The 56,221-nt window shown below is 68.4% G+C and carries 53 protein-coding genes (1 of these 53 cut by a window edge); 16 read left to right on the top strand and 37 right to left on the bottom strand.

The features are described 5' to 3' along the window. Position 1: 1 nt before the first annotated feature. From ACL03I_RS34600 to ACL03I_RS34620, 5 genes are all read right to left on the bottom strand, one after another. Positions 2 to 349, bottom strand: coding sequence for a DUF1330 domain-containing protein (locus ACL03I_RS34600; RefSeq protein WP_355081382.1), 348 nt, complete (start codon positions 347 to 349; stop codon positions 2 to 4). A gap of 130 nt (positions 350 to 479) precedes the next feature. After that, the gene (locus tag ACL03I_RS34605) at positions 480 to 1,289 is read right to left on the bottom strand and encodes an SGNH/GDSL hydrolase family protein (RefSeq protein WP_412808055.1); all 810 of its coding nucleotides are present in this window, start codon (positions 1,287 to 1,289) and stop codon (positions 480 to 482) included. After that, complete coding sequence (locus ACL03I_RS34610) at positions 1,286 to 2,422, bottom strand: 2Fe-2S iron-sulfur cluster-binding protein (RefSeq protein WP_412808056.1); 1,137 nt, start codon at positions 2,420 to 2,422, stop codon at positions 1,286 to 1,288. The genes ACL03I_RS34605 and ACL03I_RS34610 overlap by 4 nt, the downstream gene beginning before the upstream one ends. Before the next feature lie 14 nt (positions 2,423 to 2,436). Further along, positions 2,437 to 3,924: a phytoene desaturase family protein gene (locus ACL03I_RS34615; protein ID WP_412808057.1), complete on the bottom strand. Its 1,488-nt coding sequence runs from the start codon at positions 3,922 to 3,924 to the stop codon at positions 2,437 to 2,439. Beyond that, positions 3,921 to 4,337 (bottom strand): nuclear transport factor 2 family protein, encoded by a 417-nt coding sequence (locus ACL03I_RS34620; protein ID WP_379252583.1) that lies wholly within the window; start codon positions 4,335 to 4,337, stop codon positions 3,921 to 3,923. The genes ACL03I_RS34615 and ACL03I_RS34620 overlap by 4 nt, the downstream gene beginning before the upstream one ends. A 122-nt stretch (positions 4,338 to 4,459) precedes the next feature. On the opposite strand from ACL03I_RS34620, the gene ACL03I_RS34625 reads away from it, so the two are divergent. Further along, positions 4,460 to 5,023: a PadR family transcriptional regulator gene (locus tag ACL03I_RS34625; RefSeq protein WP_355080075.1), complete on the top strand. Its 564-nt coding sequence runs from the start codon at positions 4,460 to 4,462 to the stop codon at positions 5,021 to 5,023. A gap of 46 nt (positions 5,024 to 5,069) precedes the next feature. Here the strand turns inward: ACL03I_RS34625 and ACL03I_RS34630 are convergent, their stop codons facing one another. The 3 genes from ACL03I_RS34630 to ACL03I_RS34640 form a co-directional block, all read right to left on the bottom strand. Further along, on the bottom strand, positions 5,070 to 6,554 hold the full coding sequence (locus tag ACL03I_RS34630) for a purine-cytosine permease family protein (RefSeq protein ID WP_412808058.1): 1,485 nt from the start codon (positions 6,552 to 6,554) through the stop codon (positions 5,070 to 5,072). 209 nt (positions 6,555 to 6,763) lie between these two features. Then, positions 6,764 to 7,243, bottom strand: coding sequence for a hypothetical protein (locus ACL03I_RS34635; protein ID WP_397281631.1), 480 nt, complete (start codon positions 7,241 to 7,243; stop codon positions 6,764 to 6,766). Further along, positions 7,240 to 9,681, bottom strand: a complete 2,442-nt coding sequence (locus ACL03I_RS34640) for a molybdopterin oxidoreductase family protein (protein ID WP_412808085.1) — start codon at positions 9,679 to 9,681, stop codon at positions 7,240 to 7,242. The genes ACL03I_RS34635 and ACL03I_RS34640 overlap by 4 nt, the downstream gene beginning before the upstream one ends. 69 nt (positions 9,682 to 9,750) lie before the next feature. On the opposite strand from ACL03I_RS34640, the gene ACL03I_RS34645 reads away from it, so the two are divergent. Beyond that, positions 9,751 to 10,713 carry a cation diffusion facilitator family transporter gene (locus ACL03I_RS34645; protein WP_412808059.1) on the top strand — a complete coding sequence of 321 codons (963 nt, stop codon included), beginning with the start codon at positions 9,751 to 9,753 and terminating at the stop codon, positions 10,711 to 10,713. A gap of 37 nt (positions 10,714 to 10,750) precedes the next feature. Here ACL03I_RS34645 and ACL03I_RS34650 read toward each other — a convergent pair whose 3' ends face one another. After that, positions 10,751 to 11,980 carry a multidrug effflux MFS transporter gene (locus tag ACL03I_RS34650; protein ID WP_412808060.1) on the bottom strand — a complete coding sequence of 410 codons (1,230 nt, stop codon included), beginning with the start codon at positions 11,978 to 11,980 and terminating at the stop codon, positions 10,751 to 10,753. Positions 11,981 to 12,031: 51 nt separating this feature from the next. Here ACL03I_RS34650 and ACL03I_RS34655 point away from each other — a divergent pair, with 51 nt between their 5' ends. Next, complete coding sequence (locus ACL03I_RS34655; protein ID WP_412808061.1) at positions 12,032 to 12,478, top strand: MarR family winged helix-turn-helix transcriptional regulator; 447 nt, start codon at positions 12,032 to 12,034, stop codon at positions 12,476 to 12,478. A gap of 221 nt (positions 12,479 to 12,699) precedes the next feature. Here ACL03I_RS34655 and ACL03I_RS34660 read toward each other — a convergent pair whose 3' ends face one another. Then, positions 12,700 to 13,185: a carboxymuconolactone decarboxylase family protein gene (locus tag ACL03I_RS34660; RefSeq protein ID WP_364436447.1), complete on the bottom strand. Its 486-nt coding sequence runs from the start codon at positions 13,183 to 13,185 to the stop codon at positions 12,700 to 12,702. A 177-nt stretch (positions 13,186 to 13,362) separates the two neighbouring features. On the opposite strand from ACL03I_RS34660, the gene ACL03I_RS34665 reads away from it, so the two are divergent. Next, on the top strand, positions 13,363 to 14,277 hold the full coding sequence (locus ACL03I_RS34665) for an RNA polymerase sigma-70 factor (RefSeq protein ID WP_355080084.1): 915 nt from the start codon (positions 13,363 to 13,365) through the stop codon (positions 14,275 to 14,277). 738 nt (positions 14,278 to 15,015) lie between these two features. On the opposite strand, the gene ACL03I_RS34670 is transcribed toward ACL03I_RS34665, so the two are convergent. Beyond that, positions 15,016 to 16,011: a fatty acid desaturase family protein gene (locus ACL03I_RS34670; protein WP_412808062.1), complete on the bottom strand. Its 996-nt coding sequence runs from the start codon at positions 16,009 to 16,011 to the stop codon at positions 15,016 to 15,018. Between the two features lie 221 nt (positions 16,012 to 16,232). Here ACL03I_RS34670 and ACL03I_RS34675 point away from each other — a divergent pair, with 221 nt between their 5' ends. After that, positions 16,233 to 16,982 (top strand): SDR family oxidoreductase, encoded by a 750-nt coding sequence (locus ACL03I_RS34675; protein WP_355080088.1) that lies wholly within the window; start codon positions 16,233 to 16,235, stop codon positions 16,980 to 16,982. Positions 16,983 to 16,995: 13 nt separating this feature from the next. On the opposite strand, the gene ACL03I_RS34680 is transcribed toward ACL03I_RS34675, so the two are convergent. The 6 genes from ACL03I_RS34680 to ACL03I_RS34705 form a co-directional block, all read right to left on the bottom strand. Continuing rightward, positions 16,996 to 18,711, bottom strand: a complete 1,716-nt coding sequence (locus tag ACL03I_RS34680) for an ABC transporter ATP-binding protein (RefSeq protein ID WP_412808063.1) — start codon at positions 18,709 to 18,711, stop codon at positions 16,996 to 16,998. Continuing rightward, positions 18,708 to 20,618 carry an ABC transporter ATP-binding protein gene (locus tag ACL03I_RS34685; protein ID WP_412808064.1) on the bottom strand — a complete coding sequence of 637 codons (1,911 nt, stop codon included), beginning with the start codon at positions 20,616 to 20,618 and terminating at the stop codon, positions 18,708 to 18,710. The genes ACL03I_RS34680 and ACL03I_RS34685 overlap by 4 nt, the downstream gene beginning before the upstream one ends. Positions 20,619 to 20,648: 30 nt before the next feature. Next, positions 20,649 to 21,575, bottom strand: a complete 927-nt coding sequence (locus ACL03I_RS34690; RefSeq protein ID WP_412808065.1) for an alpha/beta hydrolase — start codon at positions 21,573 to 21,575, stop codon at positions 20,649 to 20,651. A 210-nt stretch (positions 21,576 to 21,785) separates the two neighbouring features. Continuing rightward, positions 21,786 to 22,463: a response regulator transcription factor gene (locus tag ACL03I_RS34695; protein WP_355080095.1), complete on the bottom strand. Its 678-nt coding sequence runs from the start codon at positions 22,461 to 22,463 to the stop codon at positions 21,786 to 21,788. After that, positions 22,460 to 23,674, bottom strand: coding sequence for a sensor histidine kinase (locus ACL03I_RS34700; protein WP_397078574.1), 1,215 nt, complete (start codon positions 23,672 to 23,674; stop codon positions 22,460 to 22,462). Before ACL03I_RS34700 ends, ACL03I_RS34695 begins: the two co-directional genes overlap by 4 nt. Before the next feature lie 186 nt (positions 23,675 to 23,860). Next, positions 23,861 to 24,316, bottom strand: coding sequence for a MarR family winged helix-turn-helix transcriptional regulator (locus tag ACL03I_RS34705; protein ID WP_412808066.1), 456 nt, complete (start codon positions 24,314 to 24,316; stop codon positions 23,861 to 23,863). A 71-nt stretch (positions 24,317 to 24,387) separates the two neighbouring features. On the opposite strand from ACL03I_RS34705, the gene ACL03I_RS34710 reads away from it, so the two are divergent. Next, positions 24,388 to 25,335 carry an NAD-dependent epimerase/dehydratase family protein gene (locus ACL03I_RS34710; RefSeq protein ID WP_412808086.1) on the top strand — a complete coding sequence of 316 codons (948 nt, stop codon included), beginning with the start codon at positions 24,388 to 24,390 and terminating at the stop codon, positions 25,333 to 25,335. Here the strand turns inward: ACL03I_RS34710 and ACL03I_RS34715 are convergent. The 6 genes from ACL03I_RS34715 to ACL03I_RS34740 all read right to left on the bottom strand — a co-directional run bounded on the left by ACL03I_RS34715 (position 25,299) and on the right by ACL03I_RS34740 (position 29,857). Further along, positions 25,299 to 26,201: a sterol desaturase family protein gene (locus tag ACL03I_RS34715; RefSeq protein ID WP_412808067.1), complete on the bottom strand. Its 903-nt coding sequence runs from the start codon at positions 26,199 to 26,201 to the stop codon at positions 25,299 to 25,301. The genes ACL03I_RS34710 and ACL03I_RS34715 overlap by 37 nt on opposite strands. A gap of 48 nt (positions 26,202 to 26,249) precedes the next feature. After that, complete coding sequence (locus ACL03I_RS34720; protein ID WP_412808068.1) at positions 26,250 to 27,002, bottom strand: helix-turn-helix transcriptional regulator; 753 nt, start codon at positions 27,000 to 27,002, stop codon at positions 26,250 to 26,252. 21 nt (positions 27,003 to 27,023) lie between these two features. Continuing rightward, a complete protein-coding gene (locus tag ACL03I_RS34725) occupies positions 27,024 to 27,437 on the bottom strand; it encodes an SRPBCC family protein (protein ID WP_356965550.1) in 414 nt (137 codons plus the stop codon). Positions 27,438 to 27,497: 60 nt separating this feature from the next. Then, entirely contained in the window at positions 27,498 to 27,692 is a 195-nt protein-coding gene (locus tag ACL03I_RS34730) for a hypothetical protein (protein WP_355080109.1), read from the bottom strand. Between the two features lie 288 nt (positions 27,693 to 27,980). Further along, a complete protein-coding gene (locus ACL03I_RS34735) occupies positions 27,981 to 29,222 on the bottom strand; it encodes an oxygenase MpaB family protein (protein ID WP_379252566.1) in 1,242 nt (413 codons plus the stop codon). 434 nt (positions 29,223 to 29,656) lie between these two features. Further along, entirely contained in the window at positions 29,657 to 29,857 is a 201-nt protein-coding gene (locus tag ACL03I_RS34740; protein WP_355080113.1) for a hypothetical protein, read from the bottom strand. Positions 29,858 to 30,276: 419 nt separating this feature from the next. Here ACL03I_RS34740 and ACL03I_RS34745 point away from each other — a divergent pair, with 419 nt between their 5' ends. After that, positions 30,277 to 30,924, top strand: a complete 648-nt coding sequence (locus tag ACL03I_RS34745; RefSeq protein WP_355080115.1) for a LysM peptidoglycan-binding domain-containing protein — start codon at positions 30,277 to 30,279, stop codon at positions 30,922 to 30,924. Positions 30,925 to 30,937: 13 nt separating this feature from the next. On the opposite strand, the gene ACL03I_RS34750 is transcribed toward ACL03I_RS34745, so the two are convergent. Beyond that, the gene (locus tag ACL03I_RS34750) at positions 30,938 to 32,179 is read right to left on the bottom strand and encodes a PepSY-associated TM helix domain-containing protein (RefSeq protein WP_412808069.1); all 1,242 of its coding nucleotides are present in this window, start codon (positions 32,177 to 32,179) and stop codon (positions 30,938 to 30,940) included. A gap of 169 nt (positions 32,180 to 32,348) precedes the next feature. Between ACL03I_RS34750 and ACL03I_RS34755 the strand changes: the two genes are divergently transcribed. Then, entirely contained in the window at positions 32,349 to 32,531 is a 183-nt protein-coding gene (locus ACL03I_RS34755) for a hypothetical protein (RefSeq protein ID WP_355080119.1), read from the top strand. Between the two features lie 2 nt (positions 32,532 to 32,533). Here ACL03I_RS34755 and ACL03I_RS34760 read toward each other — a convergent pair whose 3' ends face one another. Together ACL03I_RS34760 and ACL03I_RS34765 are read right to left on the bottom strand one after the other, a co-directional pair. Continuing rightward, entirely contained in the window at positions 32,534 to 32,842 is a 309-nt protein-coding gene (locus ACL03I_RS34760) for a hypothetical protein (RefSeq protein ID WP_355080120.1), read from the bottom strand. Between the two features lie 86 nt (positions 32,843 to 32,928). Next, on the bottom strand, positions 32,929 to 33,486 hold the full coding sequence (locus ACL03I_RS34765; RefSeq protein WP_355080122.1) for a TetR/AcrR family transcriptional regulator: 558 nt from the start codon (positions 33,484 to 33,486) through the stop codon (positions 32,929 to 32,931). A gap of 397 nt (positions 33,487 to 33,883) precedes the next feature. On the opposite strand from ACL03I_RS34765, the gene ACL03I_RS34770 reads away from it, so the two are divergent. Further along, entirely contained in the window at positions 33,884 to 35,455 is a 1,572-nt protein-coding gene (locus ACL03I_RS34770; RefSeq protein ID WP_355080124.1) for an LVIVD repeat-containing protein, read from the top strand. Beyond that, positions 35,452 to 36,081, top strand: a complete 630-nt coding sequence (locus tag ACL03I_RS34775; protein WP_412808070.1) for a DUF305 domain-containing protein — start codon at positions 35,452 to 35,454, stop codon at positions 36,079 to 36,081. Before ACL03I_RS34770 ends, ACL03I_RS34775 begins: the two co-directional genes overlap by 4 nt. Before the next feature lie 214 nt (positions 36,082 to 36,295). On the opposite strand, the gene ACL03I_RS34780 is transcribed toward ACL03I_RS34775, so the two are convergent. Then, positions 36,296 to 36,772 (bottom strand): SRPBCC family protein, encoded by a 477-nt coding sequence (locus ACL03I_RS34780; protein WP_355080128.1) that lies wholly within the window; start codon positions 36,770 to 36,772, stop codon positions 36,296 to 36,298. A gap of 163 nt (positions 36,773 to 36,935) precedes the next feature. On the opposite strand from ACL03I_RS34780, the gene fabG reads away from it, so the two are divergent. The 4 genes from fabG to ACL03I_RS34800 are packed head-to-tail and all read left to right on the top strand — an operon-like array spanning position 36,936 to position 40,692. After that, positions 36,936 to 37,688: a 3-oxoacyl-ACP reductase FabG gene (fabG, locus tag ACL03I_RS34785; RefSeq protein ID WP_412808071.1), complete on the top strand. Its 753-nt coding sequence runs from the start codon at positions 36,936 to 36,938 to the stop codon at positions 37,686 to 37,688. Between the two features lie 55 nt (positions 37,689 to 37,743). After that, positions 37,744 to 38,610, top strand: coding sequence for a carbohydrate ABC transporter permease (locus ACL03I_RS34790; protein ID WP_412808072.1), 867 nt, complete (start codon positions 37,744 to 37,746; stop codon positions 38,608 to 38,610). After that, complete coding sequence (locus ACL03I_RS34795; RefSeq protein WP_355080133.1) at positions 38,600 to 39,421, top strand: carbohydrate ABC transporter permease; 822 nt, start codon at positions 38,600 to 38,602, stop codon at positions 39,419 to 39,421. The genes ACL03I_RS34790 and ACL03I_RS34795 overlap by 11 nt, the downstream gene beginning before the upstream one ends. Then, positions 39,418 to 40,692, top strand: coding sequence for an ABC transporter substrate-binding protein (locus ACL03I_RS34800; RefSeq protein WP_412808073.1), 1,275 nt, complete (start codon positions 39,418 to 39,420; stop codon positions 40,690 to 40,692). Before ACL03I_RS34795 ends, ACL03I_RS34800 begins: the two co-directional genes overlap by 4 nt. Positions 40,693 to 40,719: 27 nt before the next feature. Here the strand turns inward: ACL03I_RS34800 and ACL03I_RS34805 are convergent, their stop codons facing one another. The 6 genes from ACL03I_RS34805 to aztB all read right to left on the bottom strand — a co-directional run bounded on the left by ACL03I_RS34805 (position 40,720) and on the right by aztB (position 50,015). Next, entirely contained in the window at positions 40,720 to 42,003 is a 1,284-nt protein-coding gene (locus ACL03I_RS34805; RefSeq protein ID WP_355080136.1) for a YhgE/Pip domain-containing protein, read from the bottom strand. A gap of 160 nt (positions 42,004 to 42,163) precedes the next feature. Continuing rightward, on the bottom strand, positions 42,164 to 43,288 hold the full coding sequence (locus ACL03I_RS34810) for an amidohydrolase family protein (protein ID WP_355080138.1): 1,125 nt from the start codon (positions 43,286 to 43,288) through the stop codon (positions 42,164 to 42,166). Between the two features lie 266 nt (positions 43,289 to 43,554). Further along, the gene (locus tag ACL03I_RS34815; protein ID WP_412808074.1) at positions 43,555 to 45,798 is read right to left on the bottom strand and encodes a hypothetical protein; all 2,244 of its coding nucleotides are present in this window, start codon (positions 45,796 to 45,798) and stop codon (positions 43,555 to 43,557) included. 106 nt (positions 45,799 to 45,904) lie between these two features. Further along, positions 45,905 to 47,062 carry a zinc metallochaperone AztD gene (gene aztD, locus ACL03I_RS34820; protein ID WP_412808075.1) on the bottom strand — a complete coding sequence of 386 codons (1,158 nt, stop codon included), beginning with the start codon at positions 47,060 to 47,062 and terminating at the stop codon, positions 45,905 to 45,907. A 14-nt stretch (positions 47,063 to 47,076) separates the two neighbouring features. Beyond that, positions 47,077 to 48,012, bottom strand: coding sequence for a zinc ABC transporter substrate-binding protein AztC (aztC, locus tag ACL03I_RS34825; RefSeq protein WP_412808076.1), 936 nt, complete (start codon positions 48,010 to 48,012; stop codon positions 47,077 to 47,079). After that, positions 48,009 to 50,015, bottom strand: coding sequence for a zinc ABC transporter permease AztB (aztB, locus tag ACL03I_RS34830; RefSeq protein WP_412808077.1), 2,007 nt, complete (start codon positions 50,013 to 50,015; stop codon positions 48,009 to 48,011). The genes aztC and aztB overlap by 4 nt, the downstream gene beginning before the upstream one ends. A gap of 56 nt (positions 50,016 to 50,071) precedes the next feature. Between aztB and aztA the strand changes: the two genes are divergently transcribed. Next, the gene (gene aztA, locus ACL03I_RS34835) at positions 50,072 to 50,767 is read left to right on the top strand and encodes a zinc ABC transporter ATP-binding protein AztA (RefSeq protein ID WP_412808078.1); all 696 of its coding nucleotides are present in this window, start codon (positions 50,072 to 50,074) and stop codon (positions 50,765 to 50,767) included. Here aztA and ACL03I_RS34840 read toward each other — a convergent pair. Next, a complete protein-coding gene (locus tag ACL03I_RS34840) occupies positions 50,764 to 51,963 on the bottom strand; it encodes an MCE family protein (protein ID WP_412808079.1) in 1,200 nt (399 codons plus the stop codon). The two genes, aztA and ACL03I_RS34840, sit on opposite strands and share 4 nt — an antisense overlap. A 173-nt stretch (positions 51,964 to 52,136) precedes the next feature. Between ACL03I_RS34840 and ACL03I_RS34845 the strand changes: the two genes are divergently transcribed. Beyond that, positions 52,137 to 53,501, top strand: coding sequence for a cytochrome P450 (locus ACL03I_RS34845; protein WP_412808080.1), 1,365 nt, complete (start codon positions 52,137 to 52,139; stop codon positions 53,499 to 53,501). 59 nt (positions 53,502 to 53,560) lie between these two features. Here ACL03I_RS34845 and ACL03I_RS34850 read toward each other — a convergent pair whose 3' ends face one another. The 3 genes in view from ACL03I_RS34850 to ACL03I_RS34860 are tightly spaced (at most 31 nt apart) and all read right to left on the bottom strand, a layout consistent with a single transcriptional unit that may run on beyond the window. Beyond that, a complete protein-coding gene (locus tag ACL03I_RS34850; protein WP_379252550.1) occupies positions 53,561 to 54,787 on the bottom strand; it encodes a cytochrome P450 in 1,227 nt (408 codons plus the stop codon). Positions 54,788 to 54,818: 31 nt separating this feature from the next. Continuing rightward, the gene (locus tag ACL03I_RS34855; protein ID WP_412808081.1) at positions 54,819 to 55,940 is read right to left on the bottom strand and encodes an NAD(P)H-dependent amine dehydrogenase family protein; all 1,122 of its coding nucleotides are present in this window, start codon (positions 55,938 to 55,940) and stop codon (positions 54,819 to 54,821) included. A 1-nt stretch (position 55,941) separates the two neighbouring features. Then, a protein-coding gene (locus ACL03I_RS34860; protein ID WP_412808082.1) for an acyl-CoA synthetase crosses the window boundary here: on the bottom strand, positions 55,942 to 56,221 show its 3' end. 1,322 nt of this gene lie beyond the right edge of the window; the window shows 280 of its 1,602 coding nt (coding positions 1,323–1,602); the start codon falls outside the window, past its right edge; its stop codon occupies positions 55,942 to 55,944.

Genomic DNA, 56,221 nt, shown 5'->3' on the forward strand with positions numbered 1-56,221 from the left:
GCTAGTCGGCGGACACGGCCTCCCGGATGGCTTTCACGGCGGCGGTCGGGGCGTAGCCGGGGGGGACACCTTCGACGAGGATGAGGTCACCCTCGATGTGCCGCGTGCGCAGCGGTGCGATCTCCCGGTACGCGGGCGAGTCCCACCACGCTCGCGCCTCGGCGATCCCAGGGAAGCCCAGCATCACCACGGCGCCGGGCCAGCTGCCTTCTTTCACCTCGTGCGGTGTCGCGTGCACGAGGTAGTGGCCGCCATACGGCTCGAGGGTCGACGAAAGACGTTCCATGTAGTCCGCGATCTCCGGGTGCGCGGCGGCGTCCTGCAGGTGAGCTATGGCGTAAGCGGTCATAGCGTGATCGTGGCATGGCGATCGACCACAGTCGATTACCTGCCGGGTAAGCGGCGCTCGTCTCGCGGGAGAGTGCTGGGGAACCGACGAGCGGTAATACGAGCCCGCACAGAGCGCCCCGACACCGTGGTCACGGCTGGAACCGGTCCGTGGGCGCGGCGGTCGCCGTGCGGCCGTGCACCGGGAGGAGGTGCGGGCGTTTGGCGGTACGTCCGTCGCCGGAGGAGCGTCCGGTGAGCCGCCTACCGAGCCAAGGACCTAGGAAGGTTGCGGCCCAACGTATTTCGCTCCTCACCGTCGCCATTCGGGTGTCGGCGGGCAGCGGCGGCGTCAAGGGCGCGGCCCAGCTTTCGTCGGCGCCGGGTAGACCCAAGGCGTGGGCGAGAGCGTCGGCGATGCGCTGATGTCCGAGCGAGTTGGCGTGTAGCCGGTCGGTGCTCCACAGGCGGGGATCGGTGACGGCCGCGTGGTGGGCGGTTTCGGCGAGGACGACGCCGTGCCGTGCCGCCGAGGCGCGGATGCGCTGGTTGAGCGCGGTGACGCGACCGCCGAGCGGGCGCGCGAGCGGGGTGATGCGCGCGAGGTCGGGGAAGGTCAGCGTCGCCACGACCGCGCCGTTGGCGGTGAGGGCGGCGAACATCGCGTCCAAGTGTCCGGCGACCTCGTCGGCGTCGAAATTCGGCCGCAGCAGGTCGTTGACTCCGGCGACCACGGTCGCGAGGTCCGGTCGCAGCGCCAGGGCGGCATCGAGTTGCTCGGCGCGGATCTGCCGGGCGAGTTTGCCCCGAACCGCGAGATTGGCGTAGAGCAGGCCGGGATCGGCCTGCGCGAGGCGTTCGGCGAGCCGGTCGGCCAGGCCGCGCAATCCGGTCCTGTCGTCGCCGTCGCCGACGCCCTCGGTCTGACTGTCGCCGAGCGCGACATAGGTTCGGTAGGTCACAAGCCCAGCTCCACATCGGTGATCGGGTAGGCCACACACGAATGGGTGTAATCGAATCGAGCGTCGGAGAGCCGGAGTTTCGCCTCCTCGGCGTTGTGCACCTCACCCTTCAGAATCCGCACCCGGCACAGGCTGCATTCGCCGGAACGGCAGGCGGCCTCGGGACGAATACCGTTGTCTTCCAGAGCGTCCAGAAGTGGACGGTTGCGCGGGGTGCGGAAGGAGGTGTTGCCGACGGTGACGGTGACCTCCTGCGCCGGATCGATACCGGCGGGCCAGTGCGATTGGGCGGTGGGATCGCTGGGCGCGCCGTTGGCCTCGAAACGGATGCGTTTGCGCGGGTGGCCCAGCGCGGTGAGCTGCCCGAGGGCGTAGGGGTACAGCGCCTGCGGGCCGCACACGTAGACCATACGGCCGTCGAGTTCGCCCACCAGCCGGTCGATGGTTTCCGCGGTGAGGAAGCCGGTGGCTCCGGTCCAGCCGGCGGCGGGTTCGGCGATGACATGGTCTACGTCGATGCCGGGGTGGGTGGCGGCGATCTCGTCCAGTTCCGCGCCGAAGATGATGTCGGAGGCGTCGCGGGAGCCGTAGATCAGGTGGAAGGCGCGATCGAGGCCCAGATCGGCGATCTCACGAATCATGCTCATAGCCGGAGCCACGCCCGAACCGCCCGCGAGGAACACCACGGCGTTGCCGTGAAAAAGCGGGTTGTGGTGGAAGGTGCCCATCGGGCCGGTGGTGGTGAGCACCTGCCCGATCTCGGCGGTGTCGACGAGCAGGTTGCTGACGCGTCCGCCGGGGACACGGCGGACGGTGAGGTCGTAGTGGGTCAGCCGGGACGGGCTGGAGGAGATCGCGAACGGGCGGCTGGTGCCGTCGATGAAGACGTTCACGTACTGGCCCGCCAGGAAGGGCGGCAGCTCGAACCGGTCGGCGCGCTCGAGCCGCAAGGTCTTGGCGGTGGCGGTCTCCTCGATGATCGCGGTGACCACCAACCGCAGCCGCTTGGGGTGGTAGGCGTCGATGGTTGCGCGTGTTTCGGCGGAATAGTCGCGCGTATCGGGGACGCGGGCATCGATCTCGGCGAGGATCTCCGCCGCCCCGTCGAACCGTTCTGCGAGTGGGTGCTTCACGTAGTGTCCTCCGATCAGGCGGCTTTGGAGCGCAGGAGACGGCGGGCGACGCGCGCACCGGCCTCCAGGGTGGGCTGGAATCCGCCGATCCCGGCCCAGGAGCCGGCCAGATGGAGTCCGGGAACATGGGTTCGGCGTTCGCTGTCGCGGAACAGCCAGCCTTCGGTGGCGTCCTGGTCGTAGCCGTAGATCGCGCCGCCCGGATGCCCCAGGTAGCGCATCATGGTCAACGGTGTCGCGACGTCGACCTCTTCGATGGCGTCGCGGATGCCGGGGGTGACGGTTTCGCACAGGTCGAGCAGGGTTTCGGCGTAGGCGAACTTGGTGCGCGCGTACTCCGATGCGGCGATGTTCTTCCAGATGTCGGCGTACTGCAACGTCATCAGGCTGACGTGCGTGGCGCCGGCGGGCGCGAATCCGATCGGCGCGACATCGTAGGAGCTGACGCAGATGCCCCGCGCGGGCTCGAACGATTTCCATGCCCGGTAGGTGCGGTCGTCGTCGGCGTCCATGTTGACGAACGTCGTGCTGGTGGTGAAACCCAATTCGGCCGGAGTCGCGTCCAGACCCATGTGCAGCACGAAGCCGGAGACACCGATTCGCCTGGTGGCCAGATCGTTGCGCACCTCGGCGGGCACGTCGACGCCTTCGAGCATGCCGTAGGTGGTCGGCAGCGACGCGTTGGAGACGACGTCGGCAGCGGTGACCTCCGAACCGTCTTCCAGCCGCACACCCAGAGCCCGGCCGGATTCGGTGAGAACGGCCTCCACGCCGGTGTTGAACCGCACTTCGCCCCCCGCGGCGAGGAAGGCGTCGAGGATGGCGGTGGACATCGCCTGCGACCCACCGCGCACATGCCAGGGCTTGAACTCGAAGTAGGCGAACAGTGTCAGCGCCAGATCCTGGAATCGCAGTCTCGACGGCGGCTGCCCGAGATAGGTCCAGTACATGCCAAGCGCGACCTTGATGCGGTCGTCATCGAAGAACTCGTCGAGCACGTCCTTCAACGGCCGCAATCCGTACTCGAACAGCACCGGGTCGATCTGCTCGACCGGCATCCTCCGCATGGCGGCGATCTGCCAGAAGCTCACCTGCCGGATCAGGTCGAAGAATTTCGCGGCCCGGTCGCGGTTGCCGGGGAACTCGGCCTCGATGGCGGCGACCGCGCCGTCCCAGTCCGCGGGCAAGGTGAGATCCAGCCGACCGGGAATCACGGCACGATAGAGGTCGTGTTCCTGCACGAACTCCAGCTTGTCGGCGATGCCGAGTTGCTGGAACAGCCCTTCTCGCAACGACATCGGCTGCCCATCGATGCCAACGCCGGACAGCTGGTGCAACGCGACCTCGAACTCGAAACGTCCACGGCGAAAGGATGTTCCGCAGCCACCGGGAATATTGTGCCGCTCGAGCAGGAGGGTTCGCGCGCCCGCGCGCTGGAGGGTCGCGGCGGCGGTCAGCCCGGCATTGCCCGCGCCGATGACGATGGCGTCGTAGTCGCTCACGCTCCGGCGGCTTCCCGCTCGAGCTGTGCGGCGGCCTCGGCCTTGATCCGCTCGAACTGCTCACCCATACGCGCCGAGAGGGCCTGTGCCGCCGAGAGCGGACGCACCATGACCATGAAGTCGTCGATCTTGCCGTCCTCGTCGAAGTGCAGGAAGTCGCAGCCGGTCAGCCGCTTGCCGTCGACGGTGGCCTCGAACACGAACGCGTGATCACGACCGTTCGCGTCGGCGATCTCGCGCACATAGCGGAAATCTTCGAACACGCGGATCACCGCGCGCAGGATGGCCGCGGTGATCGCCTTGCCCGGGTACGGCTGGAATGCCACCGGACTGGTGAACACCACGTTGTCGGCCAGCAGCGCCTCGATGGCGGCCTCGTCACGAGCTTCCACGGCTGCGCGGAAGGGGTGCATCTCCCACCTCCTATACTCAAGAAATTTAATAGGTGACTTGAACCGTATCCAGGTCGAGTCAACCTGTCCATAGCTCGAAGGACAGATATTTGATTAATCTTCTCGAGTGGTAGCCTGAGCCGATGGCGCTACGTAACGCGGTGCTGGCCGCCCTGCTGGAGGGCGAGGCTTCCGGCTACGACCTGGCCAAGAGCTTCGACGCCTCGGTGGCCAACTTCTGGATGGCCACGCCCCAGCAGCTGTACAAGGAGCTGGAGCGGATGGCGGCCGATGGCCTCATCGAGACCCGGGTCGTGCAGCAGGAGCGCAGGCCCAACAAGCGCCTGCACGCCATCACCCCCGCCGGGCGCGCGGCTCTCCACGAATTCGTCGAGAAGCCGGCCAAGCCCACCGCCATCCGCGACGAGATGATGGTGAAGGTGCAGGGCATGGACGTCGAGGACGCCCCCGCCGTGCGTGCCGCGGTAGCGGACAAGCTGGAGTGGTCCAAGTCGAAACTGGCCCGCTACGAACGCCTGCGTTCCCGGTTGCTGGACGGCCGCAGCGAGCAGGCGTACCTGGCCGAGGCCGAGCGGGTCGGCCCCTATCTCACACTGCTGCGCGGAATCTCCTTCGAGCAGGAGAACATTCGATGGGGGGAGTTCACGCTGTCGGTGATCGATCGGCGGATCGCCGCGCACGTGTGACCGTCGCGGCGAAAAGCCCGCACCACCAGTCGATACGGCGTTCTTTCTACACCGGGACTCGGTCCGGTTCCGGTTCGCGGTCCTCGACCCGCTCAGTCGCGCTCGCCTGCGCGAGCGGACTTACCCGATGCAGCGCCGCGTATCCCACGCTCGCCAAGACCAGCGCGACGAATACCCCTAGGTTGCTGCTACCCAGGCCACCCGCGCGGGCGGCGGGCGTGAACAGGTAGCCGAGCAGCGGGCCGACATGCGGATCGGGCGAGGTGACCAAGCCGAGCCCGGCGATGGTCGCGACGATCAGACAGCCGACCCCGACGCGGTTCACCTTGCCGTAGCCGCCGACCGGGCTGTACAGGGCCGTCCGGTCGTAGCCGACGCGGCGACGCTGCCACAGGTCGACCACGAAGATTCCGGTCCATGCGGCCATCACCACACCGGTGGTGGTCAGGAACGCCTGGAACGGAGCGAAGAACCCGGGGGCCGCGAATGCCACATAGCCGCCGGCAGCGGCGATCAGGGCCGCGTCGATCAGAACGGTGTAGTGCCGGGATATCCGGACGCCCAACGTCTGCAGCGCGAGCCCGGAGGAGTAGAGGCCGATGATGGAGCCCGACACGAAGCCCACCAGCGCCAGGATCAGGTAGGGCACCAGAAACCAGGTGGGCAAGTGGGCCGACAGCGCGCTGATCGGATCGGTGGCCGCCGTCGCCGCGATGTCCGGATCCCCCGCCGCGAGCACCGTGCCGAGTCCCATCAGAACGAGGGCGGGAGCGGTGCCACCGAACGTGATCCAGCCGACCAGCGCGCGTTTGCCTGCGGCGCGGGGCAGGTAGCGGGTGTAGTCGGCCGCGCAGTTGACCCAGCTCAAGCCCAGCGTGTTGGCGACCAGCATCACCCCGCCCACGAACGCGCCCACGCTGACCTGTCCGTGCGTCGCGAACGAGATCCTGGGCAGCGTCAGCACTACATAGACCACCGACAGCGCGGTGAATGCGAGGGCGAACCACTTCTGGATCCGCAGGATCACGTGGCAGCCGTAGATTCCGATCACCGTGGTCACCACGATGACAGTGACGAGAGTGACGACCATGAGCGGCGCGGTGTCCATATCCGGGTCGAGCCGGTGTGCCACCGTGCGGGCCGCGAGGGTCGCCAGCACCGCCGAGAAGGTCTCCCATCCGACCAACGCCAGGTAGCTCAGCAGTGCCGGAATCTTGTTGCCGTGGAATCCGAACGCGGCGCGGCCGGCCACCATGGTCGCCGCTCCCCCTTGCTGCCCGGCCAGCGACACCAGGCCGAGCAGGAGGAAGGAGAGCACCGCGCCCACCGCGGCGGCCAGCGCCGCCACATGCCAGTCCAGGCCGAGTGCGGTGACGTACGGACCGAACGACACCAGGACCACATTGCAGCTGGTGCCCGCCCACGGCCAGAACAAGGCGCGTGGCTTGCCTCGACGTTCCTCGTCCGCGACCCATTCGGCGCCCTTGCGCTCGACGGACCAGTCCGACGGTTCTGCTGAACTCCCGACCATGTCGAATCCCATCGTCGAGGTGGGAGGAACCGCCGACCCAGTCTCACCACCGTGCACCTATATAACGTGCCGTTATGTGTTGGCCCATTGTAAGTGCGAGAACGCCGATGGGGAACCAAAGTTGATAGCACAACCAAAACCGCAGCGCGGTGGCTTCACGGCGTTGGAAGCTCCCGTGGACTGGTGACAGATGAGCGGCCGTGCGGTCGTCAGCTCACTAATGCCTGCGGCGACAGTGTCTTCAGCATCCCGTTCGCCCAGCGCAGTTGCCGCAGCGTTTGCGGGTGGCAGCGCTGACAGAGGTCGACCAATTCGAGGTCCTGTGCCGCTTGGGCTCCTTGGGCCAGCAGTTCCCAGTCGAGGGACACGCCCGCCGCGACGCGGTGCAGACGGCGCAGATCGGCGAGCAGAAGCAGGGCCGGTTCCGGCCGACGGCCCAACCGGGCGCTCAGACGTTCCTGCAGAGCCGCGCCGAGGGCGTCGGTGCGGGGCTCGGGGCGCAGCTTCAGCCCGTATCGGCGGCTCGCGTCGGCAAGGTCGGCGATGTGGTCGAGGGACCAGCGCCGAATGTCCAACGCCACGTGCCGGATTTCGTGTTCGGTGACGTGGCGTGCGGAGATCGCGGACAACTCCCGGGCGAGTTTGCGCTCGGATCGGTGCAATTCGCGCAGCGCGATGCGGAGTTTCATCGGTTCGGGACCTCGAGCAGTTCGTCGTCGAGTGCCGCGGTCCCGCCCACGGTGGCGGCGATCCCCGACGTGATCGGCGCGGACGCGGTGGCGGTGGGGGCAGGCGCCGGATGCCCGTCGGCGCCCGCGAGCCGTTCGAGCTTGGCGGCGGCGGTCTTGAAGATCGGCTGTTTGGAGGCGGGATCCCAGTCGGTGATGGTCATTTCGTTGGCTGCCCGCTCGCGCTCAGCGGCGGGCTCGTCCCAGTAGCCGTAGTGGAACGGCACGAACAGCACGCCGGTGCGAATGCCGGTGATCCGCGCCCGTGCCCGGATCGCGCCGCGCGGCGAGGAGATCCGCACCATATCGCCTTCGGCCACGCCGAGTTTCGTCGCGTCCTCGGTAGACAGTTCCACCCACACCTGCGGGGCGGCCGCCTGCAACTGCGGCGCACGCGCCGTCTTGGTGCGAGTGTGGAAGTGGTAGAGGGTGCGGCCGGTGATCAGGGCGAAGGGATAGTCGTCGCCGGGCTGCTCGTGCGGCGGAACATAGCGGGCGGCCTTGATGATCGCCTTGCCATCGGGATTGAGCGCGCGATACTCGGTCGGTTCCACCGGCGTTCCCGTGACCAGGTCCTTGCCGTAGCTTTCGCAGTACTGCGGGGAAGCGAAGAACTCGCCGTTTTCATACAGTCGCTCGGCCCCGTCGGGATGCTCGTCGTTGCAGGGCCATTGGATGCCGCTGCCGCCACGCAGGCGTTCGTAGGTGATCCCGGTGTAGTCGCAGGGCCGCCCGGCACTGCACTTCTTCCAAGCCTCGAACGCCGATTCCGGGTCGCGCCACGGCGGCAATGGGTCGCCGTCTTTGTCCCGGAAGTCCATGCGCCGGGCGTAGTCGAGGAAGATGTCCAGGTCCGCTCGCGCCTGACCGGGTGGGTCGATCGCTTTGTCGGAGATGTGCACGGTCCGATCGGCGTTGGTGAAGGTGCCGGTCTTCTCGCCCCAGGTCGCCGCGGGAAGGACGACGTCGGCGAGTTCGGCGGTTTCGGTCCGGAACAGATCCTGCACCACCAGAAACAGTCTCTCCTGAGCGAGAATGGACCGGATGCGGCCCAATTGCGGCAGTGACACCGCCGGATTGGTGGCGCTGATCCACAGCATTCGAATCGTGCCCTGCTCCGCGTAGCGGAAGATCTGCATCGCGTGCGTCGGGGGCGCGTAGTGCGGGATCCGGTGCGTCTCGATGTTCCACAGCTTCGCCAATTCGGCGACGTGCTCGTCGTTGGCCCAATTGCGGAAACCGGCCAAGTCGCCGTCCGCCCCGCACTCCCGGGTGTTCTCGGCGGTGGGTTGGCCGTTCATCTGCAATATCCCGCACCCCGGTTTGCCGAGCATCCCGCGCAGGATGTGAATGTTGTTGACCTGCACCGCAGCCGCCGTCGCCTGGTGGGATTGGTAGAAGCCCTGCAACACGGTCGACAGCAGTCGTCGCGCGGTGCCCACCAACTCGGCCGCCCTGCGCACGTCCGCGGCGGCGACGCCGCAGATCTCGGCCACCCGCTCCGGGGCGTAGGCGGCCACCGTCGAGGCCAATTCGTCGAATCCGACGGCGTGGGCGTCGATGTAGTCGCGGTCGATCCAGTCGCGCTCGATGATCTCGCGCAGCAATCCGTTCATCAGCGCGACATTCGTTCCCGGCAGCGGAGCCAGATGCACGGTCGCGGCCTTGGCTACGGGCGTCGGGCGCGGATCGACGCACAGCAACGCCGGGGGTTGCGCTCCGGCCAGGCGGTCGAGCATGCGTGTCCACAGGACGGTCTGGGTTTCGGCGACGTTGTGTCCGAACAACGCGATGACGTCGGCGTGGTCGACATCGGTGTAGCTGCCGGGCTGGCCGTCACTGGCGAACGACTCTTTGAGTGCCTGGGCCGCGGTGGCGGTGCACAACCGCGTGTTGCCGTCGAGATGATTGGTGCCGATCGCGCCGTGCGCGATCACACCGAGGGTGTAGTACTCCTCCAGGAACAGCTGCCCGCTGGTGTAGAAACCCAGCGCACTGGGCCCCTGCTCGGCGAGCAGCTCCTTGCTGCGCTGGACGACGCGGTTCATCGCCGTGTCCCAGTCGGTCTCGACCAAGCGCCCGCCGACACGGATCAGCGGCCTGGTCAGCCGGTCGGGTGACGCGTTCGCCTGCCATCCGAACAGGTCTTTCGGGCCGAGCCGACCGTGATTGACCCGGTCTCCCGCGCGTCCACGGACCCCGACGATGCCGCCGTCCTTGACGGCGATGTCCAGCGCATCACCGTTGCTGTGCAGGATCGACGCCGACTGTACCCACTCGTCGACGTCCTGCTCCCGAACTCCGTCCGCCAGATGCATGTCCACGCGGGCGGGCCACGGCTTTCCCGGTTCGTACGGCGTCCGGTGGCCCCAGGGTTCGGCTATGCGGTCGTGCCTGATCACGACCCGCGCATACCCCACACATGGTGCGGCAAACAGAGTCGGCGGGGTCGTGCCACACTGGCGTAGATGGAGCGAGCGAACGCTTTCCACGACGAGAGATCCGCACCCACCGCCGGTGGGGAGAGCACTCGCACGGTGATCGTCGCCTTCGGCGCGAACGTCGCGGTGGCGGTGGCCAAAACGGTCGCCGCGACGCTGTCCGGCTCGGCGTCCATGGTCGCCGAAGCCGCACATTCCTGGGCGGACACCGGCAACCAGATCTTCCTGCTCGTAGCCAACCGTCGAAGCGCTCGCACCGCGGACGCGAAACGACCCCTCGGGTACGGACGCGAGGCATATGTCTGGTCGTTGCTGGCGGCGGTGGGACTGTTCGTCGCGGGCGCCGCGGTGTCGGTGTGGCACGGGATCACCGAACTGCTGCACGAAGGTCGAGGTGGACAGGATTACGCGATCGCCTACCTCGTGCTCGCAATCGCCTTCGTCTTGGAGGGAACCTCGTGGCTACAGGCCACGCGGCAACTGGGCGGCGAGGCGGAGAGCTTCGATCAAGACATCCTCGAGTACGTACTGAAGACCTCCGATCCGACGTTGCGCGCGGTTTTCGCGGAGGACAGCGCCGCACTGATCGGCATCGTCATCGCCTTCGCGGGAATGGGGCTGCACCAGCTCACCGGCGTGGCGGCCTGGGACGCACTCGGATCGGTGCTCGTCGGCGTGCTGCTCGGGGTGATCGCCGTAGTGCTCATCGACCGTAACCGGCGCTTCCTGACCGGTGAGCCCGCCTCGCCCGAACTCCGCGCCGCCGCGGCGGCCCGCATCGAGGAGATGCCCGAAGTGGCCTCGGTGCGCTTCGTGCGCCTGGAATACGTCGGCCCTCGGCAGGTCTTCCTCGTCGCGAGCGTCGACCTGGTCGGCGACCCGGCCGAGTCGAGCATCGCCCTCACGCTGCGCGCGCTCGAGCGCGAACTCGAACGCAACCCGCATATCGCCGACGCGGTCCTCACGATCGCCGCTCCCGAGAACGACTGAAGCCGAACCTGCCGCCCGCTCCTCTGGGAGCGGCGGATCATACGGCGACGGTGTCGGTTTCGCGTCGCACCGCCATGACCGGACCCGAGCCACGGACGAGTAGCCGGGCGGCGAGCGCGAGCACGGCGCTGATCACGCTGGTGACCGCCATCGGGATTCCGGTCGCGGTGCCGCCGAGCCCGACCAGCGGGGACACCAGGGCGCCGAGCAGGAACTGGAGCGCGCCCAACAGGGCCGAGGCGCTGCCCGCGGCATGTGGGGCCCGGCCGACGGCCAGCGCGCTCGCCGTGCCGAGAATCGTCGTGAACGAGCTGACCAGGACGAACAGCACCGGCAGGATCAGCGCCGCCGAGGCGCCCGCGGCGAACAGAACCAGCAGCGCGACGCTCAGGACCAGGATCACGCCCTGCCCGGCCGACAGGATCGACTGCGGGCGGAAACGCTTGGTCAGCCGCGAGCTGAGCACGCCGACGGCCATCATGCCCAGCGCGTTGACGGCGAAGACCACCGTGTACTCGGCGGTCGACAGCCCGAGCACGTTCTCGATCACGAACGGGGACGCCGAGATATAGCCCATCAACCCGGCGAAGCCGAGCGCGAACACGAGGGTGTACCCGAGGTAGCCGCGATCGGCCACCAGGGTCCGCACCACGCGGCCGGTGGTGGCGAGCCCGCCGACGTGGCGGCGGTCGGCGGGCAGCGATTCCGGCACCACGAGCAGGGCGCCGCAGAACATCGCCAGGAAGATCGCGCTCAGGACCCAGAACTCGCTGCGCCAGCCGACCGGAACCAGCGCACCGCCCAGCAGGGGCGCGACCACCGGCGCGATGCCTCCGATGCTGGCGAACAGCGTGAAGATCCGCGCGGCCGCCGCGCCGCTCACGCGGTCGGCCGCCACTGCGCGGCCGATCACGATCCCGGCCGCGCCCGAAAAGCCTTGTGCGAAGCGCAGCACGACCAGCAGCCAGATGTTCGGCGCCAGCGCGCACAGCACCGTCATGACGGTCGCGGTCGCCGTGGCCAGCAACAGCGGCCGCCGCCGCCCGAACCGGTCGGACAGCGGCCCGATGACGAGCTGCCCCAGCGCCAACCCGATCAGGAAGGTCGTCAGTGTCAGTTGCACGCTCGACGCGCCGGTGTGCAGGTCGGCGGCCAACCCGGTGAACGACGGCAGATACATGTCGGTCGCGAACGGCGCCACCGCCGACAGCAGCCCCAGCACCACCAGCAGCGGTCCCGAGACCCCCGATGCGGTCGATTTCAGCACGACGACACCTCCAGATACTTATTTATGCATAAGTAATTTATCATGGAGGGTATGGGCCGTGAATCCGATCTGCGCGAGCTCGACGCCGCACTGCGAGAGCTCTCGCGCGCCGTACATCGCGCGGCCGAGCGCTTGACCCGGATGGAGCCGCTCACCCAGGCACAGGCCGAAGTACTCCGGGTGATCGTGCACGAGCCGGGTACCGTTCCCGGGCACCTGGCCGTGGTGACCGGCATGCGACCCAGCAACGTCAGCACCGTGCTGCGCCACCTGACCGAACTGGGACTGATCGAACGCGAGACCGACCCCGCCGACCGCCGCAGCAGCCGGATCCTGCCCACCCGCAAGGCGATCGAGAATGCCGCTCGCATCGACGCGGCGCGCACCCGCCTGGTTCTCGACGCGCTGGACACCGTCGACGAGACCGAGGTCGGCAGATTGCTGGCCGCGGTCCCCGCCCTGCGCAGCCTGGCGCACGCCCTGCACGACCGTGGCTGACCACCTGCCGAACGATCAGCGCTGCGCCGGACCCGCCGTCCGAAGTGAGCGGCGATGCCGATCGGTCGTCGTCGTGGACCATGGCCGAGTAGCGAATTCGCCTGGCAACGATGAGATTCGACATGGCCCTGATCGAGCGCGGTGGCGGTCACCACGCGCGAGGCCGGATGGGGACCGCCACTCCGGTGACTCCTGCCGGATGCTCGGATCGCACCCGCCGATCAGTTCGTGATGGCGTCGAACATGCCGGGCTGATAGGAACCTCCCGGCATGCGCGTGATCACGCCGAGCCGGTTGGAAGCGTTGATCATGGCGACCAGGTAGACCAGCGCGGCGATCTGGTCGTCGTCGTAGTGCTCGCGCACCTCGGCCCAGGTCTCGTCGGAGACGCCTCGGTAGGCGTCGGCGAGCCGGGTACCCTCCTCGGCCAGCGCCAGCGCGGCCCGTTCGGCCTCGGTGAACACGCTGGACTCGCGCCAGGCGGCGACCAGGTTGATGCGGACCGCGGCTTCACCGGCGGCCGCCAGGTCCTTGGTGTGCACGTCGGTGCACCAACCGCAGCCGTTGATCTGGCTTGCGCGCAGCTCCATCAGCTCCATCGTGGCCTTCGGCACCGTCGACTGCAGGATCGCCAGGCTGGTGTTCGCGAACCGCTTGCCGATCTTGGCGCCGATCTCGCTGTCGTTGAGATTGATACGGGGTCCCATGACGTGGTCCTCACTCGTGATGTCGTGTGCTGTGCACTGAACGAACACCAGACGTCGGCTGCCCGAGCCTCGTAACAGCGCACCGAAGTGACCTGCGCCACTGCGTATCGGTGTTACAAGACGGCAGGGACAGGCGTCTGATGGGTGACACAGCCGAGAGGGAACAGGAGCCACTTCATGGCCGACACATCGCAGAAGACGCCGGGCGATCACCACCCCGCCCCGGCTACCGCGGCGTTCGTCACCCACCGGAATCTGCTGTTCACCGTCGCCTACGAGATGCTCGGCTCGGCCGCCGACGCCGAGGACGTGCTGCAGGAGACCTGGCTGCGGTGGGCGGGCGTCGACCTCGGCACCGTCCAGGATCAGCGCGCGTACCTGGTGCGGATCGTCACCCGCCAGTCGCTCGACCGGTTGCGGACACTGGGGCGGCGCAAGGAGTCCTACGTCGGCCCGTGGTTGCCCGAGCCGCTGCTCACCGCGCCCGACGTGGCCGAGGACGTCGAACTCGCCGACAGCGTGTCGATGGCCATGCTGCTCGTGCTGGAGACGTTGACGCCGATCGAGCGAGCGGTCTTCGTACTGCGCGAGGTATTCGATCTGAGCTACGACGAGATCGCCGAAGCCGTCGACAAGAGCCCCGGCGCGGTCCGCCAGCTCGCGTACCGGGCCCGTGCGCACGTCGCGGCACGCCGACCGCGCGGAGTCGTTTCGCCCGCCGAGACCCGTAGCGCCCTCGAGGCGTTCCAGCGAGCGACCGAAACGGGCGATCTGCAGCATCTGCTCGACATCCTCGCGCCGGACGTCGTCCTGCTCGGTGATGGCGGCGGCGTCGTGCAGGCCACCCTCGCGCCCGTCCTCGGAGCCGACAGCGTGGCCAGGATACTGGCGGCCGGGCTGGGCAGGCTCGCCGCGGTGTCGAGGCAGCCCGCGCAGGTCAACGGATATCCGGCGCTGATCTTGCGGCGTGACGGCGAGATCGACACCGTCCTGGCGCTTCGCATCGACGACGGCCTCGTCACCGGCCTCTACGCCGTGCGCAATCCCGAGAAGCTGTCCCGCATGGAGCGCGAGACGGCGCTGTGCCGCTGACGAAGGAGAGGGTCCGGCATCGGCGCCCCGGCGTTGTAGACGGCGTCGAGGACGGGATATTTCCACACGCCACCGGAGAGCACGGCCCGGTCGCCGGACACGATCCGGAGCGAGGAGCCGCTGCGCTCGGCTCCCTCGAACAACCCGAGCGCTGGTAAGACTCTCGGACCCACGGAGAGCCCACTGCCACGAATGCCGCGGACAGCACCGCCCAGCGCGCCGGCAGCAACGGCAGCGCGGGCACACCGTCCTCCAACTGCCACGCCCGGCTGGGCCCTGGCCGCCGTGTCGGCGGGCCGCGATTGCCGATCGGCATGCCCGATATGGGCGGCCAGCCACAGCGACAGCCGGTCTCGCGGAAAGACTTCGAGGTCCGCTCGATAGATCTCGGGTGGGAAGAGGTGGTTGTCGGGGAACGGTTCGGCGTCGTAGTCGCACGGGAAACGAACGGTGTTCCGAAAACGAGTTTTCGATGTCCATCGATCGATTCATGCCGCGCGCGATCAGATTCGCTTGGCCTTTGATGAAGGCTCGACTCACTGCGGTGTGATCAATGTCGGAGGGCCAGCGGCGAGGCCGCCGACTCGCTGACCGATATCGACCACGCGTCGGGCGGACAGCTGGGCGGGTGAGCGGCACATGGTGCGCGACCGGATCGAGGAGATCCTCTCGCGGATGGATTCGCACATGGAAACCGAGGAGTGATCGCGGCGGGGGCGCGTCCGCGGCGGGCGGCAGTCACCGATCGGTGAGCCGGAGGGGGCCGCGTATCTGGCGGGCCACCGCGCGGAACCAGCCTATGTCGTGTCGGCCGCCCTCGGCGTCGAAGGCGGGCCGGAGTTCGTACCAGCGCAGGCCGGGGCGCAGGTGATGCACGCCGTGCAGGTTGAAGCTCAGCGCCAGTACTTCCAGTGGCGCGGGCAGTTTCAGGTTCAGCGCCTCGAGCGGCTCGTCGAGATCGGTGCCGTAGTGATAGGCGTTGTCCGACAGCGAGACGATCACGCCGCGCCCGGCCAGCGCCGCGAGCAACATCCACCAGTGCGGACCGTAGGCGGCGAACGCCGCACCGTGCAGCCCTACGACGGCGGCCGCGTCGACGCGGAACTGCCGGAACACCTCGGGTCGCGCGAGGCGTTCGAGTAGCGGCCCCGCCACCGTGTCCGGCCCGTCCATCGCCCGGGCGAGCCCGTGCACCGCCGCGACGGGCAACGCCGCCAGCATGATCGCCGCCACCTCGAGCAGATACAGCCCGCCGAACAGCCGCAGGTAGTACCCGGGCGCGACCTTCGCCCAGGTGGAACTCGCCGGGTCGTAGACCTCGGCCCGCTCCCGAGTCCGGTTGTAGCGGTGGTGCAGCAGGTGACCGGCTTTGAGCAGCGCGAACGGCGACCCGTACAGCACGGCGAGGACGCGGCCGTACCGGTCGTTGCGAGACCGCCAGTGGTGCAGATTGCCGTGCACGGCCTCGTGGATCACCGACCAGAATGTCGTCGTCAGCAGTAGCAACGGCAGCAGGGCCCAGCCCCATGCTGGGTCGCCGGGAATCAGCAGCGGGAGCCCGAAGAGCTGGGCGATATTCAGCACGACCGCCGTGGCGGTCAACCACGATCCGATCCGCCGTCCGTCGTCGCGCCGCTGCGCGTGGACAGCGCCACCGGTGCACCGTTCGGTCATCTCGCCCCCGGTCACCTCTCCGGTCTTCTCCGGAAACCGAGCGTGCACGACCTGCCCCACCAACACCCCTACAGGGGCTGTCGCCGCTCTTACATCAGTGCGACGAACGGTGTTGCGGGAGAACGGTGTACGACGGCCACCTGTCCCGAGCGATCGACACCGGGACCGACGACCGATGCCCGTGGCGAGATCGGGCGTCGTGGTACCGAGACCGGAACGAACCGATAACGGTTCCATGAATCGCGGGCTCGCCCGGTGGCACGCCGGGAAAGGCGAGAACCATGAAACTGACAGTCATCGGCGGTACCGGGCGGATCGGCTCTCGAGTGGTGCGGAAGCTGGCCGCGGCCGGGCACGAGGCCGTGCCCGCGTCGATGTCCACCGGTGTCGACGTGATCACCGGAGAGGGCCTGGACCGGGCGCTGGCGGGGGCCCAGGTCGTCATCGACCTTGCGAACTCGCCGACCTTCGACGAGGCGTCGGTGGATTTCTTCCGCATCTCCATGCGCAACCTGCTGGACGCCGGGGAGAAAGCCGGTGTCGGGCATCAGGTCGTGCTGTCCATCGTGGGCGTCGACCAGGTGCCCGGCCTGGACTACTACCGGGCCAAGAGCTTGCAGGAAGACCTGCTGCGGCTGGGCCCAACACCGTACTCCATCGTGCGCGCCACCCAGTTCTTCGAGTTCATGGACGCGGTGCTGTCCTGGACCTCCGACGACGACACCGTCCGCCTGCCCGCCACCCCGATCCAGCCGATGGCCGCCGCGGACGTGGTCGACGCGGTCGTCGAGGTCGCCACCGGCGCTCCGCTGGGCGGGGTCCGCAATGTCGCCGGTCCGGAGGTCTTCCGCCTCGACGACCTCGGCAGGCTCACCCTGGCCGCTCGGCGCGACAGCCGCACCGTCGTCACCGACGACACCGCGGGCATGTTCGCGGACGTTCCCGGCGACGTTCTCACGGCGGGCCCGGACGCCCGTCTGGCCGCAACGCACTACCGGGATTGGCTCGAGAAGCACGAGAGCACCCCATGATCGACATCGCGGCTCATTCGGTTGCCACGGTCGCCATGGACAACTCCCAGAAGTCGGCGTAGCGGCCAGCGAGACGCAGCAGCTCGTCGTGGCTGCCCTCCTCCACGATCCGGCCGTCGTCCAGGAAGACGATGTGATCGGCCCGCCGGACGGTCCGCAGCCGGTGCGCGACCATCACCACCGTCCGGCCCGCCATCAGGCGTTCGATGCCCTCGTGGACGGCGGCCTCGTTCACCGGGTCCAGCGCGGAGGTCACCTCGTCCAGCAGGACGATCGGCGCGTTCTTCAGCAGGGCTCGCGCGATCGAGACGCGTTGGCGCTCACCGCCCGACAACAGTGCGCCGCCCTCGCCGACGTTCGTCGCCCATCCGCCGGGCAGCCGATCGATGACTTCGTCCAACCTCGCCGCGGTCGCCGCCGCGCGCACGTCGGATTCGGTGGCATCGGGACGGCCCAGACGCACGTTCTCCTCGATCGTGCCGTCGAACAGATAGACGTTCTGGAAGACGACGGCGATCCGTTCCATCAATACTTCGGTGCTGATCGCGCGCACGTCTACGCCGCCGACGCGCACGGCGCCGTCGTCCACGTCGTAGAACCGTGCGAGCAGTTGCAGCAGTGTGCTCTTGCCCGCACCCGACGGTCCGACGATGGCGACCCGCTGTCCCTCGGGTACCGACAGCGACACGTCGTCGATCACGGTACGACCGCCGTGCCGGAAGGCGACGGACTCGAACGCCAGGTCGTTGCCCACCGGCCGGATCGGTTCGCGAGGTTCCGGCAGCGGCTCGGTGCGCAACACGGTGTCGAGCCCGCCCAGCACGGTACGCGCGCTGCGGAGTTTGCCGCCGATCTCCGAGAGCGACAGCAGCGGATCCGCGCAGCGGGCCACCAGCACCAGCATCGCCACCATCTCCGCCGCGCCGACGTTCCCGCCGAGCGCGAGGTAGGCGCCAAGGGCCAGCAGCACGGTGAACATCGCCTGGACCGTGAGCGTCAGCCCCACGATCCCTGGCAGCGCCGACAGCACGGCACGGCGGGACGCCCGCTCCAATCCCGACAGCGCGTCGTCAAGCAGCCGGAATCGCTCGGCCGTTCGGCCACCGGCTCGCAGCACCGGCTGTGCCTGGAGATACTCGACGACTCGCCCGGTTGCCTCTTTGGTGCGTTCGACGCGTTCGGCGTCGGCGGCGGCCATCGAACGTCCCGTCCAGATCTGGATCGCCGCCACGATCGGCACCGCGGCCAGCGCGGCCAGCCCCATGTGCCAGTCGAAGGCGAGCAGCACGGCGACGATCGTCAGCGGAGTCACAGCGGCGGCGATCGTCGGCGCCAGCAGATGCGCGATCACGCTCATCGCCTGCAGCACACCCTCGCTGGCGAGCACCGACACCTCTCCGACGCGGCCGGCCGTGAACCAGCCGAGCGGTAGCCGGGCCAGGCGATCGCCGAAACGGTGGTAGACACCGCGCAGCAGCGTGGTGCCCACGAGGAAGCCGGACAGATCGCTGCGATAGCGCAGCGCCGCGTAGCACGCGATCGCCGCCCCGAACGCGAGCAGCCACGGCCAGGCGTCCGTGGGCGTGCTCCCGAACAGCGCTCGCAGCACCGGAACCAGAAGTGCGTAGGACAAACCTTCCGCTACCGAGGTCGCCGTCATCAGGGCCACGGTGCGTCGTACGGGCTGGGCGTACTCGTCGCCCAGCACGCGCAGCAGCATTCGGATCATCGGCGCTCCTCTCCTCGCGATGTCTCGTCGGCGAGCGGGCGTGCAGGCACGCTCCGCTGCCTGCTCCATGGCCCGAACTCACGCCGGAGCATGCCACCGAGGGTTTCGACCTCTTCGGTGAGCGTGGACCGGTGCGATCGCCAGAATTCGGCGAATTTCCCGTTGCGGGACAGCAATTCGCCGGGCTTGCCACGCTCGGTGATCGACCCCTTCTCCAGCAGCACGACGGTGTCCGCGTCGGCGATTGTCTCCAGCCGGTGAGCGATGACCAGGATCGTCCGATCGCCTTCCAGTGTCGCCAGGGCTCGGCGCACCGCCTGCTCGGTGTGCGGGTCGGTGAAGGCGGTGGCCTCGTCGAGCACCAGCACGGGAGTATCGGCGAGCAGTGCCCGGGCGATCGAGATCCGTTGCGCTTCACCGCCCGACAGCTCGGCCTCCGCACCGAGCACCGTGTCGTAGCCGCGCGGCAGCTCGAGAATCCGATCGTGAATGTTCGCCAGCCGGGCGGCGCGCACCACGTCGTCGCGGTCGGCCTGCGGTAGCGCCAGTGCGATGTTGTCCGCGACCGACGCGCGCAGCAACCGCACGTCCTGGAAGACGAAGGAGACCATCCGATAGAGCGCCCGGCTGCCGAGCTCCCGCAGGTCGACCCCGCCGAGCAGCACCGAACCGTGTGTGGGGTCGAAGAATCGAGGAAGGAGCTGAACCAGCGTGGATTTTCCGCTGCCCGACGGCCCGACGATCGCGGTGACCGTCCCCGGCTCCAGGACCAGGTCGATGCCGCGCAGCACCTCGTGCTCGGCGTCGTAGCCGAATCGCACCTCCCGCAGTTCCACCCGGTGCCCCTGCGGCGCGACCGGGCGCGAAGGTTCCGGCAGCGACGGCACCGCGAGGACCTCCCGGATCCGGTCGACCGCGCGCCGGGCCACCCGCAAGTCGTCGAAGCCGTGGCCGAGCGCCGCCACCGGTGCGGTCAGACCAAGTCCGAGCAGCAGGAAGGGCAGCAGGTCAGCCGGGGCCATGGCGCCGCCGGTGATCAGGACCGCACCACCGGTCAGCACGACCAGCAGCACGAACGGCGGCGACAACACCACCTGCATCGCCGCGCCGAGTCCGGCTAGACCCCGCACCATGCGAAGGAAGGAGTCGGTGAAATCGTCTGCGGCCGTGCGGAATCTGCGGTGCGCGCGCTCGCCCGCGCCGAACGCCTTGACCACCGAGATGCCCTGTACGAACTCGACGGTCGCACTCGCGATCCGCGCCATCCCCGCGTCGAACTCCTGCTGCGCACGCAGCCGGGCCGGGGTCATCATCAAGGGGACCAGCGCCACGGCCAGCGCGACCGGTATCAGCGTGATCAACGTGAGCCGCCAGTCGACGGTGAACAGGTAGGTCAACGACACCAGCGGAACGACGAACGCGGCGACGAGTTCGCCGGGGGTGTGGGCGATGAGTGGATGCACGGTGCCGACGTCCTTGCCCACGATCTTCGACAACTCGCCGGAGCCGCGCCGGGAGAACCAGCCGATCGGCACCCGCCCCAGTCGCGCGGCCAGTTTTCGGCGCAGCGACAGTTGCACCCGGCTGTCGAGCAGGTGCCCGATGCCGGACGACGCGGCCGTGAACACCAGCCGGACGAACAACCCGGCCGCCCCCGCGATCACGATCATCCGGACATGGCCGTGATCGATCGGGCCCGGCGACAACAGCGTTCGACCCAATTCGACGACCGCGAGCAGCGGCGCCAGCCCGGCGACGGCACCGATGATCTGCAGGGCGACGACGACGGCGAAACCGCCCAGGTACGGGCGCAGCAACCCCGTCACATTTCCTCCCGCCGGGGAATCGCCATCCGACGGGGGCGGTGTGGACTGCTTCCTCGCCTCGGCGAGGTCGATGGTGGTCATCGTTCTCCCCTCTTCGCAATCCCTTTGCGGCTACGCGCTTTGCGAGCCGGTCGCGGGGTGCAGCGCGCGGCGCAGCGCGGCGGCGAATTCGGCGCTCTGGCGCTGGGACACATCCGCGGACAGGATCGCCTGCGACCCGTGGAACGTGCCGGGCCATTGGTGCAGCTCGACCGGCACGCCCGCTTGCAACAGGCGCAGCGCGTACTCGATGTCCTCGTCGCGGTTCGGGCAGTACTCGGCGGTGGCGATGTAGGCGGGAGGCATACCGGACAGATCCGTCGCCCGCGCCGGAGCGGCGTACGGCGTCGCGGGCGCGGAACCCAGATAGTGCTGCCACATCTGGGCCACTTTCGCCCGGGTCACGAACGGCGTATCGGTGAAAGTGCGCGCCGACCAGGCCAGCTGGCGGTCATCGAGGACGGGTTGGTTGAGCAGTTGGAAGCGGATCGGCGGCCCTTGCTCGTCGCGGGCCCGCAACGCGACCGCGGTCGCGATTCCCGCCCCGGCGCTGTGGCCGCCGATCGCGATCCGCGCCGGGTCGATGCCGAGCTCGACCGCGTGTTCGGCCGTCCAGATCAGCACCGCGTAGACGTCGTCGTGCGCGGCGGGGAACGGATGTTCGGGGGCCGAGCGGTAGCCGACCGAGATCACTGTCACACCGGAGTTGTCCGCCAGCAGGCCGGCCCACGGATGTTCGGTGTCCAGATCACCCATGACGAATCCGCCGCCGCGCAGCCAGATGAGGGCAGCGCCCTGCGCCCGGTCCGGCCGATAGATTCGTATCGGCACGTCGAAATCGCCCGGCACCGTGCGATTTTCGATCGACATGCCCGCGATGTCCGGTACCGGAAGGGCGGCGACCAACTCGGCGAGGCGCTCCCGGGCGGCGCGCGGGTCGCTCAGGTCGGCCGGAGGGAAGAACGCGACTGAGGCTTCGAGTTCGGGATCCAAGATCATGCCGTCGATGGTCGCGCCCTCGGCACCTGCTGGGCTTCCGCCGACGGGAGTCGCCGTCTACGTGAACGCGCGTACGCCGACGGCGATCGGCTGCGCAGGTCGTCGTAGCCGAACGCGCGGCCGTACTCGCCAATGCTATGGCATTGTGAGTCAACGTGATTCGAGTCCCAGGCCGCGAACGCCTCGGCAGCGAGGTCAACCCGCTGATCGCTACGAGGTGAAGCCGGTCAGCCCGGTCTGGTAGGCGATCACGACGAGCTGCGCTCGGTCGCGCGCACCCAGTTTCACCATCGCGCGGCTCACATGGGTGCGTGCGGTGGCGGGACTGAGGAACAGCGCGGCGCCGATCTCGTCGTTGCTCATGCCCTGTCCCACCAGCGCCAGGACTTCGCGCTCACGGTCGGTCAGCACGGCGAGCCGGTCCTCGGCGGACTTGGCTGCCCGGCGCTGCGCGGTGAACTGACCGATGAGCCGCCGGGTGATCCGAGGTGCGAGCAGTGCGTCACCAGCGGCGATCACTCGGATGGCGTGCAGCAGTTCGGCCGGGCCCGCGTCCTTGAGCAGGAACCCGCTCGCGCCCGCCTGCAAGGCGTCGAAGACGTTCTCGTCGGTGTCGTAGGTGGTGAGGATGAGCACCTTGACCCGCTCCATCCCGGCGGCCGCGGCGATCTGGGCGGTGGCGCGTATCCCGTCCAGTCGTGGCATGCGGATGTCCATCAGGACCACGTCGGGGCGGGTGGCGCGAGCGAGTTCGACGGCTTCCGCGCCGTTGGTGGCTTCACCGACCACCGTGATGTCGTCTTCCAGGTCGAGCAGAACCTTGAAGCCGGAACGGACCAGGCGTTCGTCGTCGGCGAGCACGACTTTGATGGGTGGTGTGGCGTTCACGAGCGCGATCCGACCGGGGTCAAGGGTAGGCGGGCGGTGACCTCGAACCCGCCGCCGGGACGCGGCGTCGCGTCGAGTTCACCGCCGAGCAGCCGGCAGCGTTCGCGCATCCCGACGATGCCGCGTCCGGTCGTGGTGCTGCTATCCGTGCGGACCGGTGCGGCGGCGCGACGACCCTCGTCGGCGACCCGTATCCGCAAGGCGTCGATGCCGGGTTCGAGCGCCACGGTCACCCTGGTCGGACCGACGTGCCGGATCACGTTGGTGATCGATTCCTGCACGATGCGATAGGCGGCGCTGCCCACCGCGCTCGGTAGCGGCGTGACCGGGGGAGTCTGCGCGAAAGCGATGTCGAGCCCGGCATCGCGGGCCTTGCCGACGAGTTCGTCGATCTGGCCGAGCCCCGGGTAGGGTTCGCGCTCGTCGCCATCACGCAGTACACCGAGGATCGCGCGCATCTCGCGCAGCGCCCGCGAACTGGTCTGCTCGATGGTGCGCAGGGCTTCCCGGGCCTGTTCCGGTCGCTTGTCGAGCACGTGTGCGGTGACCCCGGATTGCACATTGATGATGGCGATCGCGTGGGCGACCGTGTCGTGGACTTCGCGGGCGATCCGCAGTCGTTCGGCGTCGACCCGCGCTCTGGCTTCCTCGTCGCGGGACCGTTCGGCCAGTTCCGCTCGTTCTTGCGCATCGGCGGCGATGACCCGGCGGGATCGCACGGACTCACCGAGGATCGTGCTGATCACCGACGCGCCGATCCGGAAGAACACCCAGCCGATGGCTACCAGCGGCTTGATATCCGCCGCGGCGATCAGCCAGCCGACGGCGAGGACCGCGATGCCCGCACCGGCGATCATCAGCGTCCGCCGCCCGTCGCCGTAGGCGGCCAGGGTGTACAGGGCGACGAAGAGCCCCAGATAGGAAAGCCGGTCGGGGAAGCCGAGACCGAAATAGATCAGACTGGCCAGCGCCGTCACGCCGAACACCGCGACCGGCTGCCTGCGGCGGGCTGCGACCGCCAGGCCGCTGACGATCAGCAGGACATATCCGAAACCCGACACCGGCGTGTAGGCCGGCTCCAGCGGCACCGGTATCGCGGCACTCTGCACCTGGATCACGGTGACGAACAGCGCCAGCAGGACATCCGGGAACCAGGCGGGCCGACGCGAGAACCAGGCGGACAGCCGTCGTGCCACCGCCTGCTGAACCATGCCGTGAGCGTACGGCATCCGCGAGCGCTCGCGCTCCGGACCGGATGCGCGATCGACTACGACGACCGACGCAGCCGATCACGATCCCCTACGCGGATCCGCGTAGGCCGGAAGCCGAGTATGAACGGCGCTATTCACCTATCGGCTGCCGACGGCTCCGGTTCCGCGCCCACACGGTCCAGAGCGTCAGGACTGCTCTTGCTCGGGATGGGTCACGATGGTTTGCAACGAGTTCCGCAGTTGCTGCGCGGCCTGCGGACCGAGCTGCGCCAGGAACTCACGCTCGGCGGCATCGCTCGCCTCGGTGGCCCGACGAAGAGTGTCCTGTCCGGCATCGGTCAGTGCGACCACGTTGCGACGCCGGTCGTTCGCGTCCGGCTGACGTGCCACCAGGCCCTTGCCTTCCAGAGTGTCCAGCATCGCGACCATCGTGGTGCGGTCGATGCCCAGCCGCTGCGCCGCCTGCTGTTGGGACGTGGGTTCACGGCCCGCGAGGACGAACAGCACGCCGAGCTCGCGGCCGTCGATGCCGTACGGCGCCAACGCTTTCGTGTTCAGCTCGGCCATCCGCAACTGCGCGTGCTTGAGCAGGTAGCCCAACCGGCTGGTCAATTCGGGGCCCGGCCCATCCGTCCTAGACACCCGCAGATTCTATCGCTAGCCTGATCGTCAGTAGTACTGATAATCAGATAGACGACAGAAGGGCTCATGTGATGATCTTGGTCACCGGAGGTCTCGGGTTCATCGGCTCCCACACGGTGCGGCCCCTGCTCGACCTGGGCGAGGGCTGCGTGCTGGTCCAGCGTCGAACCGGCGAGGTACCGGCCGAGTTCGCCGGTGCGCAGGTGACGGTGGAGCGGGCCGACATCACCGATCTGACGGCGTTGCTCGACGTGGGCACGCGCCACAAGATCACCGGCATCGTGCATCTCGCGGGTTCGATGCCCTGGCCACCCGGCTCCGACGAGCCCATCGATGGCGCGCGGAAGGCGATCGGCAGTCTGTTCAATGTGATCGAAGCCGCCGAGGCCTGGGGCGTGCCGCGGGTCGGCGTCGCGAGCACGATCGGCGTCTACGCCGGCCTGACCGGTGCGGGTCCACTGCGGGAAGACATGCCCGTTCCGCTGACCGCACCCCATCCGATACCGAGCTTCAAGAAGATCGGTGAGCTGCTCGCCGACCATTTGACCGGGGCGACCGGCATCGAGATCGTCAATTACCGAATCTCCGCCATCTGGGGCCCGCGCGGCCGACCCGCGGACCCGTTCTTCCCGGCCCCTCAGCTCGTCCATGCCGCCACCCGCGGCACCGCGCCGGACCTGTCGTCGCTGCGCTTCCCCGCCTACGCGGACGACGCGATCGACCTGTGCTACGTGAAGGACTGCGGCCGGGCCATCGCACTCCTGCAACTGGCAGACCGGCTCAATCACCGCACCTACAACGTCGCTTCCGGCCGCGCGACTACCAACGCCGAAGTCATCGCCGCGATCGAGAAGGTCGTCCCGGACGCCGGGATCGACCTCCCCACCGGTGGGTCCGGACAACGCAACTACCTCGATATCACCCGTATCCAGCAGGACACCGGCTACCGGCCCGACTACGACACCGAACGCGCGGCCGCGGACTACATCGCCTGGCTGCGCGCGGGCAATGAGCGCTGAGCGGGTTTCGTGGCCCCGCAAGCGCCGCTGGGCCGGAAGGGTTCGACGAGTTGGGCGAGATAGCCGCTGGGGTAGTCGGGCTTGGCGGCCATCCCGAGGTCGTCGCTGGTGAAGCGGCGGCCCGGGTCGTAGGAGTAGGTGCGCAACAGGTGATCCCAGAACAAGGTGAACAGTCCGAAGTTGACGTCGCCGATGCCCGCCCATTTCAAGTGGTGGAACCGGTGCGCCTGGTTGAGCGCGAGCACGGTACGCAGGGGGCCTACGCGGTAGTCGACGTTCGAATGTTGCAGTAGGAGTTGCACCGCGACGGTGAACGCGAGGGCCGAAGCTACCGAGGTGGGCAGGCCCAGCAGTACGAGCGGGGTGACACCGGCGACGGTCTCCAGGGTCTGGTGCAGAGGATGTTTCATCAGTCCGTTGAAACCGTAGGCGCGTTCGACGCTGTGGTGCACGGCGTGCAGCCGCCACAGCGCGGGAATCTTGTGGCTGGCCAAGTGGGTCAGCGTGATGCCGAGATCTGCGAGGAGAACCGCGACCAGCACCTGAATCGGGAAGGGCCACCGGTGCGGCCAGACATCGGCGGAAGGGATCAGCGCGGCCATCAGCGGCAGTGCGGCCACGCCGCCGAGGGTGAGCAGTTCGTTGACCACGGCGTGCGCGGTGTCGCGCCGACCGTCGTCGTGGGCGCGGTTCCAGTCGTCGTGGTAGGGCAGGATCCGTTCGGCGGCGAACGATGCGGCGATCGCGAGTACCAGCAGCGGCAACAGCCATAATTTGCCGGCGCCGGTGGCGATGACGGCGAGCGCGGCGCCGTTGACCGCCAAGAGCATGAACGGCACGTAGCCGTAGCGAACCAAGGTGTGCATGCCGTTCAGCGTGGGGGCCGCGGTCCCGGCGGCGCTTGAACGGATTCGCTACGGCCGCACCATGGTGACCGCACCGGCGAGTTCGGAGGGGGTGAGCCCGAGCATCTCGCGACAGACTCGGGTGAGATGCGCGCTGTCGGCGAAACCCGCGGCGTGCGCGGCCTCGGTGAGCGTGCCGCCGCGACGGGCGTGGTCCATCGCTTGTCGCAGGCGCGCCCACCGCACATACGGCGGGAACGCCAGCCCGAGCTCGGCACGGAACAGATGACCGAGTCGACTCGCCGACAGTCCGACCGCGGCGGCGAGTTCGGCCAGACGCAGCGGGCCGTCGAGCAGGTCCGGCAGCAGCTCCAGCGCGCGACGCAGCGCCGGGTGCCGGGCAGCGCCGGTGGGAGCGGGATCGCCGATCAAGGCCGTCAGTGCGGCGTGCGCCAGTTGCTGGAGATCCCGCTCGCCGTCGTCGAGGTCGAGCAGTGGCAGCGCGGCCCGCGACCACGCGGTGACCGAGTCGACGGCGCTCCCGGTGCGCTGCACACAATCGGTCAGCGCGCGCCCGAGGGGCGACTGCGCGTCGGCGAAGACGAGCAATCCCGTTGCCGTGCCGGTGGTTTCGTGCGGTACACCGGGAGGGATCAGCGCCGCTCGCCCGGCCCAGTGGCGGCCGGCGTCGTCCCGCAGACCGACGGAGCCGTTGGCACTGAAGATCAATTGCGCGGCGGCATGATGGTGGCGGTGCGCGCTCCCGAGCCGCCCCGTGTACAACAATCTGCCCGGGTACAGCGTCGCGGTGCCTTGCCACATGTCCGACACCTCCCGATCCCGCTACGACTCGGCCGCCGCGGCCTCGATGGCCTGCTTCATCTCCGCGAGGCCGTATTCGGTACGAATCCGCACTTCCGGCGCGGCCGACTCCGGCAAGACGTCGGTGATCCAGATCAGTCGGCCACGCTCCCCCTCGGCGCGAACCTCGAACGAAGCGTGGTGATAGTCCAGCGCGGGCCTGGCCCCTTCGACGACGGAGTACGCCAAGCGGCGGGCCTCGTCATCGATGGAGACGATCAGCTCACGGATCACATGCCCGTCCGGGAAAGTCAGCGAACGCCGCGCTCCCTCCAGGCGGGTGTCGACGACCCGGCCGGGCAGCAGGCGTCGATGCACGGCGCCGACATCACGCACGACATCCCAGATGTGGCGCGGCGAAGCGTCGATCACGATCTCATGGCGAATCGCTGTCATGGTCCGACGCTCCCTCGTCGTGGGTCAGATCATCGTCAATCTACTCGAGCCGGGCGCCGATCACCGCCACAGACCTCCGCAGGGCAGCTCGGGCAACTCGACGTGGACATCGTCATCGATCGTGACGATCAGGTCCGGATGACTGTGCGCCAAGTCGGCGGCCAGACTCCGGGCCTGTTCCGCGCACGCCCGGTAGTCCAGGACAAGGGCGCCGGATTCGATGTGGATGTGCCGGATATGCTGCGGGTTCGTCATGTCCACCGCACTGTCCGGTGGGTTGTCGGTACGGCATGCTCCGCGCCGCCTCCAGACATCGGTCGCAGCGCGGTCGAGCCATGCGGAGGGCCGGGCGTCCTATGGCTCACGTTCCAGAACTCCTCGTAACTTAGTCCGAGATCAACCCTTCGATCGCGCACCCACCAGCGCACTTATGACGAGGTGACGGTTCATCTCGGCGATCTACCGCAAAGAACAATCAGTAACTTACCAGCTATCGCCGATGCACTCCAGAAGGCTTCGAGAGCGCATCGGCGTCCGGCAGGCTCAGCGCGGCGGCTGGCTCATGTCCCGGTTCATGGTGGGGATCTCGATACTGATCGGCATCCGCAGTTCCGCCAGATAGAGCAGCGCCGCCCTGCGGAGGAATTCGTCGAACAGCCAGTAGGCATCCGGCGCGAGCGGCACCACGGGCAGCAGACCTTCACGCACGGCGATGAACGGCCCCCAGCTCACCCGCAGCAGCGGGTCCCAGACCGGCTCCCTGGCGATGGCCAGCCCGTCGGCGATCTTATCGCCGAGCAGGAAGCGGGTGAAGGCGCCGAGCACCGGTTTGGTGAGGACGGCGAAGTCGAGGTTCGCCCCGAGGCGCAGCAGCCGGTCGGCCAGCTTGGCGCCCTCCGGGGTCGGCGCCAGGATCGGATCCAGCACCTGCGCGGCCTGCGAGTCGGCCTCCGCCCAGGAGTTGGGAATGTATTCGTCACGGATACCGAGCATGTGCGCGCCCACCTGCCACGAATGCAGGAACGCCTCCGACTCCGCGACGGGCATCGGCACCTGCCACGCGGTCAGATGCTTCATCACGGTGGTGGGCAGGCTGTGCCAGGTGACCATCAGGTCGTTCTGGCTGATCGGGATGTCCTCCTCGGCGGAGTACACCCAGTGCGGGGACTGCGGCAGCAGGTGACGCACAGCGGCATGAACCAGCCGGGTCTTCACGCAGGTCACGACCATCTCACCATCGGGCGCGTAGGCATTCGCGGTCCCGATGTCGTAACCGAGCTTGGCGGTCTTCAAGATGCGGTCCTTCAGGTCGTGACCGCCCTTGGAGTAGTAGACCGCGCGCGCCTCCTTGGGAATGACCGTGCTCATCATGCCGCTGGCCAGCCCGTAGAGCACGCCGAGATACAGCCCGCGCTTCTTGTTGAACTCGACGGCGGTGGCCAGCTTTCCGCGATCAGCCCAGGGCGGCAGCTGACGTGCGTATTCCATGAAGTCGCGCAGATCCGGCGGCAATCCGTCCGGCAAAGGCTGCCCGTTCGCGGTCCAGGTGCGCAACAGCTCGTTGACCCTCGGCACCTCCCCCCGGTCGATCAGAGAGGCGACCAACTGATCCGCCTCGGGATCCCAGACGGTGAGCGGATCGGCCCCTTCACCGGAGCCGGCCACCGAACCCTGCGGGGACCACGTCCACGGCTCCGCGCGCGCGGGGGTCGCCATGGCCAACGCGCCGAGCGCGCCCAACACCCCACCGGCTTTCAACGCGTTGCGCCTGCTGAGTCCATCCATGTCTGCGCCACTCCTCATTGAGCCGAGCGCCGCCGTGATGATGCGACGAAAGATCGGCAGCACTCGTACATCGCCGTCGCATCGATAAGAACAGTCATTAACTTAGCAAGCACTGGCGCTTGTTGTCCCGACTTTTCCGTAACTTGCCGACACCAATCGCACCATGGCCGACACTCGCGCAGCTCCGGTGCAGAATCGCAGCCGACCAGCACATTTGCCAAATTTGAACACTTGACCAGCGACTTACCGATAGAACGACATCCGGCGTGCCACCAGGTTCCCTCCGCCTATCACCACCTGAATCAGTATCAAATAACTAGTCACATAGACAGTTGGTCACCCAGTCTTCTTGCTGCCGTGCCACTGCGGACCATGACCGCCGCACAACGAAACGGGCCGGGCGGTTGTACCGCCCGGCCCGTGTTCGGTCGACGTCAGCGACCGGCGTGGCTGTGCTGTCCGCCGCGCACCTTGGCTTCGTTGGGCTGCGCTTCGGCGCCCTTGCGTCCGGCCGCACTCGGATCGGCCGAGTTACGCTCGCCGAAGCTGCCGGTGCTGGCCTGGCCGCCGCGACGCGCCTGCTCCTCGGTGTCGGAACGGTTGCCGAACTGGCCCGGGTTCTTCTGGTCTGCCATCACTTGCTCCTTTCGGTAGCGGATGAAACCGACTGTGGCTCTTGGCGCCACGTCTTCGTGCTACCCCTGCCCCAGTGCTCGAATCAGCCTCGGAGCTTCTTCACACGATCGAAAAGAACTGCCCGGAAACGGCTTCTCCGAGCCGCCCCGGGAAGCTGGTCGCGGCATCCGACCCGGCCAGACCGGCCGGGCGCCACCTGCGTATCCGGCGAGACCAACCGGGTAATCGGGACGCCGCCCCGACGGAGTCGCGGCGAGCGCCGCCGGAAACGAGTAGTCGCCTACGCACGATCGCGCGGCCGATCGCGACGAGCATTCGGTAGCGCCACAACCGTTCGTGGACGGCAGGTGCGCGTGCGAGACAAGCCGGAATCGGTGTCCGCGGCGCCGGCTGTCAGCAGTGCAGAAAGGCCGAACAGATGAAGAAGTACGAAGTCCAACCCGGCGACACCCTCTCCGCGATCGCCCATCGGGAGTACGGAGACGGCAGCCTGTTCCCGGCGATCGCGCGCCAGAACCATCTCGCCGATCCGAATTCGATCGATGTCGGACAACAGCTCCTGATCCCCTACATCACGCGGCGCCACCTCCTCACCACGCCCGACTCCACCGCGGTGCGGAAGCAGATCACCCAGCGCTACTACGGAACCGAGGACACCGGAGTCCAGCTGATCTGGGAAGTCGTCAACGGCGTGGCGCAACGTGCCATCCAGCCCGGCGCGTGGCTGCACATTCCGGAGCTCGCCGATGTCGGTCACCACACGGTGACCGAAAGCGAAACCCTCTCGATACTCGCCGAGCGCTGGTACGGCGACGCGAATCTCGGCGTGATGATCGAACTGGCCAACCACTTGCCCTCGGGCAGCCAGCCGGCTCCCGGCCACGTGCTCGTCGTGCCCGGCCTGAACCGCCGCCGCGGCGTCGCGGGCGACACGCTGCGCTCGATGTGCGAGGACCACTACGGTCCTGCGGATCTGGACACCAGAGTGGGAGTCGTCGCGGCGGCGAATCACATCGCCGAGCCCGAAGCGCTCTTCTCCCGCCAGGTGATCCACTTCCCGTCGTGACCGGGGTCGGCGGCTACGTCGTCGCGTGAGCGCGGCGGCGCCGGGTCCGGCGCCGGAACAGCCAGGTCGACAGGCCGGTGATCGCCAGCGCGAGCGGTGTCAGGCCGAATGCCAGCCAGATCAGTCGCCACCAGCCGTTCACCAGCCAGCCGAAGTGGGCGGGCTCGAAGACCTTGGCGTAGAAGGTGTTCGCCAGCGGCCGGTCGTGGCTCGCGTCGACCACCTTGATGTCGGAATCGTCATGGGCGTTCACGTAGACCATGACGTCACCGCTGTAGAAGAGGCGGTGCTCGCGCGGGGAGTAGGCCCCGGCGACGACGGCGCGGTAGTACGGGGCGTCGTCCGTGGGCAGCAACAGGTAGGCGAGTCGGCCCGGCGCGGCTCGATCCGCGATCGCCGTGGCCTCGCCGATGGACAGCGGGGGCCGTCGGGCATCGCTCGACCGCGGCACGAAAGACCGCTCGGTTCGTTCTAGGGTCGTGGTGCCGCCGGTCGCCACGAGCCAAGCCCGTTGCACGGCAGGCCATTCGATGGTGGTGCCGGTGATGCCCCACACCAACAGGAACGGCACCGCGAGAATACCGATGACGTCGTGCAGGTCGCGGTCCCTGGCGAAGCGGCCTTTCCGCAACCGGACCCGGAATCCGTGGCGCAGCCGTGCGAGTGACGGCCACCAGATGACCGCGCCGGACACCGCGAGCGATACCAGCAGGACGCCGAGCGCGCCGAGAATCACCGCGCCCCATTTGATGCCGAGGAGCGGAGCCTGATTCTCCAGGATCGGGATCGCGCCGGAGTAGCGCGCACAACCGAACGCGCAGTTGTGCAGGTTGGTCAGCCAGCCGAGAACGCCGTCGGTCAGGTTCACCTGCTCGTTGATTCGTCCGGTAGCGGGATCGACGGAGTAGGCGGCGGTGTACTTCGTGTTCCCGATCGCGATCACGCCGCCGTCTCCACCGACCCAGCCGACGTCGAAACCGGGATCGGCGGCACGCACCATCGCGACGGCCTGTTCTGCGTCGACCACCGCCGGCGCGTCCGTGTGGCGATAGAACGAAGCGTGTTGCGCTCGGAACAATTCCGCGTGGTAGAGCAGGATCGCGCCCGAGGTCGACTGGATCACGAGGACCGAGCCGAGAATCAGCGCCGACCAGCGATGGATCGAGATCAGCCTGCGCCGTATCGGTTTCCGGGATCGCTTCGGTGATCCGACGATCCGCTTGCCAGGCTCGCGCACCACCACGGTGGTATTCATAAGGTTAGGCTAACTTCAAAATTCGACCTTCCCAATGCGGGCACGGCAGCCAGGAGGGCTTGTCTACACCACCGCACCGGCGGATGATCTGATCAGAGTCACCCCGGACTCGGATCGACGTTGCCGGGCCGGGTTCGGATCGCCCTATCGCTCAGCCAAGGAAATCACCATGATCACCAAAGCCACGCAAGCGATCGCCGCAGCCGCTCTCGCACTGACCATCGGGGCCCTTTTCGCCCCGGCAGCCTCCGCCGCACCGGCTTCACCCGTACCGACGAACGACGCCCTCGGCTCGGTCACGGTATGCCTCAATATCCCACTGGGCCCGGCAAGCATCAGCTTCTGCATCTGAGGTCACCGCACCCCCTCGCCCCACATCGTCACCTCGGTGAGCCCGCGGTCGAGACAGTCGAGCACGCCGTCACGAACCCGGCTGTCGGACCGATACGTCCCGGCGGCGACGGCGACCGCCTGCGGCCACGTCTCACGCACCGGCGCGGCCGAGAACTGTTCGAGGTCGAGCACCGTCGCCCCCAGGATGCGCAGCGGACGGATATCCGCCTGACCGGCCACCAGCACCGTGACCTCCCATCCCGCGACGGTTCGATCGAACAGCCACCCACCGGTCCAGCGCACGACGTCCGCGATATTCGGGGCGACCACCGCCGAGCGGTACCGATGTGGGCAGTGGAAGTGGATCACCGCGCCCCTCGCCGGAAGGTTCAGCCGCACACACGGACGCGCCCCATTCAGCCGCGCAGAGCGCGGTCCAGCAACGCCCATGCCTGCCGGGCGGTCTCCTTCTTGGACTGCGCATCGGTCTTCGACAGCACGGCCGCCAGCATCGCCAGTGCCAGGACCACGTCCGCGGTGGTGATGTCGGCGCTGATCGTGCCGCGCTGACGCGGATCCTCCAGCTTCTCCGCGATGAGGGTGATCAGCCGTCGCGCCACCTCGAACAGGCGCATGTCGTCGGTGTTCGCGGGATGGATCATCGCGATGAACGCCGCCGAGGTGGTGATCTGATCGACCATGATCGCCAGCAGATCGTCCACGGTGACCGCGGGATCGTCCGCCAGCGCCTCGATGCCCTCGATGTTCTCCTCGAACACCGCGAGCGCGATGCTCTCCCTGGTCGGGAAGTGTCGGTAGAGCACGCCCTGCCCCACGCCGGCGGCCCGCGCGATGGAGCTGAACGGCGCGTCGAAGCCACTGTCCGCGAAAACCTCCCGCGCCGCTTGGATCAAGGCCGCCCGATTGCCGGCCGCCGCCTTCGGCCCCCTGTTCACACGGCGTGGCGAGGTCATTCGGGCAAGGTTACCGGACCATCGCCGACCGCCCCGCAGCACGCCGGAGGGCCCGGCACGGATGCCGTAATCCGACCGGATACAGCCGCGCCGTATTGACGCGGCGCGGCGATCTCACGCACACTGACCGAGTAACCGGACAACACAGTCCGGCATGGCGAGAGGGTCGGCTCGGCCCGGCTCGGCGAGTAGGGACGCCGTTGCGCCAGGCCGGATTCGACACTCGTTCGACGCCACCATGCCGCATCGGGTGGTCCGGATACACGATGACGCTGCCGTCACCGCGGCGGCCGCACCGCACGCGCTCGGGATCGACCAACAGCCGTCCGAGACCGCATCCGGACTTGTAACCGAGCACACGGGAAAGGCGCCCTCACCGCCGAGGGCCGGTACGTCCATGACTTCGTCCATCACCAGCTGGGGCCGGCGCTTCTTCGTGACCGTCGGCGCCGCAGCGATTCTCCTGCCATTCGGCATCGTCGCCGCCCAAACCGATTCCGATCCCTCCGGGCAGGTTCGCGAGGTCGGCGCCATAGCCGCGACCGCGGCCGCACGCGCCGTCTGCAATCCAGGTTCGGCCCCCGAAACAGGTTTGCAAGGCGATGTTCCCGCCGCCGACCGTGACAGCGGCCGCAGCGGCCAGGGCTACAGCTGCAACGTCACCCGGCTCGGCGCCTATGGCGGCCGCGGCGGCGGCATCAACTCGGTGACCTTCGACCACTGCGCCTACATCGGCACGTTCTTCCCGGGCGACCTGCTCGGGCCCGAAGAGGGCGTCCAGGTGGTGGACGTCGCCGATCCCACGAACCCCGTCCGCACCGCCACGCTCACCGAACCGGCCATGCTGGCAGGCACCTGGGAGAGCCTGAAGGTCAACGAGACGAGAAAACTGCTCGTCGGCACCGGGGTGCCCGCTTTGACCGGTGCGGGCCTGCTGTCGGTCTACGACCTCACCGACTGCGCGCATCCACGCCTGCTCAACCCCGGCCCGGGAACCGACCTGGCGATGCCGTTGCCGATCACGGCCCATGAGGGCGGGTTCTCCCCCGACGGCAACACCTACTGGAGTTCCGGCGTCGCACCCGGCCTGGTCAGTGCCGTCGACCTCACCGACCCCGCCGCTCCCCACGTGGTGTGGCAGGGTCTGCCCGGTCTGTCCATGCACGGATTCGGGTTCAGCCCCGACGGCAACCTCATGTACCTGGCGAACAACATGGGCGGGCTGATGATTCTGGACGTCGGCGCGGTGCAGCGCCGCGATCCCGGCCCGCAGGTGCGCGAACTGTCGCACCTCACCTGGACCGACGGCTGGGCCAGCCAGCACAACATCCCCGTGACCTATGGCGGCAGGCCGTACGTGTTCGCCACCAACGAGGCCGGATCCGGCGGCGTCAAGATCATCGATGTCGCCGAGCCCACCCGGCCGCGCATCGTCGAGACCATCAAACTCGAGATCAACCTGCCGGAGAATCAGGACACCGCAATGGCTTCCGCCGCGGGCGGCTCGCTGTTCGCCTACGACACGCATTACTGCGCCGCGGACCGGGCGGCCGATCCCACGGCGCTGGCGTGCAGCTGGACCTCCTCGGGCATCCGTGTGTTCGATGTACGGGATCCGTCGGCCGTCCGGGAGATCGCCTACTACAACCCGCCCGCGCGCACCGGCCGCAACACCGAGCTCTGGAATTCACCGCACGCGCTCGCGTCGATCATCGGCCCTCCGGTGCTGGCCGGTCCCGCGGTGGTGCAGGCGGTGCTGCAAGGCCAGTTCGACCTCACGCAGGCGACGAGCGAACGAAGCGGCATGCTCGCCTTCGGTGATCTCTCCACGGACTGGTGCTTCTCGCCGCCGGAATGGCGGGGCAACCAACTCTGGACCACCTGCGCCGACAACGGCTTCTTGGCGCTGGAAGTGGACCGGAACGTGTACACGCCGCCTGCCGACCAGCGTTCGACCACGGGATCATGATCCGCCGCCGGTGGCTCGGGGCGGCCACGCTCGCCGCCTTCGCGGTGCTGCTGCTGGTGGCGGGCGCTGCGCTGCGGCCGTTGGCGGTCGGCGCGGACAGCACCGCCGCACCGCTGCTGGACAGCACCGAAACCGGTTTCGTCCAGGACATGATCGCGCACCACAATCAGGCGCTGCTCCTGGTCCAGCGACTAGACGGCGGGGCCGACCCGGCGGTGCGCGCGCTGGCACAACAGATCGCCGACACCCAGCGCACCGAGATCGGCATGATGCTCGGCTGGCTGCGCATGGCCCGGCTCGCGGTGACCAATCCGCACCCGATGGCGTGGATGCACGCGGAGGCCGACCACGAGCACTACGCGACCGCCGGGCACGCGACGATGCCCGGCATGGCGAGCCAGGACGAACTCGACGCGCTCGGCGCCGCGCGCGGCGCCGAGGCTGCGACCGGTTTCCTGCGCCTGATGCAGCGCCACCACTACGGCGGCATCCAGATGGCGCAGGCGGCGGATCGCCGGCTGAACGGCGGCATGGTCGAACAGATCGCCCGCGACATGATCAGCACCCAGGGACAGGAAGTCGGCCTCATCGGCTTGCTGCTGTCCCGAGAGCAGGCACCACGCTGAGATGCGCCCGGCGACTACCGCGACGGCGGCCTGTGTCGCCGGGTCACCGGTCCGGCCGTGTCTCAGCCCTGAACCACCGCATCGTGCGTGCTCTCACCACCGTTGAGGCACCACACTCGATACGGCTCCGGCGCGACTGGGCCGGGCCGCATCGCGGTGGCCCTGCGTGGGTGTTCCGAGGCCACGACATTCGGCGACCGGACGACGACGCCGACTACCGCTGCGACGAAACCGCTTGCTGCTCGGCCAGTTCGGCGAGCCGGTCGAGGGAGGCCGACAGCTTGTCCGCGGTGGTCGCGCGCGCCCGGACCTGACGCTTCTCGTCGGTGAGCGACGTCCAGTCGTAGGTGTGGGTGACCAGGGTGCGGCCCTCACCCACCGGCTCCAGTTCCCAGCGCCAGAGGTGGCCGGGCGGCTGCTTGCCCGGTTCCGACGGATGCCACGCGATGCGGCTGCCCTCGGTGAACTCCACCACGTGGTTGTCGCGCACAGCCCCGTTGGTCAGGGTGGTGCTGAACACCGCTCCGGCTTCTCGCACCCGCTGCCCCGCCGCGGCCTCGGCCAGGTTGTCGTTGCCGTCCCAGCGCGGCTGCTCGGCGGGATCGGCGATGAGCTCGAAGATCTCCGCGGGATTCGCGTTGATCTCACGGCTGGCGCTGACGATACGGGGAACCTCGTTCTGCTCGGTCACGTGCCGATCGAAGCATCCGGGTCGAGAGCCGGGCAAGCCTTCCGCTCGAGGTCGGTGTTAATTCCCCGGCGCCGATCCGGCGACCGATCCGCCTCCCGGCCACGGCGGACCGGTGCGGTAAGACTGATTCGATCCGACATCCGATCGACGAAGGGACGCGCTCATGGGCGAGCGAGTTGCAGTAGTGTCCGGCGCCGCACGAGGGATCGGCGCGGCGATCGCCAAGCGCTTAGCCGCGGACGGTCTTCGGGTCGGCGTGCTCGACCTCGACGCGGCGGCCTGCGCCGACACGGTCGGCGCGATCACCGAGGCGGGCGGCCGAGCCGTCGCGCTCGGCGCCGACGTGTCGAACGAGGAGTCGGTGGCCGCCGCCGTCGCGCAGCTGGAGAACGAGCTGGGGGCGCCGACCGTCGTCGTGAACAACGCGGGCATCCTGCGCGACAACCTCCTGTTCAAGATGAGCGTCGACGACTGGGACGCGGTGCTGAACGTGCACCTGCGCGGCGCCTTCCTGCTCACCCGCGCGGTGCAGAAGCACATGGTCGAGCAGAAGTGGGGACGGGTCGTCAACATGTCCAGCACTTCGGCGCTCGGCAATCGCGGCCAGGTGAACTATTCGGCGGCGAAGGCCGGTTTGCAGGGCTTCACCAAGACCTTGGCGTTCGAGCTGGGCAAGTTCGGCGTCACGGCCAACGCCATCGCTCCCGGGTTCATCGTCACCGACATGACCGCCGCCACCGCCGCGCGCGTCGGCGTCTCCTTCGAGGACTCCCAGAAGGCCGCCGCCACGCAGATTCCCGTGCAGCGCGTCGGCACGCCCGAGGACATCGCGCACACCGCCTCGTTCCTGGTGAGCGAGGGCGCCGGTTTCGTTTCCGGCCAGGTGATCTACGTGGCGGGCGGCCCGACCAACTGACGACCCGCCCCCGCCCGCCGTGCCGGGGCGGGCGGGGGCGGTAACGTCGCAGCACATGAATCGGCGTGGGGCTCGTCGCGGCATGACGAGCTATGTTCTCTTGCTGCCGAGCCTGATCGGTGTCGGCGCGTTCCTGGTGCTGCCGATTCTGGTGGTGGCCTGGCTCAGTCTGCACAGCTGGAACCTGTTGGGACCGATGGAGTTCGTCGGACTGCGCAACTGGCGGTCGGTGCTCGGCGACGCCGCGTTCGGCCACGCCCTGCTGGTGACGCTGGCGTTGACCGCGATCGTGGTGCCCGCTCAGACGGTGCTGGGTTTCGCGGTCGCGGCATTGCTGGCCCGGCGGCGCGGCGCGACGAGTCTCCGGGTCATGTACGCGCTGCCGTGGATGTGCGCGCCGGTGGCGGTGGGTGTGGTGTGGCAGTGGATGTTCGCTCCCACCGGTGGCGCCGTCAACGCCGCGCTCGGCCTGCGCGTCGAATGGCTCTCGGATCCGGCGCTGGCGCTGCCGTCGGTGGCCGCGGTGAGCGTGTGGGCGAACTTCGGTTACGTGGCGCTGTTCTTCGTGGCCGGAATCCGCGCGATCCCGGACGAGATCCTCGACGCCGGTGCGCTGGACGGGGCCACCGGCTGGCGCCGGATCCGCTGGCTGATCCTGCCGCTACTGCGGCCCACCATGTTCTTCGTATTGGTCACCGGCGTACTGACCGCCTTCCAGACCTTCGACACCGTGTACGCGTTGACCAAGGGCGGACCGGGCGACCGCACCGATGTGCTCGCGATGCGGATCTTCACCGAGGCATTCGACGCCGCACGGCCCGGCCGCGCCGCCGTCATGGCGCTCGTGGTGTTCGCGGTCATGTTCGCGATCACCGTGGCGCAGCACCGCTACTTCCGGGATCGGACCACCTATGAGCTCTGATCGCCTACGTTCGGCGGCCGCCTACGCGATCCTCTCGGCCGGAGCGTTGCTGACCGTGGCGCCCCTGCTGCTCAGCGCGCTCACCGCCGTGAAGACACCCGGCCAGTTCGCGACCGGGTCGCCGCTGGCCCTGCCGCATCCGGTCACCGCCGACAATTTCCGGACCGTACTGGACTACGGCTTCGGGCGTGCGGTGCTGGTGACCGCGTTGATGACGGTGTTCATCACCGGCGGCCAATTGATCACTTCGGTGCTGGCGGCATACGCGTTCGCCCGCACCGATTTCCCGGGACGCGACGCGCTCTTCTGGGTGTATCTGGGCACCATGATGGTGCCGCCGATGGTGACTCTCATCCCGCTGTACCTGATGTTCGCGCGCCTGGACCTGCTGAACACCTTCTGGGCGCTGGTGCTGCCGTTCGTGTTCGGATCGCCGTACGCGGTCTTTTTGCTGCGTCAGTACTTTCGGGCGATTCCGCAGGAGCTGATCGGCGCGGCGCGGCTCGACGGCGCGAACACCCTCGACATCATCGTGCACGTCATGGTGCCGATGAGCAGGCCGGTGCTGGCGACCTTGACGCTCATCACGATCGTCTCGCAGTGGAACAATTTCATGTGGCCGCTGGTCGCGAGCAGCGGCCGCTCGTGGCAGGTGCTGACGGTGGCGACGGCGAATCTGCAGACCCGCTACAACGCGCAGTGGACCCTGGTGATGGCGGCCACGACGCTGGCCATCGCGCCGCTGGTGGTGCTGTTCGTGATCTGCCAGCGGCAGGTGCTGCGCTCGATCGCGTGGACAGGGGTGAAATGAGGACATCGACCCGCGTGGTGCTCGCCCTCGCACTCGCCGCGGCACTGCTGGTCGCGGCGGCCCTGTGGCTCGGCCGTGACGGCGACGGGTCCGGCCGCACCGTGGTGGGGTTGCGGATCTGGGACGAGAGTCTGGTACCCGCCTACCAGGCGTCGCTCGCGGAGTTCGAGCGGGCGAATCCGGACCTCGCAGTACGGATCACGGTGGTGCCGTGGTCGTCGTATCGGCAGAAACTCCGCTTGGACGTGGCCGGTGGCACCGCCGACGATCTGTTCTGGACCAATCTGTACGAGGACTACGCCGATGCCGGGCGGTTGCTCGACATCGGGGCGACGCTCGGTCCCGAGGCCGCGAGTGCCTGGGACCCCTCGGCGGTCGCGCAGTACACGCGCGACGGGAAGCTTTGGGCTGTACCGCAATTCGTCGATGCCGGAACCGCGGTGTACTACAACCGCGACCTGCTCGCGGCCGCGCACATCGATCCCGCCGAGCTGACCGCGATGCGGTGGAGTCCCGGCGGCGACGACACCCTGCGCCCACTGCTGCGCAGACTGGCGGCGGTCACGCCGTGGGCGTACAACGCGGGTCACGACTTCCAGTCCATCGAACTACCCTATCTGGGCTCGAACGGAGCGCGCTTCCAAGACGACCACGACAATTTCGTCTTCGACAGCCCGCAGGGCGTGGCGGCGTTCGACTATCTGGTGCGGTTGATCGCCGACGGACTCGCGCCATCGCCCGCGGACACCAACACCAATCCCGACTTCGCGAAGAACGCTTTCTTACAGGGCAAATTGGCGCTGCTGCAGTCCGGGACATTCAATCTCGCGCAAATCTCCGAACAGGCCCGCTTCGAGTGGGGCGTCGCGCTGCTGCCCGCGGGCCCGGCGGGACGGGTGAGCACGAACAACGCGATCGGCGTCGCGGGTAACGCGGCCACCCGGCATCCCGACGCGGTGCGCCGGGTGCTGGCCTGGCTCGGCAGCGGCGCGGGCAACCGCCACCTGGCCGAGGGCGGCGGCGCCATCCCGGCAGTCGTGTCCGAACAGCAGCGCTATCGCGACTACTGGGCAGGGAAGGGCGTGGAGGTCTCCCCCTTCTTCGGCGTACTCCGCGGCCCGCGCATCTCCTCTGGTGGCGGACCGGGTTTCTCGGCCGCGCTCCGCGCCCTCGACCCGATTTTCGCCGAAATGTATCTCGGCCGGATTCCGGTGCCGGAAGCGTTGTCGCGCGCCCAGGCCGCGGCCGAGGCCGCCGTCGCGCAGAACTGAGCGAGCGCCGGAGAAGATCCGGCCGCCCTAGGATGTGGTGCCGCGATTCGCGGTGCGCGTCAATCCTTTCCGGTCGTAGAACGCCGTCACCGCAGCACCGGAGCACAAGCCGATGACCAGGCCGAGTAGCGCCATCCAGACACCGCGTTCCAGGCCCGCCGCGGCTCTGGCCTCGAAGTACAGGATCGCGCGGACGCCGAGGAAGACCTGATGCATCGGCTCGAATGTGGACAGCCAGGCGAAGTACGTAGGCGTCGCCTCGATGGGCACGGTTCCGCCTGCCGAGGGCAACCCCAGCACGATGAACAGGATCAGGTTGACGAGCATGCCCGCGGCGCCGAAGGCGGCGAGTATCGACAGCGCGGTGACGCCCACGGCGAGGATGGCGAACGTGGAATAGAGGAACAGCAGCAAGGCTTTGTCGATGGGCATGTCCAAAGCCGTCCCGACGCCGAGGAACACACCGGACACGATCGGCGCGGCGACGGCGAGCACGCCCCATTTCAGCAGCAATGTGCGCAGCCGGGAGATCGGAGTGGGCGGATAGTGCACATACCACGGCCCGTACTCGGTCGGCGTGAATCCGAGCGAAGCGTCCACCATGGTGTGGATGATCATGGCGCCGGTGAATCCGGCCAGCAGGATCAGCAGCGTGTAGAAGAAGGCCGACAACCCGCCGCCGGTGCCTTCGGGCAGTGGACGATACGGCGCGATCACCACGTCGATCGGCTCGGCCAGCAGCAACTGGCTGGCTCCGGCCAACTGCGGCGCGGGTCCGCCGGAGGACCGCAGTTGTTCGTCCACCGCGGCGGTGAGCTGCTGTCCGACCGTGGTGTTGACCGCGCCCAGTGCCTGTTCGGCGATACGAAGCGTGATCTGTGTGGCGTAGGTGCCGGTGCGCGGATTGGTCTGCACGGTGATCACCGGCCGGTCGACCTTTCCGGATACCACACCGGAAGCGCCGAGGATCGCGAGCCGCTTGGTGAAATCACTCGGGATGACGATCGCGCCGTAGATCTTGCCGTCGCGCATCAGCAACTGCGCTTCGGTGATGCCGATGACGCGCAGGTCGACCTTGTCGGCCGGGATGTTCGCGGTGAGCGCCGCGGTGATCTGGTTGCCCACGTTGGCCGGTTTCCCGGCGAGTGTGTCGCCCGCATCCTGGTTCACGACGGCGAGCGGCAAGTCGTGCAGATTCTTTTCGGGGTTGACGACGTACCCGAGATACATCACCGATAGCAACGCCATGAGCAGCGTGACGACGACAAGGGGTCGGATCCAGGTACGGATCCGCGTGGGTTTCGCTGCCATGGAACCGGCTCCTCTCGCGGCGGACAAAAGACTGCTCGGCGGCGCGGACGTATTCGGCGAACTGCTGGTTATCTTCACCCGTGCGCGCGGACATCCCGAAATCGTGGTCCGGAGTTTCGCCGGGAAACCCTGCGCGTCGTCGATCGCGAGTGGCAGGCGCTCACGCGTCGATCGCCGCGGCCAAGCGGGGCAGTTGCCGCAGCGGATTGATCCGCTCGACCTCCATCCGCTGGTCCGCGTCGAAGATGTCGCTGAGTCCGGGGGCCGGATCGTGCGTGCCGGTCTGCGGCAGGGTGAGCGCGCTGAAGGGCCAGTCGGAACCGAAGACGACGTGCTCGCGCTTCCCGACGGCGAGCACGCTCGCCATCGCCGCGGCCGATCCGCTGAGCGCGGTGTCGTAGTAGAAGTTCGCGATCTGGCGTTGCGTGTCGAGCACCGACGGCCTGGGCAGATCGTCGGGCCACAGTTCGCCGAGCACCGTTTGCGACGCGACGCTGACGCGGTGGGACAGGAACGGAAGTGTCCCGCCCGCGTGCGCGAGCTGGAAACGGATGTTCGGGTAGCGCTGCGTCGTGCCGGTGGCCATCATCAAGGTCGCCGCGCGCGTGGTGTCGAAGGTGAATTCTTCGAGGAAGTCCGGCAGCGGCAGCTTCGGTTTGGCCTCGGCGGGGATGGCGGCCGGATGCACGAAGACATAGGCGCTGCGTTGGTTCAGCGCGATCAGCAACGGCTCGAAACGCGGATCACCGAGGTAGACGCCGTCGTAGGCGGACAGCAACACCACACCGTCGAGGTGCAGTTCATCCAGCGCGTAGACGGCTTCCGCGACGGAGGCGGCGACGTCGGGCATCGGCAGCACCGCGAAGGCGCCGAATCGCTTCGGATGCGTTTGCAACAGCCTTGCGGCATACGTGTTGCAGTAGCGGGCCAGGTCGTTCGCCTCCTTGCCACGCAGGAACGACACGCCGGGGTCGGACACCGACAGCGCCTGCGCCTGGATCCCGTAGTAGTCCATGAACGCCAGCGCCTGTTCCGGGGACCAATCCGGCGTCGGGTATCCGCCGATGGTGACGTGACCGTGGTCGAGCAGCGCCGCACGGTAGTCCGGTGGCAGGAAGTGGGCGTGCAGGTCGATCCGGTAGGTACCCGACGGCGCAGGTTGCCCGGTGCGCGCCGGGTTCGCTCGAGCGATCGCCGCTGTCGCGGCCACGCCGAGCGTCCCGGCGACGACGCCGCCCAAGGCGCGGCGCCTGCTCGTCTTCCTGCGGAATCGGGAATCGGTCATGAGAGTCCTCACTCGTCCGGACGGGGAAACGGACCGGTCCGCCGGTGCTTCTCAGCACCACCGGACGGCATTCGATGAAATCATCAGCTACGATGAAATTGTCGTCAAGAGTAAATGACGAATTAGTCAGTATCGTGGAGAGAATCACCTGTCGACGCGCGCATGCGCGGAGACGAACCGCCTCGGAAGACCGCCCTCAGCGGAGATGATCGGCTTCGGAGCCGCTGAAGATCGAATGGCGGAGGTCTCCGCGATCCGGTCGGAGCTCAGTTGTCGTACGACGCGACGCCGACCGGGCCGACGCCGAGGCACAGGTCTAGCCCCGGTGTCTCGGCGGAGATTCGCAGTGCCGAGCCGCTGCCGACGAGGCGGACGAACACGGTGTTCAGTCCCTTCCGGACCGGCGCCGACTCCGCTTCACCGTGTTCCAGGGCGACGCTGATCCGGCCATCACGACTGGCCACGTAATTGATTTGCGCGGTCCACTTGTTCGCGAGCAGGGGGCCGTCGAGACGCGGGAACACCGGCCTTGTTCCGTCGACGCGGTAGCCACAGCCGGGCTCCGGTCCGGGGAGGATGGCCCGGTTCCACCAGACCGCCGCGTCGACGATCGCACCGTCGTCGGTGATCATCCGCAAGTGCGGTGTCGCGACCGCGAACGTGCCGGGGGCGGCCACGGACGCCAGCACGCTGCTGGTCAGATTCTGCGGATAGGCCATCGGATTCAACACGTTCCACGGCACCTCCTGCTCGAGCAGGGGCGCGCCGTCCCATGCGCGCAGTGCCGATTTCACGTTGGTGACATACGTTTCGGACGGACCGACCCGCCACGATCGCACGAATGTCCAGGTGGACCAGAGACTGCTCGCGACGAACACCGCTGTCACCGCGACCGTCAGCTGCCGGACGGGAAGCCCGATGCGCCGCGGATTCCGGGACGGCCGGGGGCGAGCCCGCACCATGAGCGCGCCCGCGGCCGCCGCGATCACCGCCGAGTCGGCGAAGTAGCGCAGCGACTGCATCAACTCCCCCGCGGTGTTCGGTCCGCCACGAGCCAACGCGACGGCCAGCTGAGCGATCACGACGTAGACGGCGGCCGTCAGCCACACCGCCCCGATCCGCTGCCGGGTGCGCATCGACAGCGCCACCACCGCGCCCAGCGCCAGCCAGGCCGCTACCACCGCCCAGCCGGGGGGATCCGCCCACGGCGTCGACGGCAGCCACCGCTCCCACACCCACGGACCGCCGGACAGCGCGGGCACGATCCCCAGGGAGGCCGCGCCGGGCAGCAGGTCGCGCAACTCGTCCCAGTCGTCGGGCAGTCCCGGCCCTGCGACCACCGCGAGATAGGCGATGGTCCAGAAGCCCAGGACCGCGGACGATCCGATCCACAGCGCCGCGCCCCGCCGCGCCACCACACGAATCGGGGACTCGCCGCCGTCGACATGGCGGACCAGCGCAGTCACGGCGAACGCGACGAACGGCACGACCGCCGACTTCTCGAAGAACAGCAACGCCACCACGAGCACCGCGACGCCGGACAGCGCGTATCGGCGGCGGCCGCTCCGCACCAGCGACACCGCGTCCCCGATCACCCAGGCGAGGGCGAATTGCAGCGGCAGTGCGTTGAGAGCGGCGGCCCACCATGCGAAAGCCGGGATCGTCAGGGGGCAGAACAGATAGAAGACCAGCGGAATCAGAAGCGGCCACCGGGGGCCCACGATGAGCAGCAGCATGCGCACCACGGCTACCGACGCCCCCAGCTGCATGAGCAGCAGCACCGTCACCGGTCCCGCCCAGACCAGCGGCGCGACCGCGTTCACCGCCCAGGCCGTGACGAAGGCCAACGGCATGAAGTGCCCGTCGTGGTCGTACAGCAGCAGATCGGTGGACCACAGCCCGTAGCGGGCCGCCCGGCCGACCAGGATGAAATCGTCCCAATAGAAGAAGCCGCTGTCGGCCACCCACCAGCGGACGGCCAGCTGCACCACGACCAGGCATCCGGCCACGACGACCACCGGTTGTGCCTTCGCGATCCTCCGGACGCGGCCCAGCGCCGACACCGGAAGAACGCGCGCCGACTCCGGCACGGCGAGCGCAGCAGTGTCCATGCCAACCCACCGTAGCGGCGGTCGCGCCGGGGATCGCGCCTCGACGGCTACGGAGCGTTCATGTGCCCTCCCGCCAGCAGGGCCGATCGCCCGACGCACGGTCTCCTCGACGTCCAGTTCCGCGTCGTCCCGCAGGGCCTCGATCAGCGCGGCGCTGCCCGCGATGCCGGTCCAGGGCAGGTCGGTCTCGGTCGCAACGAACCACGCCCCGTCGGCGGGCCAGATGAGATTCGGGCTGTTGATCGTCCGCGACCAGCCCGGGAGCAGGTCCGCGGCTCCCCCCTGCCCTACCTGGCCGAGCGGGCCCCGCAACAGCAGATAGTCCCGCGCGGGTATGCGCAGACGCGGCCCATCGATCACCTCCGGCGGGAAGGCCGGTGCGACGGTGGGCGCTGACACGAGATCCGCGGAGCGCCGCCGCGGTCAGCAGAGTGCGGCGTCGGATGGCCGGGGGCGTGGTCCGGCGCGGCCATCTTCCTCCGTCCCCATCGAGGAGAATCCGGCGTCAGTGCCCGACCACACCGCTCACTTCATTCGGTGTGCTCGGCAGCGTGACGCTCGCGGTCTTCGCTCCGGTGGCGAGGTCGACGCGGTGGACCTGCTTCGCGGCGGGTTCCGAGACGTAGGCGACGTCGCCGCGGACGAACAGCGCCGGTCGCGGCTTCTGCCATTCCAGCGGTTCCTGCCAGGAACCTGTCACGGGGATCGTGCGCACGACAGCGCCCGCGACGGGATCGATCACGTGGATGCGGCCGTCGGTGCCGAGGACCAGGGCTTCGCCGTGTGGGCCGCGGGCCAGCGAGCGGAAGGTGTAGCTGGTGCCCAGATCGACCAGCCGCAGCGTGCCGGTGACCGTGTCGATCAACGAGACACGCTGCGGGCGTTCGAGTTCGGCATCCTTGTCCTGCTTGTAGTCGCCGAGGACGACGGGCGAGGTCTCGCTGCCCGCCTGGTTGCCGATCCGGCCGTACTCGGTCGGGCCTGCCACCTTGGTGATCGCCCCGTTGCGGTAGACGAGCACGCCGTTCTCACAGCCGAGGACCACGGCCTCGCCCGCGGCGGTCGCCTCACCGTGCACGCCGGGGCAGTCCTCGCTGCGCGCCTTCTCGGTGCGGTTCTCGTCGAGTACCACGATGCCGGTCCGTTTCTCCTCGGTGCCGAGCGTGAGGACGAGTTCACCGTCGGCGAGTTCGATCGCGACGCCGTGATGCGGGGCGGCCGCGCGGTAGGTGGCGGTCTTCGGCGCGCCTTCGGCGAGATCGGCCGGGTCGAACGCGACGACTTCACCGGTGCCGTCGCTGAACAACACGGTCCGCCCGGCATGCCGGACCACGTGCCCGGGATGGGGGCCGGGGAACTCCATGCCGGTGAATTCGCCTGCGACGGCGTCGAAGACGCGGAAGCCTTCTTTCGTCGAGACGATCAGGTGGCGGTCGTCGCCCGCCGGGTTGAGCCGGTTGAAGCCGTCGAGTTCGACCGTGTCCGCGAGTTCGAGGGTGGCGCCGTCCAGTACGTGGATCCCGCCGTCGTAGGTGATCGCGACGGGTTCGGCGATCCGCGGGGCGTCATGTTCGGAAGCGGTGTCGGCGCCGCAACCGGCGAGCACTACGGTCAGCAGGCCGATCAGGGCCGACGATTTCGTGGTTCGTGACCGAACGGGCATGAGTTACTCCGTCTTCATCTGGTGTTCGGGTGCTGGGCAGCGGCCAAGCCGCGCACGATCGATTCGGTGTTGGCCCGCATCATTTCCAGGTAGGTGCCGGCGCCGCCGCCGGGTTCGGTGAGCGACTCCGAATACAGCGAGATCACCTGCACGTGCACACCGGCTTGCTCGGCGAGCACACGGGCCAGACGGTCCGGCTGCGAGGAGTCGGCGAAGATCGCGCCCACCCCGGCGGCCCGGATTGCTCCGGCGAGGGCGGAGAGATCCGACGGGCTCGGTGCGGCGAGCGTGGTCCCGCCCGGTATCACGGCGCCGACCACTTCGAAGCCGAATCGCTGTGCCAGGTAACCGAAGACGTGGTGGTTGGTGACCAGCTTCCGCCGCTCGGCGGGGATGGTCGCGAACCGCTCGGTCATCCAGCGGTCGAGCCGGTCGAGTTCGGCGAGGTAGCGGTCGGCTTCGATCCGCACGGTCGCGGCGTCGTCGCCGTCGACCTGCTCGATGATCCGGTCCCGGATGACTTCCACCGCCTTGCGCACCCGGCGCGGGTCGGTCCAGAAGTGGGGATCCGGCCTGCCGTCCGCGTCGTCCGTGGAGTAGTCGATCGGATCGATCGCCGCGCCGACGGATACCCCTGCCACTCCGGATCTCTCGGCCGCCTCGACGTTGCGCAGCACACTCTCCTCGAGGCCGAGACCGTTGTAGACGATCAGGCTCGCGCGTTCGAGCCGGGCCGCCTGCTGGGCGGAGAGGGCGAAGAAGTGCGGGTCCGCGTTCGCCGGCATGAGCACGGTGACCTCGACCGCGTCCCCCGCGATGGCGCGGGTGAGATCGCCGAGGATGTTGGTGGTGACGACGACTCCGTCGCGATCGGCGTCGGCGTTCGAGCATGCGGTGAGCGCGAGCAGGGCGACGGCGAACAGCGCGCACCAGTGAGCGGCACGTCTCATCGGCCGGTCTCCACCATCGCCGTGGGCACGATGTCGAGGCCGAAGGTTCGTGCGGCACGCAGGTTGTCGGCGTAGTCGATCTCGTGGATCGCTCGCGCCGCGGGATCGTTGAGGTAGGCGCGGTGCTCGTCGACGAGGATCAGCGGCGCGGGTGCGCCGTCGAGCACCGGCGCGGTGAACGGTCGGGCCGCGGCGGTCTCCCGTCCGGACACGGCGTCGTAACTGTGCAGCAGGCCGTCCGCGGTGAGGACCAGCAGTGGCGCGCCCTCGCCCGCGGTATTCGCCGCGACCACCGGACCGGTGTCCACCGCGGTCCAGGACTTGCGCCGGACGTCGAGCACCCACACCCCGCGCAGGCCCGCCTTCGCCACCAGCGTCGCGCTGCCGGCGCGGTGGAAGAACGCGGTCGCGCGGTCGCCGTCGGAGGTGCTGTGCGGATAGGGAATCTTCTCGCCGCTGAACACCGCGTTCCGGGCCGTCACCACCAACGCGCCGTCGGCGCAACCGAAGACGACACCACGCCTGGTCACCGCCGAGCCATGCGGACGCGGACACTCTTGGGCGAGGACCGAGGCGGGCGCTCCGTCTCGGGCACGAACCTCGATCCGGTCCCGGGCGGGCACGGCCACCAGCAGGTGCTCAGCGTATGGCACGGCGGCTCCGTCGGCGATCACGCCGCGCTCTTGTCGCGACCCCGCGCCCAGCGCGGACCGATCCAGCAGCGCTGTGCCACCCGCGTCGGAAACCAGTGCGGTCACCGCACTGTCGGCATACGCGGCCGACACCGGGCCACCGGCGAGGGCGCCCAGATCGCGGACGGGTGCCCGGTAGTAGTGCACGTGATCGCCGTGATCGACCGTCCATGCGCCCGCGTCCACGATCCGCACCCCGTCGCGGGCGGACAAGAAGGCGTAGCGCCCATCGGCGGTCACGCGGCCGACGCCTTCCGCTCGGCCGAGATCGATGACGTCCGCGGTGACGAGGTCGACCACCCGCACCGCGCCGGTCCCGCTGTCGACCACGACCAGACGCGGCTGCGCCTCGTCGGCCTCCTGCGCGCCCGCCACATAACCGTGCGGCGGCGTCTCCGGAGGGCCGGTGGAATCGCCTGTCCCGCAACCGATCAAGGGCGTCATCGTGGCGAGTACCAGGAGCACGGCCAGTGGTTTCGGCGTCCCGCGCGAGGACCGGATCCGATCACGCACCCAGGACGACAGCGCCGAGACGAAGAACAGCGCGACGGCCGTCGCCGCGATGGTCGCCCCGGCGGCGGTGTGCGCGTGCCACGAGATCAGCAGCCCGGCGAAGGTGGCCACCGCCCCGAGCGCGGCGGCGGCGAGCATGATCGCCGGGATGCGATGCACCCAGTAGACGGCCGCCGCGGGCGGCGCGATGAGCAGACCGAAGACCAACAATGTGCCGACGATGTGGAACGACGCGACGATCGCCAGGGTCAGCAGAGCGATCAGCGCCACGTTCGCCAGGCGAGGCCGTAATCCGAGGGTGTGCGCCTTGCGCGGGTCGAAGGTCAGCGCGACGAATGCCCGGTAGCCCAGCACCGAGATCACCGCCGCGAGAACCGTGGCCGCGACCAGGTACCACAGGTCACGTTCTCCGACGGCGAGTACGTCACCGAAGAGAAAGCCGGTCAGGTCGACCGCGAACGAGGGCGAACGCGACACGATGATCACGCCCGCCGACAGCATCCCGACGAACAGCAGCCCGATCCCGGTGTCGGCGGCGAATCGCGTCCCACGGCCGAGCACCGAGACGCCGACGGCCATCGCCGCGGCGCTGAATGCCGCGCCCAGCAACAGGTTTCCGCCGAGCAGCGCGGCGATCGCGACGCCTGGCAGCATGCCGTGCGCCATCGCGTCGCTGAGAAAAGCCATGCCGCGCAACACCACCCACGTCCCCGCCAGAGCGCACAGACACGACACGAGCAATCCGCCCCACAACGCCCGCTGCACGAACGAAACCTCGAACGGGGCCAACCACTCCATAACGCAGCACTCTACAATGATAACGGTTTTCATTTCAATGAGTGGTTGGGAGTTACATGCCGCCAGCTGTCGATATCGCCGAGGTGACGGCCGGTTACCGGGGGCATCCGGTCCTGCGCGAGTTCACCGCCACCATCCCGGGCGGCCGGGTGACCGCACTCGTCGGACCCAACGGGTCGGGCAAATCCACCCTGCTCGGCGTCCTGGCGGGCGTCGTCACACCCAGCGCGGGAACCGTGCGCCGACGACATCTGCGGCGACCGGCGTTCGTCGTGCAGCACAGCGGCGTTCCGGCAACCTTGCCGATCACCGTCCGCGAAACGGTCACCATGGGGCGTTGGGCGCACCGCGGCGCATGGCGGCGCCTCACCCGGGCGGATCGGGCCATCGTGCGCGCGTGCCTCGACCGGATGGCCATCGCCGACCTGGCCGATCGCCGACTCGACAGTCTCTCCGGAGGCCAGCGCCAACGGGCGATGCTCGCACAGGCACTCGCCCAGGAGTCGGATCTGCTGCTGCTCGACGAACCGACCACCGGTCTGGACTCGGCGGCGCGGCGGGAGATCTCCGACGCCATCCGCCACGTCGGAGCGCAGGGCGTGACGGTCGTGCACGCCACGCACCGGCACGAGGATGCCCTGCGCGCCGACCACTGCCTGCTACTACAGGACGGCCGGGTCACCGGCAACGGCGATCCGCGCACCGTCCTGCGCGGACCCACCACCGAACCGGAAGCGGCCGCCGTCGACTAGCGTGGCACTCCGGGCATACCGGCGAAAAGGATCTGAAAGACTTTGGGAGCGTTGAGTACGACCGCCATGGACGGCGTGAAGGGCGCGCCTTCGTTGGTGTCGGTGACCACGTAGTCGGCGTGGCTATCCGGCACCCGGTCGAGGATCCCGGCACAGCGCGGCCCGCCGGTCGCGTTAACCTTCGGCAGGTCGCCAGGATATTTGTAGGGCTGCGCGCCGTACATGAAGCTGGCATTGAAGATGGCTCCGGGTTTGTATCCGCCGATGATGGCCTCCGCCGCGGGAAGGGCTTTCGCGATGCCGACGACTACGCAATACACCACGGGCGAGTAGATCTCGAGCAGTGAGCTGGTCGGCCGCAGGGTCGCGAGCACAGCGGTGAGTCCTTGCTCGTTCTCGGTCAGCGCCGTCCGGGTGGTGTCGGCCAACCCGACGAGGTTGAGCAGCACGGCGTCCAGGTCTTCCGCACCCTGACCGAGCGTCCCGCTGATCGTGGTGGCGTCGGAGGCCGCGCGCAGCAGGTCGGGGGCGGTATCGGCGTAGAGCCCGGTGACCTGGCCCGCAGCGGACAGGTCCCGCCGCAGCGCGGGCAGGCTCGGGTTGATCTGCCGCAGGTAGTCGTCCGAACGAGCGAGCAGATCGCCCAGCCGGTCGCCACGCCCCTGCAACGCCGTGTCCAAGGCGGCGAGGGTGGCGTTCAATTCGCCCGGTTCGACTTTCGCCAGCACATCACTCAGACGCTGGAACAGCGTGTTGTATTCGACGGTGACGGATTCGGCGCGGATCGTCGAGCCGGGGCGCAGCGGTGTCGGCGAAGGAGCGCTCGGCACCACGAAATTCACGTACTTGGCCCCGAATACGGTGGTCGAGCGGATGTCCACCGTCGCGTTGGCGGGCACCAGCCGCAGCAGTTCGGCATCCAGCTCGAGGCGCAGACGCGCCCGGTCGCCGCGGAACTCGACGGCGCTCACCTTGCCGAGTTCCACGCCGCGCATCCGCACCTTGGCATCGCTGTCGAGCACCAGACCGGAGCGGGGCGTCTCGACGGTGACGGCCACCGTCGAGCGGAAACGTCCGGCGTACATCGACGCGGCGACCGCGACCACCGCGACGATGAGCAGGAGCAACGCCGCTCCGGCGACTTTCAACCGCAGTAACCGCCACGTCACCAGCACGGTTTGGCTGCCGAAACTCATTCGAAACCACCGATCACTTCTCGTCACGGGCTGTGCGCGACGGCGGCACACCCGCGGCCCTGGCATCCGACTACGGTCGCGGTCCGCGGCTTGCCGGACGCTCGCTAACCGTAGTACTGTCCAGACACGTGTCCATCATAAAACTTGGACACTTATCTGGGGAAGGATTTCCAATGACTCTGGTGAAACCACGTCGGGTATCCGGAGGCGACCACGAGCACGGTCATCTGGAGGAGTTCCGCGTCGACCCGATCGGGCTGATGCGCCGGGTCCGCGCGGAGTGCGGCGACGTCGGCTCGTTCGACCTGGCCGGGCGCCAGGTCATCCTGCTGTCGGGCGCGGAGGCCAACGAGTTCTTCTTCCGCTCCGGCGACGACGACCTCGACCAGGCCGCCGCCTACCCCTTCATGAAGCCGATCTTCGGCGAGGGCGTCGTCTTCGACGCCAGCCCGGAACGCCGCAAGGAGATGCTGCACAACCAGGCGCTGCGCGCCGAACACATGCGCGGGCACGCCGCCACCATCGCCCGTGAGGTGCAGCGGATGCTGGCGCGCTGGGGTGACGAGGGCGAGATCGACCTGCTCGACTTCTTCGCCGAGCTGACCATCTACACCTCCTCGGCCTGCCTGATCGGCGTGAAGTTCCGCAACGACCTCGACGACCGCTTCGCGCACCTCTACCACGACCTGGAACGCGGCACCGACGCGCTGGCCTACGTCGACCCCTACGCCCCGATCGAGAGTTTCCGCCGTCGCGATCAGGCGCGGGCCGAGCTGGTCGAACTGGTCCAGGGGATCATGGACCGCAGGGCCGCCGACCCGCCGACCGGCAAGGACGACCGGGACATGCTCGACGTGCTCATCTCGATCCCGGGCGACAACGGCGAACCGCGCTTCAGCGCCAGCGAGATCACCGGCATCTTCATCTCCATGATGTTCGCGGGCCATCACACCACCTCCGGCACGGCGGCCTGGACGATCATCGAACTGCTGCGCCACCCCGAGGTGCTCGACCGGGTCGTCACCGAACTCGACGAGCTCTACGCCGACGGCTCGGACATCAGTTTCGGCGCGCTGCGCCAGATCCCGATGCTGGAATCCGTGCTCAAGGAGACGCTGCGCCTGCATCCACCGCTGATCATCCTGATGCGGGTGGCGCGCGGCGAATTCGACGTCTGCGGTCATCGGATCGAGCCCGGCGATCACGTCGCCGCCACTCCCGCGATCTCGAACCGGATCCCGGAGGACTTCCCGGACCCGGACGCTTTCGATCCCGGACGCTATATCGATCCCAACCAAGCCGACCTCGTCAATCGCTGGACCTGGATTCCGTTCGGCGCGGGCCGCCACCGCTGCGTCGGCGCGGCGTTCGCGTTGATGCAGCTGAAGGCGATCTTTTCGCTGCTGTTGCGGGACTGGGAGTTCGAGATGGTCCAGCCGTCGGACAGCTACCGCAACGACCACTCCAAGATGGTCGTGCAGCTCGCGCAGCCCTGCACCGTCCGTTACCGCAGGCGTCGCAAGGACGACGACAGCTGACGACGTGGCCGGGCGCGCGAGAGCTCCCCGTCGCGTGACGGGGAGCCCGCGTCCGGCAGCTACTCGTAGCGCACCCGCCAGCTCTTGATGCCGTTGATCCACCCGGACCGCAGCCGCACCGGATCGGACACCTGCCGCAGGCCGGGCATCGCGTCGGCGATGGCGTTGAACATCAGATCGATCTCCAGCCGGGCCAGGTTCGCGCCGACGCAGTAGTGCGTGCCGGTGCCGCCGAAACCCACGTGTGGATTCGGATTGCGCAGGACATCGAACGTGAACGGATTCTCGAAGCCCTCCTCGTCGAAATTCGCCGAGCTGTAGAACAATCCGAGCCGTTGACCCTGCCGGATCCGCTGCCCGCCGAGTTCCAGGTCCTCCGTCGCGGTGCGCTGGAAGGCGGTCACCGGAGTGGCCCATCGCACGATCTCGTCGGGCGCGGTACGTGGACGCTGCTGCCGGTAGGTCTCCCACTGTTCCGGGTGATCGACGAACGCCTTCATCCCGTGCGTGATGGCATTGCGGGTGGTCTCGTTGCCCGCCACGGCGAGCAGGATGACGAAGAAACCGAACTCGTCGGAGCCGAGCGCCTCGCCGTCGACGTCGGCGTGCACCAGCTCGCTCACGATGTCGCCCACCGGGCAGGCACGGCGCTGCTCGGCCATATTCCAGGCGTAACCGAGGATTTCGGCCGAGGCCATCGCGGGATCGCCGTACTCGGGGTCGTCGTAGTTGAGCATCTGGTTCGACCAGTCGAAGATCTTCTTCCGATCCTCCTGCGGCACGCCGATCAGCTCGGCGATGGCCTGCAACGGCAGTTCACAGGCGACCTGCTCGACGAAGTCGCCGCCGCCGGACTTCCTGGCCTCGTGCACGATCCGCTCGGCGCGCTCGGCGAGCGCGGCGCGCAGGTTCTCCACCGCCCGCGGCGTGAAGCCCTTGGATATGATCCGCCGGATCTTGGAGTGCTTGGGCGGGTCCATGTTCACCAGCAGAGCGCCGGTGAGCGCCATCTGTTCCGGCGTGATGTCGCCGGGCAGGCGGATGATGGCCCCTTTCCGCTCCGAGGAGAACAGCTCCGGATGCTTGGAGATCTCCTTGATGTCGGCGAGCTTGCTGACCACCCAGTAGCCGCCGTCGTGGAAACCACCGGACGTCTCGTCGGATTGCGCGTTCCACCACACCGGGGCGGTCCGGCGTAGCTGAGCGAATTCCTCTACCGGACTTCGGTTCTCCCACAGCGCCGGGTCGGTGAAATCGAATCCGACCGGAAATGCCGGAGCTGCCATTGCTACCTCCTAGATGAAACGTGCGAGCCGGTCAGCGCGGCGAAGTGCGCCGCGCGGCGTCGGGATCGGCCTCGGCAGGCGACGCGCAGGCCGCGTCACGGTCACGCAGCCACGCGGCGGCGCGACCAGCGACCAGCGGCAATTCGAGATACGTGCGCACACCCGGCTCGGCGGCGACGACGTAGGGGATCGAGTTCACGCAGTGCATGGCCGTGGCGACGATGCCGGGGTTGCGCACCAGACCCGCGGCGGCGCTGTGCGCGTGCATACCGGTGAAGGTCACCGTCGCGCCGGGATCGCCGACGATCTCGACCTCGTATCGCTCTCCCATGGGTCCGAAGGTCCAAGGCGGGTCGAGGTTCTCGGTGCCCATGAACCAGTTCACCGCGGCCGTGATCACCGGAGTACCGCGAACGGTCCCTTCCCAGCGGAAGCGCTGCGCGGCGACGCGCCCGGGCGCGATAGGGCCGATGGGCGAATCGATCGGCGCGGTGGCCACCGCCATGTCGTGCGTCACCCGCAACCGCTCGTCGAGCGCGATGCCCAGCGCTTCGGCGATCATCCACACCGACTGGCTGTAGCCGCCCGCGAGCACGTTCGCCATGACGCTGGTCGCGGCCTGCTCCGGCGTGGCGCCGAACAGCATCCAGTCCCGGACCACTTCGGGCGCGCCATAGGTGCGGATATCGGAGAACTCTTCGGCGCGCACCGCGGTGATCGCCCCCGAGAGCGCCGACACCACCAGCGGGATCTTCTCGGTGATGCCGCCGGGATGTATTCCGGTCCCGTGCAGCGTGACTCCGGCGGCTCGGCACAGCTCGTCGTACCGTTCCCGCTCCGCGCGGCGCGGATGGAACCAGCCCAGCGGTGTGACGACGTTCTTGCCGGACCGCAGGATCGCGCGCACCGTCGCGGCGTCGGCAATGAACGGGCTGTAGAGCACGCAGTCGGCCTGCGTGGCGAGCAAGCGGTCGGCATCGGTGGTCGCGCGCACCCCGACCGGCGGGCGGCCGACCAGCTCGCCCAGGTCCATGCCGTCCTTGTCCGCGCTGTGCACCCAGGCTCCGGCCAGTTCCAGCTCGGGATGGTCGAGAATGCCCTCGATGGCGGCCCGCCCGACCCCGCCGGTCGCCCATTGGATCACCCGGATCATGTCAGTCCGCCTTGTGGTCGGGCCCTCGCCCGGCCACGTACTGTTTGGCCCACCGGTAGTCGGGTTTGCCGCTCGGAGCGCGCACGATGGTGTCGGCGACCCAGACCTGTTTGGGCACTTTGTATCCGGCCAGGAATTTGCGCGCGTGCGCGTGCAGCTCGGTGAATTCGACCGGCCCGGACAGCGACACCACCGCGGCGACCTGATGCCCCCAGCGCTCGTGCGGCACGCCGATCACCACCGCGTCGAAGATCGCGGCGTGGGTCTTCACCACGCTTTCG

The organism is Nocardia sichangensis (assembly GCF_047200615.1).
Classification (GTDB): Bacteria; Actinomycetota; Actinomycetes; order Mycobacteriales; family Mycobacteriaceae; genus Nocardia; species Nocardia sichangensis.

Excerpts from the sequence above, each read along its gene's own strand:
- ACL03I_RS34600 (WP_355081382.1), bottom strand. The coding sequence starts at position 349 with ATGACCGCTTACGCCATAGCTCACCTGCAGGACGCCGCCGCGCACCCG.
- ACL03I_RS34620 (WP_379252583.1), bottom strand. The coding sequence starts at position 4,337 with ATGCACCCCTTCCGCGCAGCCGTGGAAGCTCGTGACGAGGCCGCCATC.
- ACL03I_RS34625 (WP_355080075.1), top strand. The coding sequence starts at position 4,460 with ATGGCGCTACGTAACGCGGTGCTGGCCGCCCTGCTGGAGGGCGAGGCT.
- ACL03I_RS34630 (WP_412808058.1), bottom strand. The coding sequence starts at position 6,554 with ATGGTCGGGAGTTCAGCAGAACCGTCGGACTGGTCCGTCGAGCGCAAG.
- ACL03I_RS34635 (WP_397281631.1), bottom strand. The coding sequence starts at position 7,243 with ATGAAACTCCGCATCGCGCTGCGCGAATTGCACCGATCCGAGCGCAAA.
- ACL03I_RS34645 (WP_412808059.1), top strand. The coding sequence starts at position 9,751 with ATGGAGCGAGCGAACGCTTTCCACGACGAGAGATCCGCACCCACCGCC.
- ACL03I_RS34655 (WP_412808061.1), top strand. The coding sequence starts at position 12,032 with ATGGGCCGTGAATCCGATCTGCGCGAGCTCGACGCCGCACTGCGAGAG.
- ACL03I_RS34660 (WP_364436447.1), bottom strand. The coding sequence starts at position 13,185 with ATGGGACCCCGTATCAATCTCAACGACAGCGAGATCGGCGCCAAGATC.
- ACL03I_RS34665 (WP_355080084.1), top strand. The coding sequence starts at position 13,363 with ATGGCCGACACATCGCAGAAGACGCCGGGCGATCACCACCCCGCCCCG.
- ACL03I_RS34675 (WP_355080088.1), top strand. The coding sequence starts at position 16,233 with ATGAAACTGACAGTCATCGGCGGTACCGGGCGGATCGGCTCTCGAGTG.
- ACL03I_RS34680 (WP_412808063.1), bottom strand. The coding sequence starts at position 18,711 with ATGATCCGAATGCTGCTGCGCGTGCTGGGCGACGAGTACGCCCAGCCC.
- ACL03I_RS34685 (WP_412808064.1), bottom strand. The coding sequence starts at position 20,618 with ATGACCACCATCGACCTCGCCGAGGCGAGGAAGCAGTCCACACCGCCC.
- ACL03I_RS34690 (WP_412808065.1), bottom strand. The coding sequence starts at position 21,575 with ATGATCTTGGATCCCGAACTCGAAGCCTCAGTCGCGTTCTTCCCTCCG.
- ACL03I_RS34700 (WP_397078574.1), bottom strand. The coding sequence starts at position 23,674 with ATGGTTCAGCAGGCGGTGGCACGACGGCTGTCCGCCTGGTTCTCGCGT.
- ACL03I_RS34710 (WP_412808086.1), top strand. The coding sequence starts at position 24,388 with ATGATCTTGGTCACCGGAGGTCTCGGGTTCATCGGCTCCCACACGGTG.
- ACL03I_RS34715 (WP_412808067.1), bottom strand. The coding sequence starts at position 26,201 with ATGCACACCTTGGTTCGCTACGGCTACGTGCCGTTCATGCTCTTGGCG.
- ACL03I_RS34720 (WP_412808068.1), bottom strand. The coding sequence starts at position 27,002 with ATGTGGCAAGGCACCGCGACGCTGTACCCGGGCAGATTGTTGTACACG.
- ACL03I_RS34725 (WP_356965550.1), bottom strand. The coding sequence starts at position 27,437 with ATGACAGCGATTCGCCATGAGATCGTGATCGACGCTTCGCCGCGCCAC.
- ACL03I_RS34730 (WP_355080109.1), bottom strand. The coding sequence starts at position 27,692 with ATGACGAACCCGCAGCATATCCGGCACATCCACATCGAATCCGGCGCC.
- ACL03I_RS34735 (WP_379252566.1), bottom strand. The coding sequence starts at position 29,222 with ATGGATGGACTCAGCAGGCGCAACGCGTTGAAAGCCGGTGGGGTGTTG.
- ACL03I_RS34740 (WP_355080113.1), bottom strand. The coding sequence starts at position 29,857 with ATGGCAGACCAGAAGAACCCGGGCCAGTTCGGCAACCGTTCCGACACC.
- ACL03I_RS34745 (WP_355080115.1), top strand. The coding sequence starts at position 30,277 with ATGAAGAAGTACGAAGTCCAACCCGGCGACACCCTCTCCGCGATCGCC.
- ACL03I_RS34750 (WP_412808069.1), bottom strand. The coding sequence starts at position 32,179 with ATGAATACCACCGTGGTGGTGCGCGAGCCTGGCAAGCGGATCGTCGGA.
- ACL03I_RS34755 (WP_355080119.1), top strand. The coding sequence starts at position 32,349 with ATGATCACCAAAGCCACGCAAGCGATCGCCGCAGCCGCTCTCGCACTG.
- ACL03I_RS34765 (WP_355080122.1), bottom strand. The coding sequence starts at position 33,486 with ATGACCTCGCCACGCCGTGTGAACAGGGGGCCGAAGGCGGCGGCCGGC.
- ACL03I_RS34770 (WP_355080124.1), top strand. The coding sequence starts at position 33,884 with ATGACTTCGTCCATCACCAGCTGGGGCCGGCGCTTCTTCGTGACCGTC.
- ACL03I_RS34775 (WP_412808070.1), top strand. The coding sequence starts at position 35,452 with ATGATCCGCCGCCGGTGGCTCGGGGCGGCCACGCTCGCCGCCTTCGCG.
- fabG (WP_412808071.1), top strand. The coding sequence starts at position 36,936 with ATGGGCGAGCGAGTTGCAGTAGTGTCCGGCGCCGCACGAGGGATCGGC.
- ACL03I_RS34790 (WP_412808072.1), top strand. The coding sequence starts at position 37,744 with ATGAATCGGCGTGGGGCTCGTCGCGGCATGACGAGCTATGTTCTCTTG.
- ACL03I_RS34795 (WP_355080133.1), top strand. The coding sequence starts at position 38,600 with ATGAGCTCTGATCGCCTACGTTCGGCGGCCGCCTACGCGATCCTCTCG.
- ACL03I_RS34800 (WP_412808073.1), top strand. The coding sequence starts at position 39,418 with ATGAGGACATCGACCCGCGTGGTGCTCGCCCTCGCACTCGCCGCGGCA.
- ACL03I_RS34805 (WP_355080136.1), bottom strand. The coding sequence starts at position 42,003 with ATGGCAGCGAAACCCACGCGGATCCGTACCTGGATCCGACCCCTTGTC.
- ACL03I_RS34810 (WP_355080138.1), bottom strand. The coding sequence starts at position 43,288 with ATGACCGATTCCCGATTCCGCAGGAAGACGAGCAGGCGCCGCGCCTTG.
- aztD (WP_412808075.1), bottom strand. The coding sequence starts at position 47,062 with ATGCCCGTTCGGTCACGAACCACGAAATCGTCGGCCCTGATCGGCCTG.
- aztC (WP_412808076.1), bottom strand. The coding sequence starts at position 48,012 with ATGAGACGTGCCGCTCACTGGTGCGCGCTGTTCGCCGTCGCCCTGCTC.
- aztB (WP_412808077.1), bottom strand. The coding sequence starts at position 50,015 with ATGGAGTGGTTGGCCCCGTTCGAGGTTTCGTTCGTGCAGCGGGCGTTG.
- aztA (WP_412808078.1), top strand. The coding sequence starts at position 50,072 with ATGCCGCCAGCTGTCGATATCGCCGAGGTGACGGCCGGTTACCGGGGG.
- ACL03I_RS34840 (WP_412808079.1), bottom strand. The coding sequence starts at position 51,963 with ATGAGTTTCGGCAGCCAAACCGTGCTGGTGACGTGGCGGTTACTGCGG.
- ACL03I_RS34845 (WP_412808080.1), top strand. The coding sequence starts at position 52,137 with ATGACTCTGGTGAAACCACGTCGGGTATCCGGAGGCGACCACGAGCAC.
- ACL03I_RS34850 (WP_379252550.1), bottom strand. The coding sequence starts at position 54,787 with ATGGCAGCTCCGGCATTTCCGGTCGGATTCGATTTCACCGACCCGGCG.
- ACL03I_RS34855 (WP_412808081.1), bottom strand. The coding sequence starts at position 55,940 with ATGATCCGGGTGATCCAATGGGCGACCGGCGGGGTCGGGCGGGCCGCC.